A 56,506-nucleotide genomic window follows, 5' to 3' on the forward strand; every position below is an offset into this window, starting at 1 on the left:
GCGGGTGGCCGGAGCGCCTGGTCGCCGTTGCGGGGTCTCGCCGTGGGCGGGTGCGGGTTCGTTGGGGCTTGTCGCGCAGTTCCCCGCGCCCCTGGCGGGGCGGTGCTCGCCGTGAGCGGGTGCGGGTTGCGGGTGGCCGGAGCGCCTGGTCGCCGTTGCGGGGTCTCGCCGTGGGCGGGTGCGGGTTCGTTGGGGCTTGTCGCGCAGTTCCCCGCGCCCCTGGCCGGGCGGCACTCGCCGTGGGCGGGTGCGGGTTCGTTGGGGCTGAGCGCGCCGCTCCCCGCGCCCCTTTGGGGCGCGGGCCCGGCTCCCTGGGCTACGACGAGCTCATCTGGTCCAGGCGGCGGAGGATGACGCCCTCTCTCAGGGCCCAGGGGCAGACCTCCAGGTTGTCCACGCCGAAGAGGTCCATGGTGGCCTCGGCGACGAGGGCGCCTGCGAGGAGTTGGCCGGCGCGGCCCTCGGAGACTCCGGGGAGTTCCGCGCGCTGGTCGGCGGTCATCCCGGTGAGCTTCGGGACCCAGGTCTCCAGGGAGCCCCGCTTCAGCTCGCGCTGGACGTAGAGGCCGTCGGCGGAGCGGGCGGCGCCGGACAGCCGGGCCAGTTGCTTGAAGGTCTTCGACGTGGCGACCACGTGGTCGGGCGCGCCGAAGCGGCTGAACTCCCCCACCGTACGGGCGATTTCCGTCCGCACATGGCGGCGGAGGGCCCGTATGTCCGCCGGGTCGGGCGGGTCCCCCGGCAGCCAGCCGGCCGTCAGCCGGCCCGCGCCCAGGGGGAGCGACACCGCCGTGTCCGGTTCCTCATCCATGCCGTACGCGATCTCCAGGGACCCGCCGCCGATGTCCAGGACCAGCAGCTTGCCCGCCGACCAGCCGAACCAGCGGCGGGCCGCCAGGAAGGTCAGGCGCGCCTCCTCCTCGCCGGTCAGGACCGTCAGCTCGACACCGGTCTCCTCCCGCACCCGCGCGAGGACGTCGTCCACGTTGCTGGCCTCGCGCACGGCGGACGTGGCGAACGGCAGCACCGACTCGACCCCTTTGTCCTCGGCGGCCTGGAGCGCGTCCTGGACGACGCCGATCAGGCTCTCGACCCCCTCGGGACCGATCGCCCCGCTGTCGTCGAGAAGCTGGGCGAGCCGCAGCTCCGCCTTGTGCGAGTGCGCGGGCAGCGGGCGCGCGCCTGGGTGTGCATCGACGACCAGCAGATGCACCGTGTTCGATCCCACGTCGAGGACACCGAGTCTCATGGACGAGAACGCTACTGCCAGCGGGGGCCCGCGCAGTCCCCACTGTCGTTCACAGGGTCTTACTCTGGACCCGTGCCAAAGACGAACAAGGCGAAGAACGACAAGGCAGCCAAATCCGCCAGGGGTTCTTCGCAGGTGAAGCCGGTCAGGTCCACGAAGCCGGGGAAGGGTGCCCCGGAACCCGACGAGAAGGGGCTCGACTTCGCGCGCGCGTGGGTGGAGTTTCCGGATCCGGCGGACGGCGATCAGGTCTTCCGCTGCGATCTCACCTGGCTGACCTCCCGCTGGAACTGCATCTTCGGAAGCGGCTGCCAGGGCATCCAGGCAGGCCGCGCGGACGACGGCTGCTGCACACTCGGCGCGCACTTCTCCGACGAGGACGACGAGAAGCGGGTCGCCGGGCACGTGGCAAGGCTCACACCGGAGATCTGGCAGCACCACGACGTGGGCACGAAGACCGGCTGGGTCTCGGAGGACGAGGACGGGGAGCGGCAGACCCGCCCGTACCAGGGCTCGTGCATCTTCCAGAACCGGCCGGGCTTCCCGGGCGGCGCGGGCTGCTCGCTGCACATCCTGGCGCTCAAGGAGGGCCGTGAGCCCCTGGAGACCAAGCCGGACGTCTGCTGGCAGCTGCCGGTCCGGCGGACGTACGAGTGGATCGACCGGCCCGACGACACCCGGGTGCTGCAGATCTCGATCGGCGAGTACGACCGGCGCGGTTGGGGCCCTGGCGGGCACGACCTGCACTGGTGGTGCACGTCGGCGACCTCGGCACACGGCGCGGGCGAGCCGGTGTACGTCTCGTACGGCCCGGAGCTGATCGAACTGATGGGCAAGGCCGGCTACGACCGGCTGGTCGAGCTCTGTGAGGAGCGCCTGGCGTCGCAGCTTCCGCTGGTGGCCCCGCATCCGGCGGATCCGGTGGGCTGAGCCCCGGCTGCTCCGCCGCCCGGCTACTCCTCCGAGGGGGGCGACTCGTCACTGCCGCCGGCCGGCGGGGTGGACTCTCCGGGGTCCGGAGTGCCCGGATCCGACGGGGTCGGCGTCGGCGTCGGATCGGCGGGCCCCGGGTCACTGGCCGTGGGCGTCGGATCGGGGGCGGACGTCGCCGGAGGCCCACTCGGCACCGGGGGGCGCGACCCGGGCGAGCTGGGACGCGGATCCGCCGGGAGCGGAGCTGTGCCGTAGCCCTCGATGGACACCACGGTGGTTCCGACGGACACCCGCGCCGTCCAGTACCCGGCGGGCTCGCGCAGATGGTCGACGTACACCTTGATCGTCAGTGATTCGCCGGGCGCGAGGGTGCCGGAGGACTGGCTGAAGTAGAGCCAGTCCTGGGCCGTGTACGCGGACCAGTGGACCGGCGAGTTCCCGGACGCGGTCAGGGTGATGAGCGTGGTGTCGCCACGGCCGGCGGCCTTCACCGCGAGGGTTCCGGAGCCCTTTCCGGGGGTGCTGACGACCTCCACGGAGACGTCGGAGGCGTGCTTGCCCGTCTTGTCGTAGCGGGTGTCCGGCTTGGCGCGCGCGTTGCCGGCGTTCTCGTACGCGTCCGCGGCCTCGCCCGCGAGCCCGTCGGGGCCGTGGGCCTCACGCGCGGTGGCGGAGTGACCGTCGACGCCCTCGCCGGTCGGGGGCGCGCCCCGGTAGGCGGCCCAGAGGGCGAGGACGGGCGCGGCGACGACGGTGGCGACGACGGTCGTCGTGACGGCACGCGCGCGCAGGCGGTCACGGCGGGCCGCGCGGTCCCTGGGGTCCATGGGGAAGCCGCGCCGGTCGAAGCGCGGGGCACCGCCACGCGCGCGTGCGAGGTGGGCCGTCGCCGAGCGCAGGGCCGCGCGCGGGGCTTCGAGGACGGGGAGTGCGGCGGGGGTGACGCTGGTGCCGGGCCAGTGGCCGGGGGTGGCGCGCTCGGCGGTGCGGCGGCAGTGGGGGCAGTCGTCGACGTGCCGGACGAGTTCGCGGCGCAGGGTGGCGCTGAGGACGAGCTGATGGTCCCCGGTGAGCCGGGCGACGCTCGGGCAGGCGCCGGTCTCGACCACGGCGAGGGCCGCGCGGGTGCGTTCCACCTCGCAGGCGGCGGAGGCGAGCAGCTCGCGTGTGGCGGCGGGGGCGAGGCCGAGGACGGCGGCGACCTCGTGGGCGGCGAGCTGGTGGCGTACGGCGAGTTCGAGCGCCTCGCGCTGCTCGGGCGTCGTACCCGCGGCCTCCGGCCAGGCGAGCAGGGCGAGTTCGCGCTGCCGCTGCTCCTGGAGGTCCTCGGAGAGGGTGGGAGCGGGCTTCTGGGCCGGCTTCTGGGCCGGCTTCTGGGCCGGCTTCTGGGCCGGCTTCTGGGCCGACTTCTGTGCGGACTTCTGGGCGCGCTGCTTCTCGGTGCCGTGGCGGCCGGCGGCATGCGTGCCCTGACGTTTCTGCTTGGCCTCGGCCAGCTTGCGCAGACACGCCCAGCGGGCCAGCGCGTACAGCCAGGCCCGGCGGTCGTCCGGGGCGTCGGGGCCCCGGCGGCGCTCGGCGAGGGCGAGGGCGTCGGCCAGGGCGGCGGTCGCCGCGTCGTGGTCGCACAGGACGGACAGGCAGTAGGTGAACAGGCCGTCCAGATACGGCTCGTGGCGCGTGGGCGGGTACTGCTCCCGCGTGGGCGCGGCCGCCCGGTCGCGTGTCTCGCGGTGCGTGCGGTGTGCGCCGGCGGTGCGGGTGGAGATCTCCGGGCTGCTGCTCATCACCCATGGGACCGTATGCGGCGGACGACGGCTACTTCTTCCCCCTTGCGCACATTTAATCCATACGGGTGAAACGATCCCTCATAAGGGGACAGGAACGCCTGATTCCGCGCCTCGCGCCTGGTCGGCGGGGGCGGCAGAGGGAGGGGCGGGAAGGGCGGGATGGAGGCGACGGGAGGCGCGCGTCGTTAATGTTGCGCACTCTGTTGACCGTCATCAGAAAAAGGCCCTACATTCCGTGGGGCCCACGCCCCCGGGAGTGGGACCCACGTCCCTAGGATCTGCACGACACGACACGACACGACACGGCACCGCTCCCTCCCTCCCCCCACCGTCTCCCCGGACAGGAGCCCCGTCATGGCCTTACGTCCCAGCGGCGTGTCCCGCGCGGGCCTGCGCGCTCTCGTCGCCCTGGCCGCCACCGCCGCCCTCTCCCTGTCGGCCACCGCCTCGGCGCCCGCCGCTCCCCCGGCCGCCACCGCGGCCCCCGCGGCCACCCCGGCCGCCGCGCGGCTCACCGGCACCCTCCCCGACGGCGCCACCTGGATCGCCGACGTCCCCGAGGACTGGAACGGCACCCTGGTCCTGTTCAGCCACGGCTTCGGCATCACCGAGGCCAAGAACGCCCCCACCGAGGCCGTACGTCTCCGCCTCCTCGAAGAGGGCTACGCGCTCGCCGGGTCCTCGTACGACACGAGCCGCTCCCTGTGGGCGCTGGAGAGCGCGCGACGCGACCAGCTCGCCACCCTCGACGCCGTCGCCGCGAAGATCGGCAAGCCCGAGCGCACGCTGTCGATGGGCGAGTCCATGGGCGGGCTCGTCAACGCGCAGCTCGCCCGCGACGCGGCCGGCCGCATCGACGGCGCCCTCGGCCTGTGCGGACTCGTCGCCGGGGCCAACGACCTCGAGAACTACCAGCTCGACGCCGAGTACACGATCGCCCGTCTGCTGCTGCCCGGGACGCCGGTGAAGCTCGTCGGCTTCGGCTCCCAGGCCGAGGTGACCGCCACCACCCAGCAGCTCTCCACCGCGGTCACGGCCGCCCAGCGCACCCCCGAGGGCCGGGCCCGGATCGCGCTCGCCGCCGCCTTCCTCAACCTGCCGGCGTGGGCACCCGGCAAGGAGCGGCCCGCGCCCGGAGACTGGGCCGGCCAACAGGCGCAGCAGTACGAGTGGTTCGCGCAGGGCATCCTCGCGTTCGTCGGGAGCGGCCGGTACGAGATCGAGAAGGCGGTCGGCGGCAACAACTCCGGGAACAAGGGCGTCGACTACGCGCGCGTGCTGGCCGGCTCGACGCACGCCCCGCTGGTCCGGGCCGTGTACCGGGAGGCAGGACTGGACCTGCGCGCCGACCTGAGGACCCTGACCGAGGGCGCCACGATCACCGCCGACCCGGCCGCCGTCCGCACCGCCGAGCGCACCTCGTCCGCCGGGCAGGGCCTGGCCGTACCGCTGCTGGACATCCACACCACGGCCGACAACCTCGTCCCGGTCGAGCAGGAGAACCGGTTCGCCGACCGGGTGCGCGCGTCCGGCGACGGGGCACTGCTGCGACAGGCGTACGTCGAGCGCCAGGGCCACTGCACGTTCACGACCGCCGAGACGGTGGCCGCGCTGCGGGCGGTCGAGCGGCGGGTGGCGGCGGGGCGCTGGGGTACGTCGGCGACACCTGGGGCGCTGCAGAAGGCCGCACTCGGCCTCGGGCTGGACGGGGCCGCGTACGTGCCGTACCGGCCGGCGGAGCTGACGGTGGGGCGCGCCCTTCAGGGGCGCGGGGCTGTGACGTCTGCGGCTCCGCCGCGTGGGCGCGACAAGCCACAACGAACCGGCAGCTGACGTACGACATCATCGGGCAGCGGTGCACGACGGCGGGGTCTGGGGGCGCCCCCCCCAGGAACCGCGGCCACACTGTCAGAGACCTCCGTTACGGTTTCCCGCATGGCTGCCCGCACCAAGACCACCAAGGACCGACCGTCCTACCGCTGCACCGAGTGCGGCTGGCAGACGGCCAAGTGGCTCGGCCGCTGCCCCGAGTGCCAGGCATGGGGCACGGTCGAGGAGTACGGCGCGCCCGCGGTCCGTACGACGACACCGGGCCGTGTCACGACGTCCGCGGTGCCCATCGGCCAGGTCGACGGACGCCAGGCCACCGCCCGCTCCACCGGCGTGCCCGAGCTGGACCGCGTCCTCGGCGGCGGGCTCGTCCCCGGCGCCGTCGTGCTCCTCGCGGGCGAGCCCGGGGTCGGCAAGTCCACGCTGCTGCTGGACGTGGCGGCCAAGGCGGCGAGCGACGAGCACCGCACGCTGTACGTCACGGGCGAGGAGTCGGCGAGCCAGGTCCGGATGCGCGCCGACCGCATCAAGGCCATCCACGACGACCTGTACCTCGCGGCGGAGACCGACCTGGCCGCCGTGCTCGGTCACCTGGACGCGGTGAAGCCGTCCCTGCTGATCCTCGACTCGGTGCAGACCGTGGCGTCCCCGGAGATCGACGGCGCCCCCGGCGGCATGGCCCAGGTCCGCGAGGTCGCCGGAGCCCTGATCCGCGCCTCCAAGGAGCGCGGCATGGCCACCCTGCTCGTGGGCCACGTCACCAAGGACGGCGCGATCGCGGGCCCGCGTCTGCTGGAGCACCTCGTGGACGTGGTGCTGAGCTTCGAGGGCGACCGGCACGCGCGCCTGCGACTGGTACGAGGCGTCAAGAACCGCTACGGGGCGACGGACGAGGTCGGCTGCTTCGAGCTGCACGACGAGGGCATCACGGGCCTGGCCGACCCGAGCGGCCTGTTCCTGACCCGGCGCGACGAGCCGGTGCCCGGCACGTGCCTCACCGTGACGCTGGAGGGCCGCCGGCCCCTGGTGGCCGAGGTCCAGGCGCTGACGGTCGACTCCCAGATCCCCTCCCCGCGCCGTACGACCTCGGGCCTGGAGACCTCCCGCGTCTCGATGATGCTCGCCGTTCTGGAGCAGCGCGGCCGGATCAGCGCCCTGGGCAAGCGGGACATCTACTCCGCGACGGTCGGCGGCGTGAAGCTCTCGGAGCCGGCCGCGGACCTCGCGATCGCGCTCGCGCTGGCGTCGGCCGCGAGTGACACCCCGCTGCCCAAGAACCTCGTCGCGATCGGCGAGGTGGGCCTCGCGGGCGAGGTGAGACGCGTCACGGGCGTCCAGCGCCGCCTGGCCGAAGCCCACCGCCTCGGCTTCACGCACGCCCTCGTACCGGGTGACCCCGGCAAGGTCCCGCCCGGCATGAAGGTCCTGGAAGTGGCCGACATGGGGGACGCGCTGAGGGTGCTCCCGCGCTCCCGTCGCCGAGAGGCCCCACGGGACGCGGAGGAGCGCCGGTAGACTTTGCCCAGGTCTCGCCCGTCCGTACGAACCGCGTGTGCGAAACGGGAGCGCCCCAGAACCTGCGACCGGAGGAGTGCAGTGGCAGCCAACGACCGGGTGGCAGCTCCCGGAAAGTCCGGTGGGAGTGCCGGTTCCGATGGTCTGATGCGCGCCTCACTGAGCGCTGTGGCACCGGGTACGGCGATGCGTGACGGGCTGGAGCGGGTGCTCCGCGGCAACACCGGCGGGCTCATCGTGCTCGGCTTCGACAAGACCGTCGAGCCACTGTGTACCGGCGGCTTCGTCCTGGACGTCGAGTTCACGGCGACGCGTCTGAGGGAGCTGTGCAAGCTCGACGGCGGCATCGTGGTCTCCTCGGACCTGTCGAAGATCCTGCGGGCCGGCGTGCAGCTGGTGCCCGACCCGGCCATCCCGACTGAGGAGACGGGCACCCGCCACCGCACGGCGGACCGCGTCTCCCGGCAGGTGGGCTTCCCCGTCGTCTCGGTCTCCCAGTCCATGCGGCTCATCGCGCTGTACGTCGACGGTCAGCGCCGCGTCCTGGAGGACTCGGCGGCGATCCTCTCCCGCGCGAACCAGGCCCTCGCGACCCTGGAGCGGTACAAACTCCGCCTGGACGAGGTCGCGGGCACGCTCTCCGCCCTGGAGATCGAGGACCTCGTGACGGTCCGGGACGTCTCGGCGGTGGCCCAGCGGCTGGAGATGGTGCGCCGGATCGCCACGGAGATCGCCGAGTACGTGGTGGAGCTGGGCACGGACGGACGTCTCCTCGCCCTCCAGCTGGACGAGTTGATCGCGGGCGTGGAGCCGGAGCGCGAGCTGGTGGTCCGGGACTACGTGCCGGAGCCGACGGCCAAACGTTCCCGTACGGTCGACGAGGCGCTCAAGGAGCTCGACGCGCTCACCCACGCCGAGCTCCTCGAACTGCCCACGGTGGCCAAGGCGCTGGGCTACACCGGCTCACCCGAGGGCATGGACTCCGCCGTGTCGCCTCGCGGCTTCCGGCTGCTGGCCAAGGTGCCGCGGCTGCCGGGCGCGATCATCGACCGGCTGGTCGAGCACTTCGGCGGTCTGCAGAAGCTGCTCGCCGCGAGCGTGGACGACCTCCAGACGGTCGACGGGGTCGGCGAGGCGAGGGCCCGCAGCGTACGGGAGGGTCTGTCGCGGCTGGCGGAGTCGTCGATCCTCGAGCGGTATGTCTGACCGCCGGCTGAGCAGGGTTCGTGGGTTCCCTCGGTGTTTGTTGGTGCCCTGAGCTCGGGGGTGCCCCCTGGGGGCTGCCGCCCCCAGCCCCCCCGCTGTCGGCCTGACGGCCTCGTCCTCAAACGCCGGACGGGCTGGATTTCCTCACCATACGGTCGCCCGCCCTCAGTCCTTCGCCAGCACGAACGACGTCTGCGCCTTCGCCAGCCCCGGAGCCTTCGCCTCGACCAGGTAGGTGCCCGCGGGTGCCGAACCCCCTGAGGGCGTCGCACAGTTGGGAGCGCTCGGACGGCGGTCCCACGCGACGGTGTAGGCGGCGCTGCCGTCGGCGGGAACGCGGAAGAGAAGGCTGCCCGCGTCCCGGGGACAGTCGGCGGAGGACCAGAACTCGTCGTCGCCGTCGGCCTGAGTGACCGTCACCACCGCCTCCTTGGGCCCGAGATCGACCTTGCAGTCGCTGCCGGAGGAGTTCTTGGCGATCAGCTGGAACGTGGGCTTCTCGCCGGGCTCGTAGGAGTTCTGGACACTGCGGACCGTCAACTTCACCGCGCTCGCCGGGCAGTTGGGAAGGCTCGACCCGGCCGGGACCTGCTCGCCGGAGATGCCGCCGCCCTTGCCGTCCGCGCCGCTGCCGGCGCCGCCGGAGCCACCGCTCGCCCCACTGCTTGACCCCGACCCGCCGCCGGTGCCGCCCGGACCCGAGCCGTCGTTCGAGCCGTCACCGGAACCGGAACCCGACCCGGAGGTGTCGCCGCCGGGCGACTCCTCGCGCCCGCCGGGGGCTTGGCTGATCGCGGGCCCGGAACTGCCGGGACCCGGCGTGATCGAGGGCGCCGGATTCTTGCCGTCGGACCCGTCCGCGTTGTCCTTGCCGTTCCCGCCACCGCTGGTGACGACCCAGGTCACCAGAAGTGCCAACAGGGCGAGGACGGTCAGCAGAACGGCCCTCCGTCGCCAGTAGATGGTGGAGGGAAGCGGCCCGACCGGATTGCGCAAAGATCCCACGCCGCAAACCTTACGAGAGATCCGCCACTTCTCCTGCCCCACCCCGCCGCCCCGGCACTACTTTCTCCGGATCATCATCCCGGCTCGCGTACGAGGGAGTCGTGCGCGACCCACCCACCGCGACCCGATACCCACACTCGGCCACCCCCGCATGGCAGGATCGAAGTGCCATGACTGCACCCACGCACACCCCGAGCGTCCCCACCCCCACCACGCCGGCGCCCGCCGGAGGCGCCCTTCACGAGCCGGTCATCGACTGGTTCGACGCACACGCCCGCGACCTGCCGTGGCGACGGCCCGAGGCCGGGCCCTGGGGGGTGATGGTCAGTGAGTTCATGCTGCAGCAGACCCCCGTGGGCCGCGTCCTGCCCGTCTACGAGCAGTGGTTGACCCGCTGGCCCCGCCCCGCCGACCTCGCCAAGGAGGCACCGGGAGAGGCCGTACGCGCCTGGGGCCGCCTCGGCTACCCGCGCCGCGCCCTGCGCCTGCACGGCGCCGCGGTCGCCATAACGGAACGGCACGGCGGCGACGTCCCCACGGAGCACGCGCAGTTGCTCGCGCTGCCCGGCATCGGGGAGTACACGGCCGCCGCGGTGGCGTCCTTCGCGTACGGGCAGCGGCACGCCGTCCTCGACACCAACGTCCGCCGCGTCCTCGCCCGCGCGGTCACCGGCGTGCAGTACCCGCCCAACGCGACGACCGCCGCCGAGCGCAGACTGGCCCGCGAACTGCTGCCCGAGGACGAGCGCACCGCCTCCCGATGGGCCGCCGCCTCCATGGAGTTGGGCGCGCTGGTGTGCACGGCGAAGAACGAGACGTGCCACCACTGCCCGATCGCCGCGCAGTGCGCCTGGCGGCTCGCCGGGAAGCCCGCGCACGACGGCCCGGCCCGCCGCGGCCAGACGTACGCCGGCACCGACCGCCAGGTCCGCGGCAAGCTCCTCGCCGTCCTGCGGGAAGCCGTCGCGCCCGTACCGCAGGCCGTTCTGGACCGGGTCTGGGACGAGCCCGTGCAGCGCGCCCGCGCCCTCGACGGCCTGGTCTCGGACGGCTTGGTCGAGCCCCTGCCGGGTGGCCTCTACCGCCTGCCGCTGACCTGAGCGACCTGGGCGACCTGGGCGACCTGGGCGCGAAGGGCGTGAGCGTCCCGCGCGACACGGCTACGGCGACCGCCCCGTAACGGCGGCGGTCGCCCCCGCGCACCATCACAGCGTCACCCCGCGCACGGTCGCGCCTTCACCCCGCGCACCGTCACGCCACACGGCTTTCGCCCTCAGCCGTGTCACAGTCCCCTGCTCGCCGACACACAATCACCGCCCGGCAATTCACCCCATAACCGCACCTAAGGGCACCTCTCTTTATCCCGGCCCTACTTCCGTTACACAACCGACGGACAGCCGAGCGTTCTCCGCAGGCTCTCTCGGACAGCCCCGTGACAACCGCTCCGTAGCTTCATTGCCGTACCGCACGAACAGCCGTGCGGCGACCAGCGAGAGCTACCGGCAAGACCTACCGGCGACGGGCAGGGGCAGCGGCCGGGACACGGGGAACGGAGGCGGTTGGAATGGCGCACGGCGAGGTGCTCGAATTCGAGGAGTACGTCCGCACTCGGCAGGACGCGCTGCTGCGCAGCGCCCGCCGCCTGGTTCCGGACCCGGTCGACGCGCAGGACCTGCTGCAGACCGCGCTCGCACGGACGTACGGCCGCTGGGACGGAATCGCGGACAAGCGGCTCGCGGACGCCTACCTCCGCCGCGTGATGATCAACACCCGCACCGAGTGGTGGCGGGCCCGCAAGCTGGAGGAAGTGCCGACCGAGCAGCTCCCGGACGCCTGTGTCGAGGACTCCACCGAGCAGCACGCGGACCGCGCCCTGCTGATGGATGTGATGAAGGTTCTCGCTCCCAAGCAGCGCAGCGTCGTAGTGCTGCGACACTGGGAGCAGATGTCCACGGAGGAGACGGCCGCGGCCCTGGGCATGTCGGCCGGAACGGTGAAGAGCACGCTGCACCGGGCGCTGGCCCGGCTCCGCGAGGAGCTGGAGAGCCGCGACCTGGACGCCCGCGCGCTCGAGCGTGAGGAGCGGGAGCGTTGCGCGGCCTGAGCAACCGGCCCGGGCCGGACGGCCCCGGGCCCGAGCCGCTGGGACTCGGAATCGACGAGTCCCGGCGGCCCGGGCCCGGCCCGTCCGGCCCCAGCCAGGCACTGAAGGCGGTGATCACGGCAGGAGCCGTGGTCGCCGCCCTCGGGCTTTTCGTCGCCGCCTGCGGTACCGGCGGCACGGGCGCCCGTGACGAGGGTCCGGCCGGCAACGACTCCCTCGCGCCGGGTGCCGCCTCCGTCGCCGCCGGACCCACCGAGGACCGCGCGACCATGGCCAAGGTGGTCAAACTGGTCAAGGCGGACCCCAAGGTCAGCAAGGACGTCAAGCGGGATCTCCAGCCGTGCGTGGCCGACGAGTACCCGGTCGACGTGTCGTACGGCAAACTGACCGGCCAGTCGGCCAACGACATCGTGGTCAATGTGATGACCTGCGGGGACGCGGTCGGCGTCGCCTCGTACGTGTTCCGCGAGCGGCGCAGCGGGTACGAGAACGTGTTCAGGGCCGAGGAGCCCCCGGTGTACGCGGAGATCGACCGGGGCGACCTGGTGGTGACCCAGCAGCTGTACGCCAAGGGCGACCCGGTGGAGTTCCCGTCCAGCGAGGAAGTGATCACCTACCGCTGGACCAGGAACCGCTTCGCCGAGGAATCCCGGACGCACAATGACTACAGCAACGCGGTGGGCGACACGGACACCCCGGAGCCGGTCCCCTCGAAGTGACCACGCCCGCACCACCAGATCCTGACGCCGAGAGAGAGCGACTGAGAGCACCGGATGGCAGAGCAGACCCACGTCCTGTTCGTCGAGGACGACGACGTCATCCGCGAGGCCACTCAGCTCGCGCTGGAGCGGGACGGCTTCGCGGTCACCGCCATGCCCGACGGGCTGTCGGGCCTGGAGGCGTTCCGTGCCTCCCACCCCGACATCGCGCTGCTGGACGTGATGCTGCCGGGTCTGGACGGGGTCAGTCTCTGCCGGCGCATACGGGACGAGTCGACCGTTCCCGTGATCATGCTGTCGGCCCGCGCCGACTCCATCGACGTCGTCCTCGGCCTGGAGGCGGGCGCGGACGACTACGTGACCAAGCCGTTCGACGGTGCCGTGCTGGTCGCGCGCATCCGGGCGGTACTGCGCCGGTTCGGGCACGCGAGCGGCGGCGCGGCGAAGGGGGAGGGTCACGGGACGGCCGCGGTCGGCGGCGTGCTCTCCTTCGGCGAACTGGAGGTCGACACCGAGGGCATGGAGGTACGGCGGTCCGGGCAGCCGGTGGCGTTGACGCCGACCGAGATGCGGCTGCTGCTGGAGTTCTCCTCGGCACCCGGCACGGTGCTCTCCCGTGACAAGCTGCTCGAACGCGTGTGGGACTACGGCTGGGGCGGTGACACCCGGGTCGTGGACGTCCATGTGCAGCGGCTGCGGACGAAGATCGGTCAGGACCGCATCGAGACCGTCCGCGGCTTCGGGTACAAACTCAAGGCCTGAGCAGAGGTAGCAGAGGCATGCGGGGGACTTTCGAGCGACCGGCTGACGGACGTCCGGCGGCACGACCGGCGGGAGACCAGGTGGGACAGCCGACGGCAGGCCCGGAGGAACGGCTGGCAGGAGGCCCGGTGGAACGGCTTGCAGGAGGCCGGGCGGGACGGCCGGCGGAAGGCCCGATGGGACGGCTGACGCGCGCGGACTCCGGTCTGCGCACCGGTCTGCGCACCGGTCTGCGCTGGAAGCTGAGCGCGGCGATCGCCATGGTCGGCGCGCTGGTGGCGCTCGCGCTGAGCCTGGTCGTGCACAACGCGGCCCGTGTGTCGATGCTGGACAACGCCCGCGACCTGGCGGACGAGCGGATCCAGGTCGCCCAGCGCATGTACGAGTCGGGACGCCAGCAGAACCCGGGTGCGTTCGGGGTGCGGGTCGACGACCCCGGGATCCCGCGTGACCTGCTGACGAAGGTCTCGGAGGGCCGGCGCGCCACGTACGTCGCCGACGGCCCGCACGGCGTACCGGACATATGGGCCGCGGTGCCGCTGAAGGACGGCACGGTGCTCTCCCTCCACACCCGTTTCACCGACCGCAGCGCGGACATCATGCAGGACCTGGACCAGGCCCTGGTCATCGGCTCGATCGCGGTCGTGTTCGGCGGCTGCGCGCTCGGGGTCCTCATCGGCGGCCAGATGTCACGCCGGCTGCGCAAGGCGGCGTCGGCGGCGAACCAGGTCGCCAAGGGCGAGACCGACGTACGGGTCCGGGACGCGATCGGCGGTGTCGTACGCGACGAGACCGACGACCTCGCACGGGCCGTGGACGCCATGGCGGACGCGCTCCAGCAGCGCATCGAGGCCGAGCGGAGGGTGACGGCGGACATCGCGCACGAGCTGCGCACCCCGGTCACGGGCCTCCTGACGGCGGCGGAACTCCTGCCTCCGGGGCGTCCCTCGGAACTGGTCCGTGACCGGGCCCAGGCGATGCGCACGCTCGTGGAGGACGTCCTGGAGGTGGCCCGGCTCGACGGCGCCTCCGAGCGCGCCGAGTTGCAGGACATCATGCTGGGCGAGTTCGTGGCGCGGCGCGTCGCCGCGAAGGACGCGGACGTCGCGGTACGGGTCGTCCACGAGTCGGCGGTCACGACCGACCCGCGCCGCCTCGAACGTGTCCTGTTCAACCTGCTGGCCAACGCGGCGAAGCACGGCAAGCCGCCGATCGAGGTCACGGTCGAGGGCCGGGTGATCCGCGTCCGCGACCACGGCCCCGGTTTCCCGGAGGAGTTGCTGGCCGACGGCCCGCGCCGCTTCCGTACCGGCGCGTCCGACCGCGCGGGCCAGGGCCACGGCCTGGGCCTGACCATCGCGGCCGGCCAGGCCCGGGTGCTCGGGGCCCGGCTGACCTTCCGCAACGTACGCCCGGCCGGCGTGCCCGAGGACGTGCCCGCCGAGGGGGCGGTGGCGGTGCTGTGGCTGCCCGAGCACGCACCGACGAACACGGGCAGCTATCCGATGCTGCCGTAGCCGCTGACGCTGCCGTAGCAGGTGTGGCGATGCCGTAGCAGGTGTGTCGATGCCGGGAGTGGGCGACCGAGTCAGTCGGCCGTCCACTCCTGGTCGAGGTCGAGGCCGCCCTCACGGCGCTGGGTGAAGGAGAACCAGTTCCCGGAATCGTCCCGGAACAGGGCCTCGGTCCCGTACGGCCGATCCTGGGGCTCCTGGAGGAACTCCACGCCCCGGTCCTTGAGCCTCTTGTAGTCGCCGTGGATGTCGTCCGTGGTGAGGACGCCCGCCCCCAGGGCACCCTTGGCGACGAGCTTCCTGATCATCTCCCCGGACTCCGGGTCCATGGCGGGCGGCCCGGGCACCATCAGGGTCAGTTCGACGCCGGGCTGGTCCGGCACGCCGACGGTGAGCCAGCGCATGCCGCCGTCGCCCATGGTCATGTCGGTGCGCACCTCCAGGCCCAGCTTCTGGGTGTAGAACTCCTTGGCCCGGTCCTGGTCGAGGACCCACACGGTCGAGATGGCGTATCCCTTGATCATGACGTGCTCCTGCTCGTACGGGATGCGGTGGCGGGGCTGCGCTTCGCGCCCCGCGCTGCCACGCTAGGCCCGTCGCGCGTCAGCCCGCTTCTCCGGAATTGCTGCGTCGGCTGCCGCGGTGCCCGGCGCCGCTGTCCCTCTCCTGGCCGCCGCTCTCGCCGGGCTTCGACCGCCATCCTCCGGCCCACAGCATCGCGTAGCACCCCGGTATCAGGGCGGCACCGCGGCCGACGTGCTTCGCTCTGTACTCACTCGGGGAGAGTCCCGTCCATACCTTGAACCTCGCGGAGAAGGTCCCGAGGCTGCTGAACCCGACCAGATGGCATATCTCCGTCACGGAGAGGTTGGCGGTACGCAGGAGGTCCTCGGCGCGGTCGATGCGGCGGTGGGTGAGGTACTGGCCCGGCGTCTCCCCGTACGCCTCCTTGAAGGCCCGGATGAAGTGGTACCGCGAGTACCCCGCGCTGGCCGCGACCGCGCCCAGGTCGAGACCGGGGTCCGCCCACTCCCGGTCCATCACGTCCTTCGCGAGCCGAAGCTGTCGCAGCCTGTCCACGATCCCGATCGTGGCACGGCCCACTGACAACGGCGTTCAAGGACCGTTTTCCTCGCCCCCGCCGCCCCTACCCGTCCCCTCCCGTCCCCGGGGCTCCGCCCCGGACCCCGCTCCTCAAACGCCGGAGGGGCTGGATGTCCAGCCCCTCCGGCGCGCGTTTGAGTACGAGGCCGTCAGGCCGTCAGGCCGACAGGCGGGGGCCTGGGGCGGCGGGGGCGAGATCCACTACGCCCGCCCACACACCCACACCCGCAAACCGCCCGGCCTCAGACAGCCTCAGACAGCCTCAACAACGGCCTTCGGCCCCGCGGCCTCTCCAGCCGCACCCTCGGACGCAGCCTCCTCGGACACCGCATCCTCATCCGCCTTCGGAGACCCTCCCCTGAGCGGAACCTCCTTCACGAACACCGCGGCCACGAACGCCAGCACGGCCACCGCGGACCCCAGCACGAACGCGGAGTGCGTCCCCGCGGCCACCGCGTACTGGTACGCCTCCCGCACAGGCGCCGGCAGCTTCGCCAGACTCGCCGCATCCAGCTGCGCCGACTTCTCGGTCAGCTTGGCCCCGAGGCCCGGGGCCCGCTCGACCATGACATCGTTCACCCGGTTGTTGAACAGGGCGCCCATGATCGCGACGCCGAAGGACGACCCGAGCGTCCGGAAAAGGGTCGTCGACGACGAGGCGACGCCCATGTCCTTCATCTCGACGCTGTTCTGCGCGACCAGCATGGTGATCTGCATCAGACACCCCATGCCCGCCCCGAGCACGGCCATGAAGAGCCCGGACGTCAGCCGGGACGTCCCCGTGTCCATCTGCGAGAGCAGGAACAGCCCCACCGTCATGAGCACACTGCCGACCACCGGGAACACCTTGTACTTACCGGTCCCCGTGGTCACCCGCCCCGCCACCATCGACACGGCGAGCATCGCGCCCAGCATCGGCAGCAGCAACAGACCGGAGTTCGTGGCGGACGCCCCCTGCACCGACTGCTGGAACAGCGGCAGGAACAGCACGGCCCCGAACATCACGAACCCGGTGATGAAGCCGATCACCGACATCAACGTGAAGTTCCGGCTCTTGAAGATGTGCAGCGGCATCACCGGCTCCGCCGCCTTGGTCTCCCAGAACACGAAGCCCACGAGCGCGGCCACGCCGATCGCGGTCAGCTCCATGATCATGGCGGAGCCCCACGCGTACTCGGTGCCGCCCCACGTCGTGACGAGCACGATGGACGTGATGCCGACGGTCAGCAGCGCGGCTCCGACGAAGTCGATGCGCCGCCACGACCGGTTCTCGGTCTTCTTCGGCAGGTGCAGCACGGCGGTGACCGCGATCAGCGCGACCACGCCCAGCGGCAGGTTGATGTAGAACGACCAGCGCCAGCCCCAGTTGTCGGTGATCGTGCCGCCCACCAGCGGGCCCAGGATCATGGCGAACGCCATGACGCCGGCCATCATCCCCTGGTACTTGCCGCGCTCCCGCGGAGGTATCAGATCGCCGATGATCGCCATGACCCCGACCATGAGCCCGCCGGCACCGAGCCCCTGAATGGCCCGGAACCCGATCAGCTGCCCCATGTCCTGGGCCATGCCGCTGAGCGCCGATCCGACCAGGAAGATCACGATCGAGGTGAGGAAGGCGCCCTTGCGCCCGTACATGTCGCCGACCTTGCCCCAGATCGGGGTGGAGGCGGCGGTGGCGAGGGTGTACGCGGTGACGACCCATGACAGGTGCTCGAGTCCGCCCAGTTCACCGACGATCGTCGGCATGGCCGTCCCGATGATCATGTTGTCGAGCATCGCGAGGAGCATCGCGATCATCAGTGCGAGCAGGACGACCCGTACGCTCCTCGGTTGTTCACCGCCCCCGGCCTTCTCCGTGTCCGTAACCGCTTCCGCCATCGTCCCCACTCCCCTAGGTGCCGCCGGTCCCGACCGCTCAGCCGTTCACCGGCTTCCGCTGACGCCCCCTGGCACTTACTTGCCGACCGGCTAGTTGTCTACACTGAAGGAACGTAGACGCGTAACTAGCCGGGCGTCAAGTAAGTTTCCGTAGGCTTGACCGGCGAGGGCAGTCCGGGAGCGCGAGGGGCAGGACGACGATGGGCGGGGCCATGAGTGGCACGGAGGACACGGGCGGCGCGAGCGGCACGGGCGGCACAGGCGGCACAGGCGGCACGAAGCAGCAGCGCCGCGGGGACACCCGCCAGCGCATCCAGGACGTGGCCCTGGAACTCTTCGCCGAGCAGGGGTACGAGAAGACGTCACTGCGCGAGATCGCTGAGCGGCTCGCCGTGACCAAGGCCGCCCTCTACTACCACTTCAAGACCAAGGAAGACATCCTCATCAGCCTGTTCCAGGACATGACCCGTCCGATCGACGAGCTGATCGCGTGGGCGAAGGGGCAGCCGCACGGCCTGGCCACCAAGCAGGAGGTCCTGCGCCGCTACAGCGAGGCTCTGTCGGCCGCCGCGCCGCTCATGCGTTTCATGCACGAGAACCAGGCGACCGTACGGGAGTTGAGCGTCGGCGAGTCGTTCAAGGACCGCATGCTGATGATGATGGACATCCTCAAGGAGCCGGATGTCCCGCTCATCGACCAGATCCGCTGCGTGAGCGCGCTCTTCACGATGCACGCGGGGATCATCGCCCTGAGGGATGTCGAGGGCGACCCCGAGGACAAGCGCAAGGCGGCCCTGGAGGTCGCGATCGACCTGGTGACGCAGGCGCACGGGGGCGCCCGCGGCGTGTGAGCGCGGCCGGTCCGGCGCGCCCCGCCGGACCGCCACGCCCGGCCGGGCCGGCGCGTCGGCCGCGAGGACGCCGGGTCAGAGACCGACGCCCTCGGACTTCAGGAAGGCGACCGGGTCGACGGCGGACCCGTAGTTGGGGGTCGTACGGATCTCGAAGTGCAGGTGCGGGCCAGTGGTGTTGCCCGTGTTGCCGGAGAGCGCGATGGGCTGTCCGGTCTTGACGACCTGCCCCACCTTCACGTTGATGCGCGACAGGTGGGCGTACTGGGAGAACGTCCCGTTGCCGTGATTGATGACGATGGCGTTGCCGTACGCCGGACCGTCACCGCCGCCGTTGCCGCCCGCCTTGACGACCTTGCCGCCGTGCGCGGCGACGACCGTCGTACCGATGTTCACGGCGAAGTCCTGGCCGCTGTGCTTGTGCTGCCACCTGCCGCCGGCCTGCGCGAAGTGGGCGGAGAGCTTGTAGTCCTTGACGGGGGTGACCCACGAGGCCGCCTTCTTGGCGGCGGCCGATATACCGCCGTGGGCGGCGGCCGGAGCACCGCTGTCGGCGGCGGCCGCCATCCCGGCTCCCCCGACGACCGAGGCTCCGAGCCCTGCGACCACCACAGCGGTACGCAGACGGAGCAGGGACGTACGGGGACGGGTGGAGCGGACACGCTTCGACATGGAGTTACCTCACAGGAACGGGGACACGGAGCCCTCCGGGACGCGGACATCACCGGGTGGGCCGTCCCTTGGTAACCCGGACTTCCCCCAGCCCCAAAACTTGCTATCTACGACATGAGGTAGTTCTCTGCCTCAAAATTGCCTAGAAGTGGACAAATTCCCCTGAAGTGCCTCCACCGCCATACCGCCCGGATCAAGCCCGCCCGAACACCCCAAATGCCCTCGGATCGACGCAGCCTTTTCCACTATTTCTCCTAGTAAGAGATATACGTCTCGTGCCGCATGTCACCAACTCGCAAGATCGAAGGACCGCGGAATGTGACGGGCACTACGCCGACTGATCCGGTTCACGGCTCTCGGGGGGCGTCGAATGGATCCCGCGGTCATCGGCACGCTCCTGGCATCGAGCGTGGTCGCTCCGCTGGTGAAGAAGCTGTTCGTGCGGGAGGGCCCGGGCGCGGCCCTGGTCGACAAGCCGGTACGGCTGTCCGCCCTCATACGAACCCTCGCCCCAAACTCACACGTTCGTATGACGTGACACGATTCGTCCCCGTGCAAAGATCGCCTTGCGCGAGCCTGCACAAGAACACCGAGGCCGAAGCCGCGACCGTCCCCGCCCAGCTCGGCGCCCTCCCCTCCTGGTACGGAGACCTGCTCGGGGAGGTCAAGGAAGCCGTCGCGGGCGCACGCCTGCGTGCCCAGCGAGCCGTGAACACCGAACTCGTCCAGATGTACTGGCAGATCGGCAGGCTGATCCTCGCCCGTCAGGAACAGGAGGGCTGGGGCACCAGGGTCGTGGCCCGGCTCGCCGCGGACCTGAAGGCGGCCTTCCCGAACCAGCGCGGCTTCTCCCGCCGCAACCTCATCTACATGCAGAAGATGGCCCGCACCTGGCCGGAGCCAATTGTGCAACAGCCTGTTGCACAATTGCCGTGGGGCCACGCAACCGTGCTCATGGACAAGCTCGATACCCGCTCCGAGCTGGACTTCTACACCACCGAGGCCGTCCGCAACGGCTGGTCCCGCGCCCTGCTGGACCGCTTCATCCACCAGAACCTGCATCTCACCCAGGGCTCGGCGGCGAGCAACTTCGAGGTGACCGTCCCCGACGGATCAGCGGTGCTCAAGGGGCTGGCCCGTGATCCTTGTCGAGCAGACCAGACGGCAGAGCGAACTCATTGTGAAAGTCGACGAGTTGATCGCCCGCACGCCTCGGCCCAGCGGAACCGACACCTCCTTCGAGGCGCGTTACCTCGCGTACGTGGCCAAGGTCCACAGCCACCTCACCATCTACGGCATCGACCTGGTCAACGCCCGGCCGCGCGAACGGGCCGAACTGCTGCGGGACCTGACCGCGTCGGCGGAGCGACTGGACGGTGCGGCAAGCGTGCGCTTACGGCTGCTCGCGCTCGCCTCGCTGGAACACGCGACGGAACTCGACCCGCGCGTCCGCGCCGACATCGAGCCGAACGCCGCGTCGCTCATTCCGCCCCGGACGACGGAGGAGGCACGCGCCCTCGCCGATGCCGGCCCGCTCGTGCTGGATCTGCTGCCCGGCCCGGAGGGCTCAGCGTGCTGTGACAAACCGGTCCTCGAAGCCGCCGCGTACGCCCAGCAGCACGGCGTCGCCCTGTTCTTCGCCGGCTGTCCTGAGCGAGCGGTTCGCCGGCGCACGCGAAGGGGGCCGGTGCCCTCAGGCACCGGCCCCCTTCTTCGTTCTGCGCGTACCGCCCGGAGGGCTTACGCCTCCTTGCTCAGGTTCGGGCCGCCGCCCGCCGCCTGCTCGATCGGCGGGACGTCCGGCAGGGCCGACTTCTCCTCACCGCGGAAGGTGAAGGTCTTGGCGTCGCCCTCGCCCTCCGTGTCCACGACCACGATGTGGCCCGGACGGAGCTCGCCGAAGAGGATCTTCTCCGACAGGCTGTCCTCGATCTCGCGCTGGATGGTGCGGCGCAGCGGCCGGGCGCCCAGCACGGGGTCGTAACCCTTCTTGGACAGCAGCTCCTTGGCGGCCTGGGAGAGCTCGATGCCCATGTCCCGGTCCTTCAGGCGCTCGTCCACCTTGCCGACCATCAGGTCGACGATCTTGAGGATGTCCTCCTGCGTCAGCTGCGGGAAGACGACCACGTCGTCGACACGGTTGAGGAACTCGGGGCGGAAGTGCTGCTTGAGCTCGTCCGACACCTTGTTCTTCATGCGCTCGTAGTTGGACTTCTTGTCACCCGAGGCCGCGAAGCCCAGGTTGAAGCCCTTGGAGATGTCCCGGGTGCCGAGGTTGGTCGTCATGATGATGACCGTGTTCTTGAAGTCCACGACCCGGCCCTGGGAGTCGGTCAGGCGACCGTCCTCCAGGATCTGCAGCAGCGAGTTGAAGATGTCCGGGTGGGCCTTCTCGACCTCGTCGAACAGGACGACCGAGAACGGCTTGCGGCGCACCTTCTCCGTCAGCTGGCCGCCCTCTTCGTAGCCCACGTAGCCGGGGGGCGAACCGAACAGACGCGACACCGTGTGCTTCTCGCTGAACTCCGACATGTCGAGGGAGATCAGCGCGTCCTCGTCACCGAAGAGGAACTCCGCGAGGGCCTTGGAGAGTTCGGTCTTACCGACACCGGACGGGCCGGCGAAGATGAACGAACCACCGGGACGCTTGGGGTCCTTCAGACCGGCGCGTGTACGACGGATCGCCTTCGACAGCGCCTTGACGGCGTCGACCTGGCCGATGACCCGCTTGTGGAGCTCGTCCTCCATGCGGAGCAGGCGGCTGGACTCCTCCTCGGTCAGCTTGAAGACCGGGATGCCCGTGGCCGTGGCGAGGACCTCGGCGATCAGCTCGCCGTCGACCTCGGCGACGACGTCCATGTCGCCGGCCTTCCACTCCTTCTCCCGCTTGGCCTTGGCGGCGAGGAGCTGCTTCTCCTTGTCGCGCAGGGAGGCGGCCTTCTCGAAGTCCTGCGAGTCGATCGCGGACTCCTTGTCGCGGCGGACGCCGGCGATCTTCTCGTCGAACTCGCGGAGGTCCGGCGGAGCCGTCATCCGGCGGATGCGCATCCGGGAGCCCGCCTCGTCGATCAGGTCGATCGCCTTGTCGGGCAGGAAGCGGTCCGAGATGTAACGGTCGGCCAGGGTGGCCGCCTGGACCAGCGCCTCATCCGTGATGGAGACGCGGTGGTGCGCCTCGTACCGGTCGCGCAGACCCTTGAGGATCTCGATGGTGTGCGGGAGCGAGGGCTCGGCGACCTGGATGGGCTGGAAGCGGCGCTCCAGGGCCGCGTCCTTCTCCAGGTGCTTGCGGTACTCGTCCAGCGTGGTGGCACCGATGGTCTGCAGCTCACCGCGGGCCAGCATCGGCTTCAGGATCGAAGCCGCGTCGATGGCGCCCTCGGCGGCACCCGCACCGACCAGCGTGTGCAGCTCGTCGATGAACAGGATGATGTCGCCGCGGGTGCGGATCTCCTTGAGGACCTTCTTCAGGCGCTCCTCGAAGTCACCGCGGTAGCGGGAGCCGGCGACCAGCGCGCCGAGGTCCAGGGTGTAGAGGTGCTTGTCCTTGAGGGTCTCGGGCACCTCGCCCTTGACGATGGCCTGGGCGAGGCCCTCGACGACGGCGGTCTTGCCGACGCCGGGCTCACCGATCAGGACCGGGTTGTTCTTGGTACGGCGGGACAGCACCTGCATGACCCGCTCGATCTCCTTCTCGCGCCCGATGACCGGGTCGAGCTTGGACTCACGAGCGGCCTGGGTGAGGTTCCGGCCGAACTGGTCGAGGACCAGGGACGTCGAGGGGGTGCCCTCGGCAGGCCCGCCGGCGGTGGCGGTCTCCTTGCCCTGGTAGCCGGAGAGCAGCTGGATGACCTGCTGCCGCACCCGGTTGAGGTCTGCGCCCAGCTTGACCAGGACCTGGGCGGCGACGCCCTCGCCCTCACGGATCAGGCCGAGCAGGATGTGCTCCGTGCCGATGTAGTTGTGGCCCAGCTGAAGGGCCTCGCGGAGCGACAGCTCCAGGACCTTCTTGGCACGTGGGGTGAAGGGGATGTGGCCGGAGGGGGCCTGCTGGCCCTGGCCGATGATCTCCTCCACCTGCTGGCGGACAGCCTCAAGCGAGATCCCGAGGCTCTCCAGGGCCTTAGCGGCGACACCCTCACCCTCGTGGATCAGGCCCAGGAGGATGTGCTCGGTGCCGATGTAGTTGTGGTTGAGCATCCGGGCTTCTTCCTGAGCCAGGACGACAACCCGCCGCGCGCGGTCGGTGAACCTCTCGAACATCGTTAATCGCTCCTCAGAGCGGTCAGGCAGTGAGGGGACGCTCCCCTCGCTGTCCTTCCGCAGCTTAGTCCCGCAAGCGGGGACCGCTCATTCCAACTGCCGACACCGTCCTTGGCCTCCTGACCCCGAACGCCGACATCTGCTCCAACCCGATGGTGCGAGACGATGTTCCCGCAGGCCAGGTGGTTAGCCTCACCATCAGTACGCCGATGGCGAACGCGAGACCGCCTTTTCTGCGTGTCGCCCCCTCCCACTAGGGATGTCTTACCCGCACGCACTGACACTCCATGCCCTGCGCACCGGTTCCCTCCGCTACGGGCGAACATCCTTGCGTCGCCGCACTCCCCCGGACGCCCCCGTTTCCACCACCCTGTGTGCATAATCCACCACCCAAAGTAACTCGGGCGCCCTTTGCGCGGTTGTTCCTGACATGGCATCCATCGTCCCCCTCCCTCGCTGTCCGCTCGACTCGAGCGACCGGGTGCGGGAGTGGTACGAGAGCGGGCTCGGCTGGGCCACGCTGCCCGGAGCGCCGGTACGTATCAGTACGGGGCTGCGCTTCGATGTGCTCGACGTTCCCGCGGAGGCGGGGTTCGCGGCGCTGCGGCATCTGGCCCCGGATACTCCGGTGACGCTGCGCGGAGAGCGCGTGGGGCTGCTGGTGGCCGCGGGCAGCGCGGACGAACTGCCGGGGCTGCTCGACTGGCTCGACTGGGGCCGCCTGGAGCTGAGCCTCATCGCTGTCGGAAGGGGCGGCCACATCGAGGCTCCTCGGCCCTGGCCGCACGGCGCCTGGCCTGACGGGCCCCGGTCCGGCCGTGCGGGACGTCACATCGAGGTCCCCTCGTCCCGGCCCGTCCGGGGTGGGCGCGCCTCGGCCGTGGAGCGCCCGACCGTTCCGGGCGCGCGTCAGTCCTCGCTCTCCGGCCCCGCGGACACGGGGGCACCGCTCCGGCCGTCGTCAACGGACGGTGCCGGTCCACAGGGGGCCGCCGTATGGCTGCGGCCCCCCGAGCCGGGGTGCGAGGTGGAGCCGTCGCTGCCGACGCTGTCCGCGCTGGGGGGTGGAGGGTCCGCCCCTGACCTCGTACGACTGGTGGACACGGTGGCGACACAGTGCCACCGGATCCGGCTGCGACGCCTGAGTGCTCAGGCGTTCGCCTTCTCGTAGGCCTCGCGAATGGACGCGGGGACGCGGCCACGGTCGTTGACCTCGTAGCCGTTCTCCTTCGCCCAGGCGCGGATCTGCGCGGTGTCCTGGCTGCCGCCGGCGGCGGCGCGTGCCTTTCCGCGTCCGCCCGAAGCACGACCTCCGGTACGACGCCCGCCCTTCACGTACGGCTCAAGAAGGCCGCGGAGCTTGTCCGCGTTGGATGTCGTGAGATCGATTTCGTACGTCTTGCCGTCCAGCGCGAACGTCACGGTCTCGTCCGCCTCGCCACCGTCGAGGTCGTCGACAAGAAGGACCTGAACCTTCTGTGCCACCGGATTTCCTTTCATCGATAACTTGAGGGCCGAGGATCCGCGGCCGCAGCCGCTGTTTCGAGTCCCCTGTTATATGCAGTACTGCAGTACGTCGGAAAGCAAACCGCTTTTCCTTGAAAAACACAAACCCCTGGGAGAGGCCCACGGACCCCGGGAAGACCGGAAACGTACGCGTTTCGGACATAGGGAACCTGGGCAAGGCGCATCCGCCGGAATACTCCTTGGCGATCCCCGCCGATCCCCGCCGATCCTGCCCATCGTTGTGCGGATCCCCGGCGATCACAGATGCAGAAGCATCCGGCTGTTGCCCAAGGTGTTCGGTTTCACTCGTTCGAGACCGAGGAACTCCGCCACGCCCTCGTCATAGGAACGCAGCAGCTCCGCGTAGACATCGCGGTCGACCGGCGTCTCACCGATCTCCACGAAGCCGTGCTTCGCGAAGAACTCGACTTCGAAGGTCAGACAGAAAACCCGGCGAACACCCAGCCAGCGGGCGGTGTGCAGCAACTTCCGCAGCAACTGGTGACCGACGCCCAGCCCCTTGGCCTCGGGGTTCACCGCGAGAGTGCGGACTTCCGCGAGGTCTTCCCACATGACGTGCAGCGCGCCGCACCCGACCACCTGTGCGTTGTCATCGCGTTCCGCGACCCAGAACTCCTGGATGTCCTCGTAAAGCGTCACCGTCGCTTTGTCGAGCAGGATGCCCCGGCGGACGTACGCGTCAAGCAGGCTGCGCACGTGCGGGACATCGCTGGTCCTGGCCCGCCGGACGGTGATGGCTTTCGCGGTGACTTCGGGACTCTCTGCTGGACTCTCTGCTGGCATGACCGGACGCTATCGTCCGGTGTCACCCTGTGCCGAGGCGGGGTTCTCATCAGGACCATCGGCGGGTGCGGCTGTTTCGTCCGACGATTCGTCACCCGATTCGGCAGCGGTATCGGCCGGAGCAGCGGTGGTTTCGCCCGGGTCGGGGCCCTGCGCGATACGGACGGCGTCGCGGAGCGCCTGTCGCTGTTCCTCGCTCATCATGCCGAAGAAGGCGACGAGAGCGGCCGCGGGGTTGTCGCTCTGCGACCAGGCGTCGTTCATCAGAGCGGCCGCGTACGCGGCGCGGGTGGAGACCGCCTCATATCGATAGGCGCGGCCTTCGGCTTCGCGGCGCACCCAGCCCTTCTGATGGAGATTGTCCAGAACGGTCATCACGGTGGTGTATGCGATGGACCGTTCCTGCTGAAGGTCTTCCAGGACTTCTCGAACGGTCACCGGGCGGTTCCACTTCCACACCCGCGTCATGACCGCGTCTTCGAGTTCTCCCAATGGCCGAGGCACAACTCAACAGCATACTGAGACAAGTTGCACAAGGGGTACAAAAAGGGCGTACGACTCACAACATGGATGAGTCGTACGCCGATGGAGGCGTCGGCGCGGGGTGAGTCCGCTCGGCCCCGGGTTCCGGTGGGGCTCAGCCCTGGACGTCGTCCTTGGCGACCTGCCGGGTGCCCTCCGCGCGGGCGAGGGCGGCGTCGACCGCCGCGTCCTCCTTGGCCTTGTTGGCGCCGCCCTGGGACTTCACCATCGTCACGATCACGCCGATGAAGAACACGGCCATCACTACCGGGGGCACGAGCGCGGAGACGTAGTCCATGTGTCCAGAGTAGCCAGGGGCTGTCCGGTAGCTCCCGGTCGGGGGTGGGATCCGCCGGACCCGGTGGCGGGGCGTCCCGGACGGCGTGCGGGCAGGCTCAGCCCGCGGCGAGCCGCTGCTGCTCGCCGCCCCCGGGGTTCGCCGGTGGACCGGGCTTGCGCTTGGGCGGGAAGACCTCGCCAGGGGTCGGGATGGGGCGGCGACTGGGGCTCGGCGCCTTGGGCTGGGGCTGGGGCGAGGGAGCCGGCTTCTCGGCGGGCTGTGCCGGGCGGGCGGGCCGCGCGGGGCGGGCGGGCTGCCGGGCGGGCTTGTCCCCGGGGCGCTTGGCGGGCTCCTGTGCGGCGGTGCGCGTGTGCGTGCCGCGGGAGAGGCCTCCGGGGAGGGCGGTGAGTCGGGTGCGGGAGGCCGGGACGGTGGCGGCCGGGGTGGAGCCCGCGTGGCGGGGCTCGGCGCCCTGCTGCGCGGGGACGCCGCAGTGGTCCAGGCACCGGTCCAGGAGAGCGGCCGCGGTGGGGTTGCCGCGCAGGGCGCGCAGGGCGGCGAGGTCGTCCGTGGTGGGCCGGTGGCCCGCGCCCAGGGCGTCGTCCAGGAGCGCGAGGTAGCCCGTCGCGGTGCCGGGGAGCGCGGCACGGTAGCGGGCGAGGTCGGCCAGCAGGAAGGCCCTCAGCCGGGTGCCCTCGCGGGCGGTCTCGTCGACGGACCGGGCGAGCCGAAGGCAGTCCTGGACGTCCTGCGCGGTGGCGGAGGCTGGGTTGAGGGCGAGGGCGAGAGCTCGGCGGAGCACACGCAGCTCCTCCGTGCCGAACGCCATGGCGCCGCGGGATCCGTGGGGCGTGGGCATGTATCGACGATACGCGCTAATCAGACAAAAGCGGCAGCGCAAGGGTGCGTGGCGTGGGGACCACTCGGGTGGGTGCGGTACGCCTGCGGCGCGCTAGGGGGGTGGGGGGTGTTTGGAGTGGGTGGGTTGGTTGGGTGCGGGTGGGGGTGGGTGGGGGCTTGTCGCGCAGTTCCCCGCGCCCCTGAAAAACCGGGCAGTCCCCCGCGGTCCTGAAAACCAGCCCCGCCCGGCGAGACAAACGCCCCGCACCCCCGCCGCGCGCCACCCGCCGCCTCACATCCGCGACACGTTCCTCTCGTACACCAACCGCAACCCGATCAGCGTCAGCCACGGCTCGTGTTCGTCGATCACGGACGCCTCGCCGAGGACCATGGGCGCCAGCCCACCCGTGGCGATGACCGTGACGTCGTCGGGATCGTCCGCGAGCTCGCGGGCCATGCGGCCGACCACGCCGTCCACCTGCCCCGCGAAGCCGTAGACGATGCCGGCCTGCATGGCCTCGACCGTGTTCTTGCCGATCACCGCGCGCGGACGGGCCAGTTCGATCTTGCGGAGCTGCGCCCCGCGCACCCCCAGCGCCTCGACCGAGATCTCGATGCCCGGCGCGATCACCCCGCCCGCGTACTCACCGCGCGCCGACACCGCGTCGAACGTCGTCGCCGTACCGAAGTCGACCACGATCGCCGGCCCGCCGTAGAGCTCGACGGCGGCCACCGCGTTGATGATGCGGTCCGCGCCGACCTCCTTGGGGTTGTCCATGAGGATCGGTACGCCCGTCTTGATGCCGGGTTCGACCAGCACCGCGGGTACGTCGCCGTAGTACCGGCGCGTGACCTCCCGCAGCTCGTGCAGCACGGACGGCACCGTGGAGCAGATCGCGATCCCGTCGATGCCGTCGCCCAGCTCGTCCCCGAGGAGGGGGTGCATCCCCATGAGGCCCTGGAGGAGGACCGCCAGCTCGTCGGCGGTGCGGCGCGCGTCCGTGGAGATGCGCCAGTGTTCGACGATGTCCTCGCCGTCGAACAGACCGAGAACGGTGTGTGTGTTGCCTACGTCGATCGTCAGCAGCATGGCCCGTACCCGCTCCTACTCCGCCGCTCGCAGGTCCAGGCCGATGTCCAGGATGGGCGAGGAGTGCGTGAGGGCCCCGACCGCCAGGTAGTCGACGCCCGTGTCCGCGTACGCCTTCGCGTTCTCCAGCGTGAGGCGGCCCGACGCCTCCAGCATCGCGCGGCCGCCGACGATGGCCACCGCCTCCTCGCACTCGAGGGGCGTGAAGTTGTCCAGCAGGATCAGGTCAGCGCCCGCGTCGACGACCTCGCGCAGCTGGTGCAACGTGTCGACCTCGACCTCGATCGGCACGTCCGGGAACTCCTCCCGGACCGCCTTGAAGGCCTGCGCGACGCCGCCCGCGGCGACCACGTGGTTGTCCTTGACGAGGGCAGCGTCCGACAGCGACATGCGGTGGTTGACGCCGCCGCCGCAGCGCACCGCGAACTTCTCCAGCGCCCGCAGCCCCGGGGTGGTCTTCCTGGTGTCCCTGACCTTCGCCTTCGTGCCCTCCAAAGCGTCCGTCCACGCGCGCGTGGCCGTCGCGATGCCCGACAGGCGGCACAGCAGGTTGAGCGCGCTGCGCTCGGCCGTGAGGAGGTCGCGGGTGCGGGTCGTGACCGACAGGAGCTTCTGTCCCGCCTCCACCCGGTCGCCGTCGTCCACGTGGCGCTCGACCTCGAACTCGTCCGTGCACACCACCGAGACGACCGCCTCGGCGACCCTCAGGCCCGCCACGACGCCGGCCTCGCGCGCGGTGAAGTCGGCGGTGGCGCGGGCCTCCTCGGGGATGGTGGCGACGGTGGTGACGTCGACGCCGTTGTCGAGGTCCTCCTGGATCGCCACGTTGGCGATGTCCTCGACCTCAAGGGGGTCGAGCCCGGCGTCGGCGAGGAGCTCGGCGAGCGCGGGGTCGAGACCGCACTCCATGTAGGTCTCCAGCCCGTCCGCGTCGGGGTCCATGCCGCAGGCGCAGCCGTCGCCGCAGCCGCCGCTCTGGGCGAGGGGAAGGTCGTCGGGGGTACTCACTTGAACGTCACTGCTCCTGGGGAAGGCGCTCGGGCCGGTGCGTGGGGGTGGCCCCGGCTCGATCGGGGTCGAGCGGGGCGGGGGCGGTCGGGGGGAAGTCTGGGGTGTCCGTGGTGCGCAGGGCCAGTGCGCGGTCGGGATTCAGCCGTACGACGACGTGGCGGCGCCAGTGGGTGTCGTCCCGGTCGGCGTGGTCCTCGCGCCAGTGGCAGCCACGGGTCTCCTCGCGCAGCCGTGCGGCGGCGACCAGGACGCGGGCCACGCACAGCAGGTTGGTGGTCTCCCAGGTGTCGACGCCGGGCTCGGCCGTCTTGCCGTTCTCGTCGAGGGCGTCGCGGGCGTCGGTGTGCAGCTGGTCGAGGGCCGCGGCCGCGGCCGCCAGGGACGCCGCCGAGCGCAGGACGCCCGCGCCCTCCGTCATGATCCGCTGGATCGCGAACCGTGCCTCCGGCTCCAGCAGCGGGTGCTCGGGCTTCTCGCGGTACGGGACGGGCTGCGGCACGCGCGCGTGGAGGCCGTCGGCCGCCCGGCTCGCGGCGATGTCGGCGGCGATGCGCTCGGCGTAGACGAGGCCCTCCAGGAGGGAGTTCGAGGCGAGCCGGTTGGCGCCGTGGACGCCCGTGCAGGCGACCTCACCGCAGGCGTACAGGCCCGGTACGGTCGTCCGCCCCTGTGAGTCCGTGCGGACGCCCCCGGAGGCGTAGTGGGCGGCCGGGGCGACCGGGACGGGTTCGGTGACCGGGTCGATGCCGTGGGCGCGGCAGGCGGCGAGGATCGTCGGGAAGCGGTGCTCCCACATCTCGGCGCCGAAGTGCCGGGCGTCCAGGTACATGTGCTCGGCGCCCTGCTCCAGCATGCGGCGCGTGATGCCCTTGGCGACGATGTCCCGGGGGGCGAGTTCGGCCAGTTCGTGCTGCCCGACCATGAAGCGTGTGCCGTCCGCGTCGACCAGGTGGGCGCCCTCGCCCCGTACCGCCTCGGAGACGAGCGGCTGCTGGCCCTCCGCCTCGGAGCCGAGGAAGAGCACCGTGGGGTGGAACTGCACGAACTCCAGGTCGCTGACCTCGGCGCCCGCGCGCAGGGCGAGCGCCACGCCATCGCCCGTGGACACGGACGGGTTGGTGGTCGCCGAGTAGACCTGGCCCATGCCGCCGGTCGCGAGGACCACGGCGGGCGCGTGCACGGCGCCGACGCCGTCGTGCTGGCCCTCGCCCATGACGTGCAGGGTGACACCCGCGGTACGGCCGTCGGCGTCGGTCAACAGGTCCAGGACGAGCGCGTTCTCGATGGTGCGCAGTCCGCGCGCCCGTGTGCCTGGTGTGCTTGACGGCATTGCTTCGCTGACGGCCTCGACGAGCGCCCGGGAGATCTCCGCGCCTGTCGCGTCGCCGCCCGCGTGCGCGATGCGGCGGCGGTGGTGGCCGCCCTCGCGGGTCAGCTCCAGTTCTCCTTCGGAGGACTCGTCGAAGTGCGCCCCCGTCTCTATGAGGCGGCGGACGGCGTCGGGGCCCTCGGTGACGAGGAGGCGGACGGCGTCCTCGTCGCACAGGCCCGCGCCCGCGACCAGTGTGTCGTCCAGGTGCTGCTCGGGGGTGTCGCCCTCGCCGAGGGCCGCCGCTATGCCGCCCTGCGCCCAGCGGGTGGAGCCGTCGTCGAGGCGGGCCTTGGTGACGACGACGGTGTGCAGGCCGGCGGCCTCGCAGCGCAGGGCCGCGGTCAGGCCGGCGACCCCGGAGCCGACGACCACGACGTCCGCGGTGATGGCCCAGCCGGGAGCGGGGGCGTGCAGTCGTATGCCCGTGCTGGTCGTCCCTGTGGTGTTCGTGCCTGTGTCGGTCACGAGGCGGCTCCGAAGGTGAGGGGGAGATTGTCGATCAGCCGGGTCGTCCCGACCCGGGCGGCGACGGCGAGGACGGCTTCACCGGTGAAGCCGTCGGAGATCTCGGTGAAGTCGGAGGGGTCGACCAGGGCCAGGTAGTCGAGTTCCAGCGGCGGCTTCAGGCGTGCGGCGTCGTCGAGGACGAGGCGGGCGGCCGACCGGACGTCGGCGGGGCCGGACGTGGTGGCCGGGGCGGCCTTCGCGACGGCGTGCGCGTCGGCGGCGGCGCGGGACTCGCCGAGAGCGCTGAGGGCCTCCGCACGCGCGCGCGTGGCGGGCACCTCCCGGGCCCGCGCGCGCAGCGCCTCCTGGGCGGCGTGCCGGTCGCGCCCCGCGAACAGGGCCTGCGAGAGCGTGAGGGCCGTACGGCGCTCGGTGACGGACAGGTAGCGGTTGCGGCTGGACAGGGCCAGGCCGTCCTCCTCGCGGACGGTCGGCACGCCGACGATCTCCACGCCGAAGTTCAGGTCGCGCGCCATGCGGCGGATCAGGGCGAGCTGCTGGGCGTCCTTCTGCCCGTAGAGGGCCACGTCGGGCCGGGTGAGGTGCAGCAGCTTGGCGACGACGGTGAGCATGCCGTCGAAGTGCCCGGGCCGCGAGGCGCCCTCCAGGCGCTCCCCCATGGGGCCCGCGGAGATCCGCACCTGGGGCTCGCCGCCCGGGTACACCTCGTCCACGGAGGGGGCGAACACGGCGTCGGCGCCCGCCTGTTCGGCGATCTTGAGGTCGGCGTCGAGGGTGCGCGGGTAGCGGTCGAGGTCCTCGCCCTTGCCGAACTGCAGGGGGTTCACGAAGACGGTGACGACCACCTCGCCGTCCCGGCCGGCGATCTCGCGCGCGGTGCGGACCAGCGTGGCGTGGCCCTCGTGCAGCGCTCCCATGGTCATCACGACGGCACGGCGGCCCACGCGCGCGCGGGCGTGCAGTTCACCGGCGGTGCGCAGCAGGGTGGCGGTCATCGGGCGTCTCCGTTCCCGGTCGCGCTCGTCATCGGGCGTCCCCTTCGGTCCCGTCGGCGGTCCCGTTGGCGAGTACCCCGAGAAGGTCCTCCGCGAGTTCCGGCTTGAGCAGGCCGTGGGCGAGCGCGCGGTCGGCGGTCGCGCGCGCCATCGCCAGGTAGCCGGCGACGGCCTGGGGGGCGTGCTCGCGCAGCTCGGCGACGTGCGCGGCGACCGTGCCCGCGTCACCGCGCGCGACGGGGCCGGTGAGGGCCGCGTCGCCGGAGCGCAGGGCGTTGTCGAGGGCGGCGCCCAGCAGCGGTCCGAGCATGCGGTCGGGGGCCTCGACGCCCGCCGTGCGCAGCAGCTCCATCGACTGGGCGACCAGGGTCACCAGGTGGTTGGCACCCAGGGCGAGGGCCGCGTGGTACAGCGGCCGGGCGGACTCGGCGATCCACTCGGGCTCTCCGCCCATCTCGATCACCAGCGCCTCGGCGGCCAGCCGCAGCTCCTCGGGAGCGGTGACCCCGAAGGAGCATCCGGCGAGCCTCTGCACGTCAACAGGGGTGCCGGTGAACGTCATCGCCGGGTGCAGCGCCAGCGGGAGCGCCCCGGCCCGCAGCGCGGGGTCCAGCACGCTCGCGCCGTACCGCCCCGAGGTGTGCACGAGCAGCTGTCCCGGCCGGACGGCCCCGGTCTCGGCGAGCCCCTCCACGAGTCCCGGCAGGGCGTCGTCCGGCACGGTCAGCAGCACCAGCTCGGCGCGGTCCAGGACGTCGGCCGGGGGCACCAGCGGCACGTCGGGCAGCAGGGCCCCGGCCCGCCGTTTCGAGGCGTCGGAGACCCCGGAGACGGCCACCGGGCGATGTCCCGCGAGCTGCAGCGACGCCGCCAGCGCGGGCCCGACCCGGCCCGCTCCGACGACGCCCACGGTGAGCCGCGCGGGGCGGTCCTTGGGGTCTGGTTGCTGGAATGTCGTCACTCGCTGGTGGCCTTCCCGTTCCAGTCCGCTCTGGGTACCGGACGATTTCTCGTCATGTTAACGCGATTGGTTCGAGGGGCGTTCGGTTGTCCACAGGCTGTGGGTTTCCACACGCGGTGCGGGGGCGCAATGGGGGTGCCCCACGTGGAGGCGCGCGACATCATCCGAGGGTGAGCGAAGAGACGAACGAGACGGAGACCGAGCAGTCACCGGCGCTGAGGCGGTACGCGCGGCGGAAGGCCGCTCTTCGGGCGGCTGAGCGGGTGCTGGAGCGTCCGGCGTTCCTGGGGACGATCCGCGAGCGGCTGGCGCTGCTGCAGGAGGAGGCGCCGGGGCTGTACGACCTGGACGAGCCGTCGGACATCTACGGCAACGGGATCGTCGAGGCCCTGGAGGAGCGGGTCGCCGGGCTGCTCGGCAAGGAGGCCGCCGTCGTCTTCCCGACGGGCACGATGGCCCAGCAGGTCGCGCTGCGCGTGTGGGCGGCCCGCACCGGCGACCCTGCCGTGGCGCTGCACGCGCTGGCCCATCCCGAGGTGCACGAACGCAAGGCGTTCAGCGAGGTCAGCGGACTGCGCCCGGTGCGGGTGACGCGCGAGCCGCGGCTGCCGACCGCCGACGAAGTACGCGACTTCGAGGAACCCTTCGGCTCCCTGATGCTCGAACTGCCCCTTAGAGACGCCGGTTTCGTGCTGCCCACCTGGGAGGAACTCTCCGAGGTCGTGGCCGCCGCCCACGAGCGCGACGCGGTGGTGCACTTCGACGGGGCCCGGCTGTGGGAGACCACCGTCCACTTCGGCCGGCCCCTGGAGGAGATCGCGGGCCTCGCGGACAGCGTCTACGTGTCGCTCTACAAGTCGCTCGGCGGCTTCGGCGGCGCGGCGCTCGCGGGCCCCCAGTGGCTCGCCGACGAGGCGAAGGCGTGGCGGCACCGGTACGGCGGCCAGGTCTTCCAGCAGTTCCCGACCGTGCTGTCGGCGCTGGCCGGGCTGGAACGGGAGCTGCCCCGGCTGCCGGAGTACGTGACCCACGCGCGCGTGGTCGCCGCGGCGCTCCGCGAGGGGTTCGCCGCGGCCGGGGTGCCCTGGGCGCGCGTCCACCCGGAGCAGCCGCACACCCACGAGTTCCAGGTCTGGCTGCCGTACGACGCCGACGTCCTCTCCGAGGCCGCGATCCGGCAGGGCGAGCAGACGAGGACCCTCCTGTTCGCGGGCGTCTGGGATCCGGGCGGACCGGGGCTGTCGTACACCGAGGTCGCCGTGCGGGCGGACGGGCTGGAGTGGACCGCGGAGGACGTGAAGGAGGCGGTGGCGGAGTTCGTGGCCCGGCTGCGGGAGGTCACCGGGGAGGCGGGCGGCGCGTAGGGCGTGTCGCCCACAGGAGCCGCACCAGCGCGGACCGTACGCGCCGCCGAGCCGGGCGGCCCGCCACGACCGCGCGGAAGCGCCGCTGGTCGTGCAGTTCCCGCACGACCTCCCAGTCGTGGACACCCGGCGCCGGCGGGACGGGCTCGCCGCGGCGCTGGGCGCGGTAGATGTCGAGGATGTGCTGCTCGGTAATGCTCATGGCGTACCGCCTCTCGGGGCAGGGACGAGCCCCGAATCGCTCGTCTCGGGCACGGGCAGGGAGAGGGCTGGGGCTCGGGCTGGGGCTGGGGTTGGGGCTGGGTTGGCTGGGGGCAGGGACACGGGCAGGACCGGCCGGTCGGTGCCCGTGCGGCCACGGACCGGCCGGTACGGCGGCGGACCGGCCGGTACGGCGGCGGACCGGCCGGTACGGCGGCGGACCGGCGCCGCGCGGCACGGGTCGGTGCTCGGGCGGCAGCGGTTGCCGGTCGGGGTGCGGGCGGCCGGGCCGTCTGCCACGGTCGGGCTTTGGCCCGGCCCCCCGCGGTCGGGCTTCAGCCCGGCCCTTCACGGTCGAGCTTCCGACCCTGTCCGCCGCGGTCGAGCTTCAGCCCGGCCCCCTCACTGCCGACCTTCCGACCCTGTCCGCCGCGGTCGAGCTTCAGGCCCGGTCCGCCCAGGCTGCGCCGGTCCGCCGGTGCGCGTCGCGCCGATTGACGACCGTCGTCAATCGGCGGGGCGTTGTCAGTGGCGGGAGGCACCATGAGCGCATGGGTGTGAGCATCGACATCACAGGGCTGCCGGCCGAGCGGATCGTCTTCGAGGCGTCGCCGCTGGCCGAGCTGGCCACGGCGCTGCACGCGCTCGCCGAGCCGGGTCACCATCCCGGTATGCAGGGCTGGGTGACGGCCACCACGGCCGCGCTCAAACCGGATCTGGCCGACCGGCTGATCCAGGCGGACTTCCTGTGGCGGAACACGTTCTCGGACATCTTCATGCCGGTCGCCGCCCTGCCGGAGTGCGACGGCCACCCGGGGGCGACGCTCACCGAGGACCTGGACCTGCTGGACCGGCTGAGTGACGAGCAGTTCGTCGCGGCGGCCCTGGAGTTCAGCTGCAGCTCCCGGTACGCGGCCGGGCTGCCCTCACCCCTCGTCGACCGTGCCCGGCACGACGTCGTGCTGGACCTGGCGGCGAGCCGCGGCCCTCAGCAACTCGGCTTCACGCAGCGTCTGCTGGCCGACCCTCCGACCGTACGGGCGTGGGTGCGGCGCCTGTTGGAGGACTGCGACGAGGCGTTCTTCGCGGACACCTGGCGCCGGGTGCACGTCCACCTGGCCGCCGACGCCCGCCACAAGACCGAGATCCTGCGCCACAAGGGCCTTGAGGAGGCGCTCACGGCGGTCTCGGCCGCCCTCTCGCTGACCGAAGCCGCAGGAGGCGGGACCCGTATCGAGGCCGACAAGCTCTCCCACGGCACCACGACCGCCGTGGCCCCCGGGGTAAGTCCGGGCGTCACCTTCGTGCCGTCGCACCACACCTGGCCGCACCTGATGGTGCTGTACGCCCCGGCCTGGCGCCCCACCGTGCTCTACCCGGTCGCGGGCCCCGAGGCGGCGAGACCCGCCCCCGTGGAGGTGCTCAAGCTGCGCCTCGAAGCCCTCGCCCACCCGGTACGCCTGCGCCTGTGCCGGAACATCGCCAGGGCGCCGTACACCACCAGTGAGCTGGCGCACGCCAACGATCTGAGCGCGCCCGAGGTGTCCCGGCATCTCGCCGTCCTGAAGAAGGCGGGCCTGATCACCACGCGCCGCCGCGGCCGCTATGTGCTGCACCAGCTGGACGTCACGGTGGTGGCGCGGCTGGGAAGCGACTTCCTGGAGGGGATCCTCCGGTAGGCGGGGGCCTCCGGTAGGCGGGGGGCCTCCGGTAGTCGCCGGACGCCCGTATTCCCCGTGGCGGCTGAGCCGTGATGGCTCAGCCGTGCCCTCCGGCCCGCACCAGGCCCGTCTCGTACGCCAGGACCACCACCTGCACCCGGTCGCGCAGTTCCAGCTTGGTGAGGATGCGGCCGACGTGGGTCTTCACCGTGGCCTCGGACAGGACCAGGCGGGCCGCGATCTCGCCGTTCGACAGGCCCTGCGCCACGAGCACCATCACCTCCCGCTCGCGGTCGGTGAGCCGCTCCAGTTCCTTGCGCTGGGGCTGCTGGCCGGTGCCCGGCAGCATCGGTGCGAAGCGGTCGAGGAGGCGCCGGGTCGTGGAGGGGGCGACCACGGCGTCACCGCTGTGCACGGAGCGGATCGCGGTCAGCAGCTCGCCGGGGGGCACGTCCTTGAGCATGAAGCCGGAGGCGCCGGCCTTCAGCCCGGAGAAGGCGTACTCGTCGAGGTCGAAGGTGGTGAGGATCAGCACCTTCGGCGGGTTGGGGTCCGAGCAGATGCGGCGGGTCGCCTCCACGCCGTCCAGCTTCGGCATGCGGACGTCCATGAGGACCACGTCCACCTCGGTGGACCGCAGCACCTGGAGGGCCTCGACGCCGTCGCCCGCCTCGGCCACGACCTCCATGTCCGGCTGGGCGGCGAGCACCATCCGGAACCCGGTGCGCAGCAGCACCTGGTCGTCGACGAGCATCACGCGGATCGCCATCGGGGTCCTCTTCCGTTTCCGTCATGGGGGTCGTCAAGAAGTCTCGCAAACAGACGCGTACGCGTCTGTCCCACAAGGTCTCTTACAGGTGTCAAGGTCTCTTACAGGTGTCAATGAAGGACGTGAACAGTCGTCAGTGAGCTGGTTTGAGCGGCAGCAGCGCGCTGATCCGGAAGCCGCCGCCGGGGCGCGGTCCCGCGTCCAGGGTTCCGCCGACCATGCCCACGCGCTCGCGCATGCCGATCAGACCGTGCCCCTGGCCGTCGAGGCCGCCCTCCTCGTACAGCTCGTGCGGGGCGCCCTTGCCGTCGTCCTCGACGAGCAGACCGAGGCCGTCGTCGAAGTAGACCAGGCGCACGCTCGCGCCGGTGTTCGGGCCGCCGTGCTTGCGCGTGTTGGTGAGGGCCTCCTGGACGATGCGGTACGCGGTGAGCTCGACACCGCTGGGCAGGGGCCGCGGGGTGCCCTCCACCTTGAAGTCGACGGGGAGGCCGGAGGTGCGGCACTGCTCGATGAGCTCGTCCAGCTGTTCGACGTCGGGCTGCGGGACGTACTCGCCGCTCTCCTGGTGCTCGCCGGTGCGCAGCACGCCCAGCAGACGGCGCATCTCGGCGAGGGCCTGACGCCCGGTGGAGGAGATGGTCTCCAGGGCCTTCTTCGCCTGGTCGGGCGCGGCGTCGAGGACGTACGCGGCGCCGTCCGCCTGCACCACCATCACGGACACGTTGTGCGCGACCACGTCGTGCAGCTCGCGGGCGATGCGGGCGCGCTCGGCTGCGACGGCGACCTTGGACTGGGCCTCGCGCTCCTTCTCCAGGCGGGCGGCACGCTCCTCCAGCTGTGCGAAGTAGGCGCGGCGGGTGCGCAGGGAGTCACCGAGCACCCAGGCCAGGGCGAACGGCACGGTCATGACCACCGATATCGCGACCTCGCCCAGCGGGCCGGTGTTGGCCGCGGGCCAGCGCATCTGCGCCAGCGTGGCCGCGCTCAGACCGCCGACCAGGGCGAACCGGGAGGCCCAGCGGGCACCGTTCGCCGCGACCGTGTAGATGATCACCAGCATGGCGAAGTCGGCCGGGATCGTCTGCACATCGGTGATCAACTGTGCGAGACCGGTCACGGCGGCCAGCACCAGCATCTGCTCGGGGAGCCGGCGCCGCAGCGCGATCACCAGGCAGAGCAGGAACGTGATCGGGAGCCAGGCGTCCGGGAGGTCGGCACGCTTCGCCTCCTGGCTGACGGTTCCGGCCACGGCGGAGATCCCGAGCAGGAAGACGGCCCAGAAGCTGTCGACCCATGTCGGGTGCCTGCGGAGGAAGTCATAGAGGCGTTGCACGTAACCCAGCGTAAAGACGTGTGCTGTGTGCAGGAGTCAACCGGAGGGTCGATCCGCGACCGGCGCGCGTACTCCCCAAGGTGGAGGCTCCGTGGTCCACGCCCCCTAACCTGGCCCGGTGACTGGCAGGGTGACTGGTGCGGCGGGCGACGTGTGGCACGGGTGGCGCGCGGCGACGGAGGAGGCGTTGTACGGGCCGTCGGGCTTCTATCGGCGTCCTGAGGGCCCCGCCGGGCATTTCCGCACGTCGGTGCACGCGTCCTCGCTGTTCGCCGAGGCGGTGGCCCGGCTGCTGTGCCGGGTGGACGATGCGGTCGGGCGCCCTTCCGAGCTGGCCTTCGTGGACATGGCGGCGGGCCGGGGCGAGCTGGTGACGGGCGTCCTGAAGGCCCTCCCGCCCGAGGTGGCCTCCCGCACGCACGGGTACGCGGTCGAGCGCGCCGAGCGGCCAAGTGGTCTTGATCACCGGATCGAGTGGCTCCCCGAACCCCCGGGCGGCGTCACCGGGCTGCTGTTCGCCAACGAGTGGCTCGACAACGTGCCCCTGGACGTCGCCCAGGTGGACACCGACGGTGTACGACGCCTCGTGCTCGTACGGCGGGACGGAACCGAACGTCTCGGGGACCCGGTGAGGGGCGCGGACGCCGAGTGGCTCGACCGGTGGTGGCCACTGCCCGCCGAGGAGACGGCCGAAGAGACTGCCGAGGGGGCGGCCGCGAGCGCGGTCGAAGGAGCGGCCGCGAGCGCGGTCGAGGGGCTGCGGGCCGAGATCGGGCGCCCTCGGGACGCCGCCTGGGCGTCGGCCGTGGCGAGTGTCGGCCGGGGGCTCGCCGTCGCCGTCGACTACGCGCACACCGCCGGGGCACGGCCCCCGTACGGGACGCTCACCGGGTTCCGGGAGGGGCGGGAGACCGCCCCCGTGCCGGACGGCTCGTGCGACATCACCGCCCACGTGGCACTGGACGCGTGCGCCCTGCCGGGGGCCCGGCTGCTGACCCAGCGGAACGCCCTGCGCGCCCTCGGGGTCGCCGGAGGCCGTCCGCCGCTGTCCCTCGCGTCGACCGACCCGGCGGCGTACGTACGAGCTCTCGCGGGCGCGGGCGAGGCCGCCGAGCTCACGGCACCCGGCGGGCTCGGCGACTTCGGCTGGCTGCTGCAGCCGGTCGGCATCCCGGACGCGCTCGCTCTTTGACCTGCTTGTCGGACCTGCTTGTCGGGCCTTACTTGTCGATGTCCCCGACCACGAAGAACAGCGACCCCAGGATCGCCACCATGTCCGCCACCAGCGTCCCCGGCAGCAGCTCCACGAGCGCCTGGATGTTGTTGTACGAGGCCGAGCGCAGCTTCAGCCGGTACGGGGTCTTCTCGCCCTTGCTGACGAGGTAGTAGCCGTTGATGCCGAGGGGGTTCTCGGTCCAGGCGTAGGTGTGGCCCTCGGGCGCCTTCAGCACCTTCGGGAGGCGCTGGTTGATCGGGCCGGGCGGCAGCTCGGCGAGCCGGTCCAGGCAGGCGTCCGCGAGGTCCAGCGAGTTGTGCGCCTGCCCGAGGAGGCACTCGAAGCGGGCCAGGCAGTCGCCCTCCTCGCGCGTGACGACCCGGAGGGTGTCCTGGAGCTCCCCGTACGCCAGGTACGGCTCGTCGCGCCGCAGGTCGAAGTCCACCCCGGAGGCTCGGGCGATCGGCCCGCTCACCCCGTACGCGTGCACCGTCTCCGGCGTGAGGACGCCCACGTCGCGCGTACGGCCCCGGAAGATCTCGTTGCCGATCACCAGGTCGTCGAACACGTCCATGCGCGAGCGCACGTCGGCGATCACGGCACGCGCGCGGGAGGTCCAGCCTGCCGGGAGGTCCTCCTTGAGGCCTCCGACGCGGTTGAACATGTAGTGCATGCGGCCGCCGGAGATCTCCTCCATGACGTTCTGGAGCTCCTCGCGCTCCCGGAACGCGTAGAAGACGGGGGTGATGCCACCGAGCTCCAGCGGGTACGAACCCAGGAACATCAGGTGGTTCAGGACCCGGTTCAGTTCCGCGAGCAGCGTGCGCATCCACACCGCGCGCTCCGGCACCTCCATGCCGAGCATGCGCTCCACGGCGAGGACCACGCCCAGCTCGTTCGAGAAGGCGGAGAGCCAGTCGTGGCGGTTGGCGAGCATGATGATCTGGCGGTAGTCGCGTGCCTCGAAGAGCTTCTCGGCGCCGCGGTGCATGTAGCCGATCACCGGCTCGGCGTGCATGATGCGCTCACCGTCGAGCACAAGCCTGAGCCGCAGCACTCCGTGGGTGGACGGATGCTGCGGCCCGATGTTGAGCACCATGTCGGTGCTCTCGGCGGCGCCGCCGATACCGACCGTGGTCTCCGTCGTAGGAGTCATGGGGACAGTCTCTCGTACGTACGCTTGCGGAATGGAGACGGGGACGTTGGACGACGCGGGGGCGGGACAGGGCGGGGAGCACGAGCCGCCGGGCGGCGACCGGCCGGTGGCGCCGGACGGTGAGCCAGTGTGGACCGGGCTGCCGCCTGGGCTGCTGCGCATGCGGCGGCTGTTGCTGGTGGTGTGGCTGGGCCCGCTGACCATCGGCGTGGCCCTGCTGCTGGGTCTGCTCGCGGGGCCGGTCTGGGCGGCCCTCGCGCTGCTGCCGCTGGCCCTGCTGCTGTGGGGCTGGCCGATGCTGGGCCGCAACTGGCGTTCCTGGCGGTACGCCGAGCGCGCCGACGACCTGCTGATCAGCCGGGGTGTGCTGTGGCGTGAGGAGACCGTCGTGCCGTACGGGCGCATGCAGCTGGTGGAGGTGACGTCCGGGCCGGTCGAGCGGCACTTCGGGCTCGCGAGCGTGCAGCTCCACACGGCCGCGGCCGCCACGGACGCGCGTATCCCGGGTCTCGACCCGGCGGAGGCCGAGCGGCTGCGCGACCGGCTGACCGAGCTCGGCGAGGCACGATCGGCGGGGCTGTGAGCGCGCCCGGCATCGAGGAGCATGGCCAGGAGGTGGGCGAGGAGAACCCGGTGATCGAGCACCGGCTGCACCCGGTGACCCCGCTGCGGCGGGCCTGGGCGCCGGTCGCCGTGATCTTCGGGTGGGCCATGCACGACCCGGACGGCGCGCAGCGGCAGTTGTCCCGGCTGACCACGACCACGCTGCTGATCGCGCTCGCGGTGGTCGTCCCGGCCGCCGCCCTGTACGGCTTTCTGAGCTGGTGGTTCACACACTTCTCCGTCACCGGTACGGAACTGCGCATCCGTACCGGCCTGGTGTTCCGCCGCACCGCGCACATCCGCCTGGAACGCATCCAGGCCGTCGACGTCACCCAGCCGCTGCTGGCCCGGGTCGCGGGCGTCGCCAAGCTCAAACTCGACGTCATCGGGGCGGACAAGAAGGACGAACTGGCCTACCTGGGCGAGGCCCACGCCCGCGCCCTGCGGGCCGAACTCCTCGCCCGCGCGGCGGGTTTCGAGCCCGGGACCGCGCACGAGGTCGGCGAGGCCCCGGTACGGCAGCTGCTGCACGTCCCGGGCGGCGTGCTCGCGGTGTCGGTCGTCCTCAGCGGCGCCACCTGGACGACGCTGGTCGGCGCGGCCGTCGTTCCGCCGGTGCTGTGGATCGCCACCCACAGCGTGTGGACGGTCCTCGCGACCGCGCTGCCGCTGCTCGGCGCGGCGGGCGCGAGCAGCGTGGGGCGGTTCGTCGGGGAGTACGACTGGACGGTGGGCGAGTCGCCGGACGGGCTGCGGATCGACCACGGCCTCCTCGACCGGGCGCACGAGACGGTGCCGCCCGGTCGTGTGCAGACCGTACGGATCGTGGAGCCGCTGCTGTGGCGGCGCCGGGGCTGGGTGCGGGTGGAGCTGGACGTGGCGGGCTCGTCGAACTCGGTGCTGGTGCCGGTCGCTCCGCGGGCCGTGGCCGAGGGTGTGATCGAGCGGGTGCTGCCGGGGGTGACCGTGCCGCGGTCGCTGGACCGTCCGCCCCCGCGGGCCGGGTGGTGCATGCCGTTCTGGTGGCGCGGATACGGGCTCGCCGTCACCGACAGCGTGTTCGTGGCCCGGCACGGCCTGCTGCGGCGGAGCGTGTCGCTCGTCCCGCACGCGAAGGTGCAGAGCGTCCGGCTGGCGCAGGGGCCGTGGGAACGCCACAAGGGCCTGGCGGACGTGCATGTGGACACGGGCGCCAACAAGACGGTGACCGCCCGGCTCCGGGACGCGGACGAGGCGGCCCGGCTGCTGGCGGCCCAGGCGGACCGGTCCCGCACGGGGCGCAGGGAGGCGCTGCCGGACCGGTGGATGGCGTGACGCCTTCTTGACCCGGGTGGATCCGGGGAGGCCGCGCGCGGGGCTGGACTTGGCTTGATTTCGACGGTCCGGAGTGCGTATCCGGTGCCAGGGCGCCAGGAAGGGTGGGCGCCCGCGGTCTTGTTGTGGCTGGACGCGCAGTTCCCCGCGCCCTTTCAGGGCGCGGGGATGTGTGTGGGGCTGTCGGCGCTTCAGGAAGCCGCGCTGCGCAGTCCCTCCACGTCGATCTGCTCCGTCTCGTCGTGGGCCGTCAGGTCGATGACCTGGCCGATGCCGCGCGACTCCGCGTCGGCGGGCTTGAACTGCGCCTCGGACTCGGCCTTGTGCAGCGCGAGCGCCTCCTGGCCCACCACGTCCGCGAGGTCCTCGTTCTGTACGGCCGCGATGGCCGCCGCGCCCTTCTGCGTACCGAAGAAGTCGAACCCGCCCTCGATCGCCAGGCGCCGGCGAGGGGTCGCCGGTGCGACGGCCACGGCGGTCGGGACCGTGAAGTGACCGGAGAGCTGAGCGGCCAGCGCGGGCCGCTGAGCGGGGGCGTTCGCGGGGAGGCCGGACGCCGGGTCCGTGATGGCGGACTCGGGGGCCGCGGACTCGGTGACGTCGGCCTCGGCCTCGGCCTCGTTCTGGGTCTCGGCGGTCTCGGGCTCAGGCGCCTCGGTCTCCGTGACCACGGGCTCGTGGTCCTGGCCCTCGGCCGTCTCGGGCTGCGACTGTGCCTCCGGGTGGTCGTCCTCCTCGGCGGCGTCGGCGGCCGGAGCCGCCTCGGCCTCCGCGGCGCCGGACCGGGGCGAACCGCCCTCCGGAGAGCCGCCCTTCGCGGAGTCGTCCTTGCGTGACTCGTCCTTGCGCGACTCGCCCTTGGGCGCGCTGTCGGCCGCGGGCCGGGTCTTCTCGTCGTTCGCCGCCTTCGGGGACCCGGCCTGGACGAGCCGGTCCAGCGCCGAGTTGGCGCGCAGGAAGAGCGAGGTACCGGCCGCGGAGAAGGCTCCCGGAGCCGACGGCCGGGTCTCCGCGGCCTTGTCGTCGACAGCGCCGTCGGCACCGTCGGCGTCCTCGGCCGCCGCGCCGGACGCGACCAGGTCCTCGGCCGCCTTCTCGGCCGTGTCCTCGTCGGCACGCCGACCGCGCACGTCCTCGGAGGCGCTCCCACTGCCCGCCGTCAGCGCCTTCGCCGAAGCGGGCGCCGGTGACGCCGAGGCCTCTATGGCGAGCCTGCGACGGCCCTCCAGGGCGCTGGCCCGCTCCGTCTCCGCGGTGGCGTACCGCCGCAGCAGCGCGGCGTGCTCGTTGCGCAGGCCTGCCAGCTCGGTCCGCTTGGCGCGCAGCTTGTGCTCCAGCTTCTGGCGCAGCTCGCGCGACTCCTCGAGGTCGGTCTCCAGCTCGGCGACCTGCTCCTCGTGCCGCCACTCGTCGCTCGCCCGCGCGCGCGTGAGGTCGGCGACGCGTTTGCCCGCCTCCACGTCCCAGCGGCGCATGACCGCGGCGCCCACGGCGGCGGTCGCCGCGGCGACCGCCGCCGACACCCGGAGCACGGACGGCTCCGTGAACACCCAGGGCCCGAGGGCGCAGACGAGCGAGACGCCTGCGATCGCCGACGGAGGCAGAAGCCTGTGCAGGGGTGGTGAATGGCGGTGACGTCCACGTGGCATGGCCAGAAACTTACCGCGCGTAGGGGAACCTTGGTGACCCCTGAGGTAAAAACACAGCCACTCCGAAGCCTTACAATTCAGTAACCGCATTCGGCGCGGTGCGAGAACCGGGCATGACGCGATCACCCGCTGAGCGGCCGGGCTCGGTGAGCGGGCGCGTGAGCCGGGAATCCCCTGCTTCTGCGTCTTCCGTCGCGTTCGGGAATTCCCTACACGTCGCCGTGTATTCGCCCTTCCCCGCTCACCTGTCGGTGAGCCGCCCGCTGAGCCACTGCAACGTCGCCGGGATCTCCCGCCGCCATGTGTTGAAGTTGTGCCCGCCGCCGTCGAGGATGATCGACGATATCCGCGTCGGCTGCTTCGACTTCACGAGGTCGACGAAGTCGAGGGTGGCCTTGTAGTTGGCCTCGCCGTGCCGGCTGCTGCTGACGAGCAGTGAGGTGTTCGGGGCGGGCCGGTTCTTCAGGTACCACATCAGGTCCGCCTCGTTCCGCAGCTGTTTGTTCCCGTGGAAGAGATCACCCGTCGTGGGATCGAGCGGCGCCTTGTAGTACGGCGACAGACCCGCGCCGGCGGCGTAGACGTCCGGGTGGTGCACGGCCAGCTTCAGTGCGCAGTACCCGCCGGTGGAGTCGCCGACGATGCCCCAGCTCCCGGGTTTCCTGCCGACTCTGTAGTGGTGTCCCACGGCGTCGGGGAGGTCCTTGGCGAAGAACGACTCGGTCTGCGGGCCACCGGGCACGTCCACGCACTCGGTGTCGCGCGGCGGCGCCACGGTCGGCCGCATCATGACGAGGATCATCGGCTGGGCCTCGCCGTTCCTGGCCAGCCGGTGGGCCGTCTGCGGATAGTGCAGGCCCCGGATGAGCGCCTCGGCGGTGCCCGGGTAGCCGGTCAGGACGACGGTCGCGGGGAACGTACGGGTGCGGTACCGCGGCTGGAAGTACTCCGGCGGCAGATACACGTACGCCGGGGACGCGATGTGCGTCGTACGGCCCACGATCTCGATCTTCTGGATCTGGCCGGCGATCCCGGGACGTCTGCCGCCCGGCACGCTCACCTGCTGGGTGTTGAGCACCTGCAGCGGCCCGCCCGACCCGGGGCCGCCGTGGTCGACGACCACGCCCTGACCGCTCTCCTGGCCGAGGAGGTCCGCCCAACTGGCGTAGAAGCCGAAAGCCTGGTTCGCCGCCAGGGCGACGGAGGCGAAGACCGCCACCTGGGTGGCCAGCAGGATGCCGACGCGCCCGCTGACGGGACGCCAGCCGCGGCGGCCCAACCGCGGCCACCACCACACCGTGCCGACGAACAGAAGCACGGCGGACAGCACCGCCAGCACCAGCACCTTGTTGCTCGTGAGACCCATGGGGTTCTACCTGCCTGCGCTTTCCTGTGGGGGACGATCCGCCACCGCGTCCGTACGACGTCCCGTGTGAGAGCCGGCCCCGTCTGTCGGCGCTCCCTTCACGACGGCTTGCCACGGCCTTTTCCCGGCCTTTGAACCGGCTTTCCCGAAGGGTGGGAACCTGTCCCCTCGAGACACCGTCCTAGAGGGCGCAATGTCGCCGGATGCCGGAATGGCACCGGATTCAAGGTCTTCTCGCAGAACTACGGGATGCGATGTCTGTCAGGATAGATGGGGAAATGTCGGGCGAGGTTCCGAGTCGATCAACCTGGTTGCGGCGCGCGCTGAGTGGGCCGCGCCCCGAGGCCGCCCCCGCCCTGGTCGCCAGAGCCTGCGGCCTCGTGGGGCTCCTGGACATCGCGGCGGGAGTGTTCCCCCGCTTCCGCAACAGCCGCATGCACGCGATCGCCGAGGTGCTGCCCGGCGCGTTCGGCCCGTTCGCGGCCGCGCTGTCGCTCAGCGCGGGCGTCCTGCTGCTGCTCCTCGCGCACGGACTGCGGCGCCGCAAGCGCCGGGCGTGGCGGGCCGCCGTGGTGCTGCTCCCGGCGGGCGCGATCGCCCAGTTCACCTACCGCCACTCGCTCGTCGGCGTGCTCATCTCGCTGGCGCTGCTCGCTCCGCTACTGCGCCACCGCGACGAGTTCAAGGCCCTGCCGGACCCGCGCAGCCGTTGGTACGCGCTGGCCAACTTCGTGCTGATGGGCGCCGGTTCCATCTTCCTGGGCCTGGTCATCGTCAGCGTCCACAGCGCACACATCGTGGGCGACCCGAGCCTGTCCGACCGGCTCGAGCACGTGCTGTTCGGCCTGTTCGGTTTCGAGGGCCCGGTCGACTACACCGGCAACACGGACTGGACCGTGGGCTTCTCCCTCGGCGCGCTGGGCCTGTTGACCGCCATCACCACGATCTACCTGGCCTTCCGCCCAGAACACCCGGCGGCACACCTGACGGAGGACGACGAGGCACGGCTGCGCGCCCTGCTGGAGAGGCACGGGGGCCGCGACTCCCTCGGCCACTTCGCCCTCCGCCGCGACAAGGCGGTCGTCTTCTCCCCCAGCGGCAAGGCGGCGGTGACGTACCGGGTCGTGCACGGCGTGATGCTCGCCAGCGGCGACCCGATCGGCGACGTCGAGGCCTGGCCGGGCGCGATCGAACGCTTCATGGACGAGGCGAAGGCCCACTCCTGGACACCCGCCGTCATGGGCTGCTCCGAGACGGGCGCCGAGGTGTGGACCCGCGAGACCGGACTCGACGCCCTCGAACTGGGCGACGAGGCGGTGGTGGACGTCGCGGATTTCTCTCTCGCCGGGCGCGCGATGCGCAACGTACGCCAGATGGTGAAGCGCATCGAGCGAGCCGGCTACGAAACCCGGGTACGGCGAGTCCGTGACCTGGGCGAGGGCGAACTGGACCGGATCCGCCGAGCCTCCGAGGACTGGCGGGGCACCGACACCGAGCGCGGCTTCTCCATGGCCCTGGGCCGCATCGGGGACGCCTCCGACGGCGACTGTCTGATCGCCACGGCGCACAAGGCGGACGACGAACCCGGACCGTACGGCGACCTCAAGGCCGTGCTCCACTTCGTCCCCTGGGGACCTGACGGTGCGTCGCTGGACCTGATGCGCCGCGACCGCTCGGCCGACCCCGGCATGAACGAGCTGCTGATCGTGGCGGCCCTCCAGGCCGCTCCCCGCTTCGGCATCGAGCACGTCTCCCTGAACTTCGCGATGTTCCGCTCGGCGCTGGCGCGCGGCGAGAAGATCGGTGCGGGGCCGGTGCTGCGTGCCTGGCGAGGCCTGCTGGTGTTCCTGTCGCGCTGGTTCCAGATCGAGTCGCTGTACAAGTTCAACGCCAAGTTCCGCCCGCGCTGGGAGCCCCGGTTCGTCGTGTACGCCTCCTCGCGCGACCTGCCCCGCCTGGGTCTGGCCGCCATGCAGGCGGAGGGCTTCGTCAACCTGGCGCTGCCGCGTGTGCTGCGCCGCAGGTCGGCGGGTCCGCGTCCGTGCGCCCACCGCATGGCGGAGCACAAGGAGATGCAGACGGTCTGAGAGGACCCGAGGGGGAGCTGAGGGAGAAAACGTCGGAGGGGCTGGAAATCCAGCCCCTCCGGCGTTTTGAGAACGAGGCAGGACGAGGCCGTTCAGGCCGACTCAGAGTGTCCGGGAGGCAGCGCCTCACACCGCCCTGGCCGCGCCTCCCCCTCCGCCTCCGTTGGTGTCGTCGTCCTCCGGGAGCCTGCACACGCGCTCCAGGAAGATGGCGGCCGCTATCACCGCGATGCCCGCCACGACGGAGAAGCCGGCGTAGATGGCCTGGTCGCGGCGGGACGGGATCTCCAGGGACTCCAGGAGGAACACGCCCGTGCCGCCGTACATCCCGGAGACCAGGGCCGCGACCAGGGCGCTCGCGTGGCCGAAGACGACCGCTCGGGCCGCGACCAGTGGGTCGACGCCCCGCGCGCCCGGACGCCGCTCGCGCTGGGCCTTCAGACGGGCGCGCAGGGACAGCGCCGTGGCGAGGAGGACGACAGCGATCAGGGCGAGCACGATGGGCGCGGCCAGCGGGACGCGGGGAAGGGTGCCCACCGCGTTCCACAGCCGGGCTCCGGCCCAGGACAGCACCCCCGCCACCACGAACACCGCGGCCAGCGTCCTGATGCGCAGCTCTCTCACAATGCCCCTTCGACGAGCCAGTGGTCCCTGTGGGCCGGCGGACGATCCCGGCCCGGTAGACCTTAACGACTACTCGGGCAGCTGGAGTTCCAGGTCCGCGCGAGGGGCGACGCCCTCCCGCGTGACGTCGGCGAGGAGCTGGGCGACCGCGCCGCGGCCCGGCAGCTGGGCCTCGGGCTCCACGTCGTGCCAGGGCGCGAGGACGAACGCCCGCTCGTGCGCGCGGGGGTGGGGAAGGGTCAGCACCGGGTCGTCGGAGACCTCGTCGGCGTAGGAGACGATGTCCACGTCGATCGTGCGCGGGCCCCACCGCTCGCTGCGGACGCGGTGGAAGGCCTCCTCGACGGCGTGCGCCCGCTCCAGGAGCGAGGACGGCGGCAGCGTCGTCTTCAGGACCACGACCGCGTTGAAGTACGTGGGCTGGCTGCCCGGCGCGACGCCCCACGGCTCCGTCTCGTACACCGGGGAGACCGCCTTGATCCGTACGCCCGGGGTGTCCTCCAGGGCGTCGATGGCGCCCTGGATGGTCTCCAGGCGATTGCCCAGGTTCGAGCCGAGGGAGAGCACGGCCCGCTGGGGGTTGTGCAGGGTCGTGTCGGCGGCGTCCACCTTCTCGACGACCGAGGTGGGCACCGGCTGGACGGTCGGGTCGCTCTGACCCTCGGTGAAGAAGGCGGTCATACTCGGCTCCGGGTGATGGTGACGGTCACGTCGTCGAAGGGGACCGTGATCGGCGCCTGCGGTTTGTGGACGCAGACCTCGACCTCCTGGACCCCCTCGTGCTTCAGACACACCTGGGCGATGCGCTCGGCCAGCGTCTCGATGAGGTCGACGGGCTCGCCCTCCACGACGGCCACGACCTCCTCCGCCACGATGCCGTAGTGCACGGTCTTCGCCAGGTCGTCGTCGGCCGCGGCCGGTCGGGTGTCCAGGCCCAGCATCAGGTCCACGACGAAGGTCTGGCCCTCCTCGCGTTCCTTCTGGAACACACCGTGGTGCCCACGGGCCCTCAGGCCGCGCAGCGCGACACGATCCACGCGAATCACTCCTGCAGTCGTCGGTCCCGGCCGGTGTCGTACCGCGTACGGACGGCTCCGGCCACCCCTCGAATCTACCTGCGGGCACTGACAGCGTTCGGCCCCGGGAAGCCGGGATCCGCACCCGACGGGCACAGTTCACCGCGCGTTTCCCCGGGTGGAGACGGCGGCTCACAGGCCGGAAGCCGCGCCTACCCAGGGTTCCGTTGCTCGAATCACTCCACAGCCCTCGAGGAGGCGTCTACCCACTCAAGCGGATGTGTCCTCGTCGTCGTCACTGTCGGATTCGGTCAGCACGGGGGAGGCGTGGTGCGACCACAGCTTCCAGCCGTCCGCGGTGCGCCGGAACACGTTCGTGGCGACGACCAGCTGACCCACGAGCGGGCCCAGCTCGCCGCCGCCCTCGGGGGCCGGGCCGCCGCTGAGGATGTTCTCGGTGCAGGTCACCAGGGCCGTGTCGCCGGTGACGGACACATGGACGTCGGTGAGGAAGAACTGGATGTACTCGGTGTTCGCCATGATGAGCGCGTAGGACCTGAGCACCTCGCCGCGGCCGGTGAGGACCGGCCAGCCGGGGTGGACGCAGGAGATCACGCCGGTGTCCGCCGGGTCGTGGTACGACTCGTCGACGCCCAGGTCCGCGGGGGTCAGCCAGAGGGAGGAGACCTCCTCGAAGTCGCCGCGCTCCAGGGCCTCGTAGAAAGCCGTGTTGGCGAGTTCGACCTGCTCTACGTCGGTGTGGGGGGCGCTCACAGCTCCCGGGCTCCTTCGACGGCCCTGGCCACGCGGACGGCGTCGGCGGTGGCCCGCACCTCGTGGACGCGGACCGCCCAGGCACCCTGGTGGGCGGCCAGCGCGGAGACGGCGGCGGTCGCGGCGTCGCGTTCGCGAGCCGGCGGCGGGGCGCCCTCGGGGCCGGCGAGGACGCGGCCGAGAAACCTCTTGCGGGAGGCGGCGACGAGCAGGGGATGGCCGAGGCCGAGCAGACGGTCGAGGCCGGCGAGGAGGGCGAGGTCGTGGTCGGCGTCCTTGGAGAATCCGAGACCGGGGTCGACGATGATCCGGTCGGGGACGATACCCCCGTCCAGAACGGCCTCCACACGCACGCGCAACTCGTCGAGGACTTCGCGGACCACGTTCTCGTACACGCCCTTGACGTTGCCGCCCTCCAGGAAGCCGCGCCAGTGCATGACCACGAAGGGGGCGCCCGCGTCGGCGACGGCCGGAATCATCGCGGGGTCGGCGAGGCCGCCGCTGACGTCGTTGACGAGTGCGGCGCCCGCCGCGAGGGCCTTCTCGGCGACGGTGGCGCGCATGGTGTCGACGGAGACGACGACGCCTTCGGACGCCAGGCCGCGGACGACGGGGACGACGCGTCTGAGTTCCTCCGCCTCGTCCACGCGCGTGGCGCCCGGGCGGGTGGACTCGCCGCCGACGTCCACGAGGTCCGCGCCCTCGTCGACGAGGTGGAGGCCGTGCTTGACCGCGGCGGTGGTGTCGAACCAGCGGCCGCCGTCGGAGAACGAGTCCGGAGTGACGTTGACGACGCCCATGACCGCGCAACGGTCCCATGCGGGCAGGCCTGCCACGTGGTCGCGGCCGCTCTTCAAGTTCATGCGTCCAGCCTAGGCCTCCGGTGTGGTGCCGGGGTGCTGCGCGGAGTGCCCCGGGGGGTGTCTCCCAGCCGCCCGATCCGGCCCTGCCGGAACCGGGTCAGCGCGCCAGTATCAGGCTCATTGCCTCGGCACGGGTCGTCGCGTCACGAAGCTGGCCGCGCACGGCCGACGTCGTGGTCTTGGCGCCCGGCTTCCGGATGCCGCGCACCGACATGCACATGTGCTCGGCCTCGATGACCACGATGGCGCCGCGCGCCTCCAGGATCCGCATGAGGGAGTCGGCGATCTGTGTGGTGAGTCGTTCCTGTACCTGCAGGCGACGGGCAAACACCTCGACCAGCCGCGCAAGCTTGGAGAGACCCGTGATCTTGCCATTTTCGGATGGAATGTACCCAATGTGGGCTACACCATGGAATGGCAGCAGGTGATGTTCGCACAAAGATACGATTTCGATGTCCTTGACCAGGACCATCTCGTCGTGACCGATATCGAACGTAGTCGTCAGGACGTCCTCGGGCTCCTGCGTATGCCCCGCCAGGAGTTCCCGGTAAGCCCGGGCCACCCGCCCCGGAGTCTCCCGCAGCCCCTCCCGGTCCGGGTCCTCTCCGACCGCGATCAGCAGCTCGCGTACGGCGTTCTCGGCGCGCTTCTCGTCGAACTCGCCGATCGTGCCTTCACCGTCCAGCGTCACGGGGTCGGTCATCTGGTGCCTCGTTTTCCTGTGGCTCCGACGCGTACGGGATCACGCGTCACATGTACGGGCATACGAAACTGCCGCGCCCCCCAGGCTAGAACCTGGGGGGCACGGCAATCATTCCGGGCCTGGTCGGCCGAAAACCGTCGGGTGCTGGATCAGCTTTCCGGGCGGTCCTCCGGGGCGGCCTCCTTGGCGGGGACGGACTCCGCGGTGCCGGTGATCGCCGGCGTCGCGCCGTTCACCCCGTTCGTCAGTGCGAGCTCCTTCGGGGAGAGCACCGGCGGGCGGGTGGACGGGGTCCGGCGGGAGGAGCCGGTCCACGCCGGGCGCGGCGGGCGCTTGACGATGGGGGCGAAGACCTCGGCGATCTCCTCCTTGCCCAGCGTCTCCCGCTCCAGCAGCGCGAGGACCAGGTTGTCGAGAACGTCGCGGTTCTCGACGAGGATCTCCCAGGCCTCGTTGTGCGCGGTCTCGATGAGCTTCTTGACCTCTTCGTCGACGAGCGCGGCGACCTCTTCCGAGTAGTCGCGCTGGTGAGCCATCTCACGTCCGAGGAACGGCTCGGTGTTGTCGCCGCCGAACTTGATCGCGCCGAGACGCTCGGTCATGCCGTACTGCGTGACCATCGCGCGGGCCGTGGTCGTGGCCTTCTCGATGTCGTTCGCGGCACCCGTCGTCGGGTCGTGGAAGACCAGTTCCTCGGCCGCGCGGCCGCCCAGCATGTAGGCCAGCTGGTCCAGCATCTCGTTGCGGGTGGTCGAGTACTTGTCCTCGTCCGGGAGCACCATCGTGTAGCCGAGGGCACGGCCTCTCGACAGGATCGTGATCTTGTGGACCGGATCGGAGTTCGGTGAGGCCGCCGCGACCAGGGCGTGTCCGCCCTCGTGGTACGCGGTGATCTTCTTCTCCTTGTCCGACATGATCCGGGTCCGCTTCTGCGGGCCCGCCACGACGCGGTCGATGGCCTCGTCCAGCATCTGGTTGTCGATCAGCTTCCTGTCGCTGCGGGCCGTCAGGAGCGCGGCCTCGTTCAGGACGTTGGACAGATCGGCACCCGTGAAGCCGGGCGTGCGGCGGGCGACCGCCGACAGGTCGACGTCCGGGGCGACCGGCTTGCCCTTCTGGTGGACCTTGAGGATCTCCAGACGGCCCTGCATGTCCGGGCGGTCGACCGCGATCTGACGGTCGAAGCGGCCGGGGCGCAGGAGAGCCGGGTCGAGGATGTCGGGCCGGTTGGTGGCGGCGATCAGGATGACGCCGCCCTTCACGTCGAAGCCGTCCATCTCGACGAGCAGCTGGTTCAGGGTCTGCTCGCGCTCGTCGTGACCGCCGCCGAGGCCGGCGCCGCGGTGGCGGCCGACCGCGTCGATCTCGTCGACGAAGACGATCGCCGGGGCGTTCGCCTTGGCCTGCTCGAAGAGGTCGCGGACACGGGAGGCACCGACACCGACGAACATCTCGACGAAGTCGGAACCGGAGATCGAGTAGAAGGGGACGCCCGCCTCGCCCGCGACGGCGCGCGCGAGCAGCGTCTTACCCGTACCGGGCGGGCCGTAGAGCAGCACGCCCTTGGGGATCTTCGCCCCGACCGCCTGGAACTTGGCGGGCTCCTGGAGGAACTCCTTGATCTCCTGGAGCTCCTCGACCGCCTCGTCCGAGCCCGCGACGTCCGAGAACGTCGTCTTGGGCGTGTCCTTGGTGATGAGCTTGGCCTTGGACTTCCCGAAGTTCATCACTCGGGAGCCGCCGCCCTGCATCTGGTTCATCAGGAACAGGAAGACGACCACGATGAGGACGAACGGGAGCAGCGACAGCAGGATCCCGACGAACGGGTTCTGCTTGGACGGCGAAACGGTGTAGCCGTCATCGATCTGCTTGTTCTGGTACTTGTCCTGCAGCGTGGTGGCCAGGCTCACGCCCTGGTCGCCGATGTAGCTCGCCTGGATCTTCGAGCTGCCCTCGACCTTCTCACCACTCTTGAGCTCGACCTTGATGATCTGCTCGTCGCCGGTGGTGAGCTTGGCCGACTTGACCTTGTCCTGGTTGATCGCCTGGACGACCTGGCCGGTGTCCACCGTCTTGTAGCCGCCGGACGAGCCGACGACCTGCATCAACACGACCACGGCAAGGACGGCCAGCACGATCCACATGACCGGCCCACGGAAGTATCGCTTCACGTCCATCCATACGGAGCGGTGCCGCCCCGTCCCTCCTGCCATAGTGAGTTTGATAAAGACTGTTCTTCGGACGGTACCCCAGCATTGCCACCCGACGCCGCGTGGGCGGCTGACAATCCCGTCTCTGCATGCTCCAACGGCGCGAGAGCCGCTGGGGTTCCCGAGCGTTCCACACCGGCCTGCCGCCCTCGTGACGAGGGCGTTTCAGCCGCCGTAAACGTGAGGCGCGAGCGTACCGACGAACGGGAGATTGCGGTACTTCTCCGCGTAGTCGAGGCCGTATCCCACGACAAACTCGTTGGGAATGTCGAATCCGACCCACTCCACGTCGATCGCCACCTTGGCCGCCTCCGGCTTGCGCAGCAGGGTGCACACCTTCAGGGAGGCGGGCTCGCGGGATCCGAGGTTGGAGATGAGCCAGGAGAGGGTCAGGCCGGAGTCGATGATGTCCTCGACGATGAGGACGTGCCGGCCCTTGATGTCGGTGTCGAGGTCCTTGAGGATCCGCACCACGCCGGAGGACTGGGTGCCCGCGCCGTACGAGGACACGGCCATCCAGTCCATGGTGAGGGGGGTGGACAGCGCCCGGGCGAGGTCCGCCATGACCATCACGGCGCCCTTGAGGACGCCGACGATCAGCAGGTCCTTGCCCGCGTACTCCGCGTCGATCTTCGCGGCCAGCTCGGCCAGCTTCGCGTCGATCTCTTCCTTGGTGATGAGCACCTGCTGGAGGTCGGCACCCATGTCTTTCGCGTCCACCCGCATCACTTTCGGTCGTCCCACCGGCTGAACGGCCCCTCCCCGAAGGGGGAACCAGACACCTCCTGAGCGGAGTGTGTTTTTCAGCCTTGCCGAATCACCAGTCTGCCACCCTGCCGCCGGGCGACGACTCTGCCCGGGAGATTGATGGCTCCCTGGCCGCGCCAGCCGGTGATCAGCCGGTCGATCTCCTCGATGTGACGGGCGAACAGCGAGCCGGCCGGGGACCCGGCCTCGATGGCGGCGCGGCGCAGGACGCGGCGGCGGACGGCGACGGGCAGGGCGTAGAGCTTTGCGCACTCCAGGAGGCCCGACGCGTCGCGTACGGACGCCTCGGCCTGGCGGGCCCAGGCGTCGAGGGCGTCGGCGTCGTCACGCGACAGCCGCGCGGTGCGGGCGAGTGCTTCCACGACGCCCTTGCCGAGCGCCTTCTCCAGGGCGGGCAGGCCCTCGTGGCGCAGGCGGGAGCGGGTGTAGGCGGGGTCGGCGTTGTGGGGGTCGTCCCAGACGGGCAGGGACTGGACCATGCAGGCCTTGCGGGCGGTCTGCCGGTCGATCTGGAGGAAGGGGCGGCGGTAGCGGCCGCCGGCCCCCGAGACCGCGGCCATTCCGGACAGGGAGCGGGTGCCGGAGCCGCGGGCGAGGCCGAGCAGAACCGTCTCGGCCTGGTCGTCGCGGGTGTGGCCGAGCAGGACGGCGGCGGCGCCGTGGCGTTCGGCGGCGGCGTCCAGGGCCGTGTAGCGGGCGTCACGGGCGGCGGCTTCGGGGCCGCCGTCGCGGCCGACCGTCACGGCGACGGACTCGACCGGGTCCAGGCCGAGTTCACGCAGGCGCAGGGCGACCTCGGCGGCGCGCAGGTCGGATCCGGGCTGCAGGGCGTGGTCGACGGTGACGCCGCCGGCGCGGACGCCGAGTCTGGGGGCCTCGAAGGCGAGGGCGGACGCGAGCGCCATGGAGTCGGCGCCGCCGGAGCAGGCGACGAGCACGAGCGGCGGGGACGCGGGGACGTCCCGGCCCGAACGCGGTCGCGCGACTCTGGCGACGGAAGCAGCGGGGGCTTCGGGAGCACCGGGGGCTTCGCCAGGCACGACGTCAGCAGGCATGACGTCGGGACGCACGGCGTGAGGGTGTGCCGGTGCGTCGGTTCCGACAGCGGGCCCGCCGGCGCGGAGGGCGGGTACGGCGCGGGCGGTGTCGGTGTGGTGTTCGGTGAGGAGATCGTGGAGTACGCGGCGGACCGCCAGGCGTATCGCCGCGACCGCAGGATGGGGACCCATGTCCGGTGCCCTTCATGAAGTTGTCGGGGGGTGAGCCCGAAGTCCGGTCACTCAGAGTGTGTAGATGGTGACAGAAACGGGCCGTTCCCCGAGCATTGCACGCCTGCGCATCGCTCACGCTCCCTCGGACGGGTGATTGCGAGGGCGTTTGCCTGCCGTCGGCAGGATCCGTGTCACGCCTTCCCCACTGGCCTCACGCTTCCGACTTCCGGTGCACCCGCGCGACCCAGTCCGCCGGTTTGGCGATCTCCGCCTTGGTCGGCAGGGTGTTCGGCGAGGTCCACACGCGGTTGAAGCCCTCCATGCCGACCTGTTCGACGACGGACCGGACGAACCGTTCGCCGTCCTTGTAC

At 71.4% G+C, this 56,506-nt stretch carries 52 protein-coding genes and 2 pseudogenes (1 of these 54 running past the window's edge); 20 read left to right on the forward strand and 34 right to left on the reverse strand.

All coding sequences use genetic code 11. The features are described from left to right. Nucleotides 1–316: 316 nt before the first annotated feature. Nucleotides 317–1,249 (reverse strand): Ppx/GppA phosphatase family protein, encoded by a 933-nt coding sequence (locus tag AB0959_RS09465; protein WP_366825741.1) that lies wholly within the window; start codon nt 1,247–1,249, stop codon nt 317–319. A gap of 72 nt (nt 1,250–1,321) precedes the next feature. Here AB0959_RS09465 and AB0959_RS09470 point away from each other — a divergent pair, with 72 nt between their 5' ends. Further along, nucleotides 1,322–2,179 carry a hypothetical protein gene (locus AB0959_RS09470; RefSeq protein ID WP_366825742.1) on the forward strand — a complete coding sequence of 286 codons (858 nt, stop codon included), beginning with the start codon at nt 1,322–1,324 and terminating at the stop codon, nt 2,177–2,179. A 23-nt stretch (nt 2,180–2,202) separates the two neighbouring features. On the opposite strand, the gene AB0959_RS09475 is transcribed toward AB0959_RS09470, so the two are convergent. Continuing rightward, on the reverse strand, nt 2,203–3,972 hold the full coding sequence (locus AB0959_RS09475) for a hypothetical protein (RefSeq protein ID WP_366825743.1): 1,770 nt from the start codon (nt 3,970–3,972) through the stop codon (nt 2,203–2,205). 354 nt (nt 3,973–4,326) lie between these two features. Here AB0959_RS09475 and AB0959_RS09480 point away from each other — a divergent pair, with 354 nt between their 5' ends. The 3 genes from AB0959_RS09480 to disA all read left to right on the forward strand — a co-directional run bounded on the left by AB0959_RS09480 (nt 4,327) and on the right by disA (nt 8,523). Then, a complete protein-coding gene (locus AB0959_RS09480; protein WP_366825744.1) occupies nt 4,327–5,805 on the forward strand; it encodes an alpha/beta hydrolase in 1,479 nt (492 codons plus the stop codon). A gap of 102 nt (nt 5,806–5,907) precedes the next feature. Then, nucleotides 5,908–7,317: a DNA repair protein RadA gene (radA, locus tag AB0959_RS09485; protein ID WP_366825745.1), complete on the forward strand. Its 1,410-nt coding sequence runs from the start codon at nt 5,908–5,910 to the stop codon at nt 7,315–7,317. 81 nt (nt 7,318–7,398) lie between these two features. Beyond that, nucleotides 7,399–8,523, forward strand: a complete 1,125-nt coding sequence (disA, locus tag AB0959_RS09490; protein WP_366825746.1) for a DNA integrity scanning diadenylate cyclase DisA — start codon at nt 7,399–7,401, stop codon at nt 8,521–8,523. A gap of 165 nt (nt 8,524–8,688) precedes the next feature. On the opposite strand, the gene AB0959_RS09495 is transcribed toward disA, so the two are convergent. Beyond that, nucleotides 8,689–9,528: a hypothetical protein gene (locus AB0959_RS09495; protein WP_366825747.1), complete on the reverse strand. Its 840-nt coding sequence runs from the start codon at nt 9,526–9,528 to the stop codon at nt 8,689–8,691. A 170-nt stretch (nt 9,529–9,698) separates the two neighbouring features. Here AB0959_RS09495 and AB0959_RS09500 point away from each other — a divergent pair, with 170 nt between their 5' ends. From AB0959_RS09500 to cseC, 5 genes are all read left to right on the forward strand, one after another. Then, nucleotides 9,699–10,628 carry an A/G-specific adenine glycosylase gene (locus tag AB0959_RS09500; protein WP_366825748.1) on the forward strand — a complete coding sequence of 310 codons (930 nt, stop codon included), beginning with the start codon at nt 9,699–9,701 and terminating at the stop codon, nt 10,626–10,628. A 464-nt stretch (nt 10,629–11,092) separates the two neighbouring features. Continuing rightward, complete coding sequence (locus AB0959_RS09505; protein ID WP_366825749.1) at nt 11,093–11,632, forward strand: SigE family RNA polymerase sigma factor; 540 nt, start codon at nt 11,093–11,095, stop codon at nt 11,630–11,632. 110 nt (nt 11,633–11,742) lie between these two features. After that, entirely contained in the window at nt 11,743–12,351 is a 609-nt protein-coding gene (locus tag AB0959_RS09510) for a hypothetical protein (RefSeq protein ID WP_366825969.1), read from the forward strand. Between the two features lie 54 nt (nt 12,352–12,405). Beyond that, the gene (gene cseB / locus AB0959_RS09515; protein WP_366825750.1) at nt 12,406–13,113 is read left to right on the forward strand and encodes a two-component system response regulator CseB; all 708 of its coding nucleotides are present in this window, start codon (nt 12,406–12,408) and stop codon (nt 13,111–13,113) included. A gap of 176 nt (nt 13,114–13,289) precedes the next feature. Continuing rightward, a complete protein-coding gene (gene cseC / locus AB0959_RS09520; protein WP_366825751.1) occupies nt 13,290–14,630 on the forward strand; it encodes a two-component system sensor histidine kinase CseC in 1,341 nt (446 codons plus the stop codon). 71 nt (nt 14,631–14,701) lie between these two features. Here the strand turns inward: cseC and AB0959_RS09525 are convergent, their stop codons facing one another. The 3 genes from AB0959_RS09525 to AB0959_RS09535 all read right to left on the reverse strand — a co-directional run bounded on the left by AB0959_RS09525 (nt 14,702) and on the right by AB0959_RS09535 (nt 17,609). Then, nucleotides 14,702–15,151, reverse strand: coding sequence for a VOC family protein (locus AB0959_RS09525; RefSeq protein WP_366825752.1), 450 nt, complete (start codon nt 15,149–15,151; stop codon nt 14,702–14,704). A 79-nt stretch (nt 15,152–15,230) separates the two neighbouring features. Then, the gene (locus AB0959_RS09530) at nt 15,231–15,698 is read right to left on the reverse strand and encodes a helix-turn-helix transcriptional regulator (RefSeq protein ID WP_366825970.1); all 468 of its coding nucleotides are present in this window, start codon (nt 15,696–15,698) and stop codon (nt 15,231–15,233) included. A gap of 285 nt (nt 15,699–15,983) precedes the next feature. Continuing rightward, on the reverse strand, nt 15,984–17,609 hold the full coding sequence (locus AB0959_RS09535; protein WP_366825754.1) for an MDR family MFS transporter: 1,626 nt from the start codon (nt 17,607–17,609) through the stop codon (nt 15,984–15,986). 212 nt (nt 17,610–17,821) lie between these two features. Between AB0959_RS09535 and AB0959_RS09540 the strand changes: the two genes are divergently transcribed. After that, nucleotides 17,822–18,460, forward strand: coding sequence for a helix-turn-helix domain-containing protein (locus AB0959_RS09540; RefSeq protein WP_366825755.1), 639 nt, complete (start codon nt 17,822–17,824; stop codon nt 18,458–18,460). A 75-nt stretch (nt 18,461–18,535) separates the two neighbouring features. Here the strand turns inward: AB0959_RS09540 and AB0959_RS09545 are convergent, their stop codons facing one another. Continuing rightward, entirely contained in the window at nt 18,536–19,132 is a 597-nt protein-coding gene (locus AB0959_RS09545; RefSeq protein ID WP_366825756.1) for a M23 family metallopeptidase, read from the reverse strand. Nucleotides 19,133–19,502: 370 nt separating this feature from the next. On the opposite strand from AB0959_RS09545, the gene AB0959_RS09550 reads away from it, so the two are divergent. The 3 genes and pseudogenes from AB0959_RS09550 to AB0959_RS09560 all read left to right on the forward strand — a co-directional run. Continuing rightward, nucleotides 19,503–19,670, forward strand: a complete 168-nt coding sequence (locus tag AB0959_RS09550) for a hypothetical protein (protein ID WP_366825757.1) — start codon at nt 19,503–19,505, stop codon at nt 19,668–19,670. 14 nt (nt 19,671–19,684) lie between these two features. Beyond that, nucleotides 19,685–20,182 (forward strand): annotated as a pseudogene (locus AB0959_RS09555) (DUF1016 N-terminal domain-containing protein); the annotation flags it as partial. 247 nt (nt 20,183–20,429) lie between these two features. Further along, nucleotides 20,430–20,699 (forward strand): annotated as a pseudogene (locus AB0959_RS09560) (hypothetical protein); the annotation flags it as partial. A 173-nt stretch (nt 20,700–20,872) separates the two neighbouring features. Here AB0959_RS09560 and AB0959_RS09565 read toward each other — a convergent pair. Beyond that, the gene (locus AB0959_RS09565) at nt 20,873–23,395 is read right to left on the reverse strand and encodes an ATP-dependent Clp protease ATP-binding subunit (RefSeq protein ID WP_366825758.1); all 2,523 of its coding nucleotides are present in this window, start codon (nt 23,393–23,395) and stop codon (nt 20,873–20,875) included. A 430-nt stretch (nt 23,396–23,825) separates the two neighbouring features. Between AB0959_RS09565 and AB0959_RS09570 the strand changes: the two genes are divergently transcribed. Beyond that, entirely contained in the window at nt 23,826–24,566 is a 741-nt protein-coding gene (locus AB0959_RS09570; protein ID WP_366825759.1) for an SCO3374 family protein, read from the forward strand. Here AB0959_RS09570 and AB0959_RS09575 read toward each other — a convergent pair. The 10 genes from AB0959_RS09575 to AB0959_RS09620 all read right to left on the reverse strand — a co-directional run bounded on the left by AB0959_RS09575 (nt 24,545) and on the right by AB0959_RS09620 (nt 33,244). Then, complete coding sequence (locus tag AB0959_RS09575) at nt 24,545–24,880, reverse strand: Lsr2 family protein (RefSeq protein ID WP_366825760.1); 336 nt, start codon at nt 24,878–24,880, stop codon at nt 24,545–24,547. The two genes, AB0959_RS09570 and AB0959_RS09575, sit on opposite strands and share 22 nt — an antisense overlap. 279 nt (nt 24,881–25,159) lie before the next feature. Continuing rightward, nucleotides 25,160–25,705 (reverse strand): amino-acid N-acetyltransferase, encoded by a 546-nt coding sequence (locus tag AB0959_RS09580; protein WP_366825761.1) that lies wholly within the window; start codon nt 25,703–25,705, stop codon nt 25,160–25,162. Nucleotides 25,706–25,714: 9 nt separating this feature from the next. After that, nucleotides 25,715–26,209: a BlaI/MecI/CopY family transcriptional regulator gene (locus AB0959_RS09585; protein WP_366825762.1), complete on the reverse strand. Its 495-nt coding sequence runs from the start codon at nt 26,207–26,209 to the stop codon at nt 25,715–25,717. Nucleotides 26,210–26,342: 133 nt separating this feature from the next. Next, complete coding sequence (locus AB0959_RS09590) at nt 26,343–26,525, reverse strand: hypothetical protein (RefSeq protein ID WP_366825763.1); 183 nt, start codon at nt 26,523–26,525, stop codon at nt 26,343–26,345. Between the two features lie 97 nt (nt 26,526–26,622). Next, nucleotides 26,623–27,336: a hypothetical protein gene (locus tag AB0959_RS09595; RefSeq protein ID WP_366825971.1), complete on the reverse strand. Its 714-nt coding sequence runs from the start codon at nt 27,334–27,336 to the stop codon at nt 26,623–26,625. A 303-nt stretch (nt 27,337–27,639) separates the two neighbouring features. Continuing rightward, nucleotides 27,640–28,437, reverse strand: coding sequence for a type III pantothenate kinase (locus tag AB0959_RS09600; RefSeq protein ID WP_366825764.1), 798 nt, complete (start codon nt 28,435–28,437; stop codon nt 27,640–27,642). 15 nt (nt 28,438–28,452) lie between these two features. Further along, nucleotides 28,453–29,445: a carboxylating nicotinate-nucleotide diphosphorylase gene (gene nadC / locus AB0959_RS09605; protein WP_366825765.1), complete on the reverse strand. Its 993-nt coding sequence runs from the start codon at nt 29,443–29,445 to the stop codon at nt 28,453–28,455. 7 nt (nt 29,446–29,452) lie between these two features. Continuing rightward, a complete protein-coding gene (locus AB0959_RS09610) occupies nt 29,453–31,285 on the reverse strand; it encodes an L-aspartate oxidase (RefSeq protein ID WP_366825766.1) in 1,833 nt (610 codons plus the stop codon). After that, nucleotides 31,282–32,283, reverse strand: coding sequence for a pantoate--beta-alanine ligase (panC, locus tag AB0959_RS09615; protein WP_366825767.1), 1,002 nt, complete (start codon nt 32,281–32,283; stop codon nt 31,282–31,284). The genes AB0959_RS09610 and panC overlap by 4 nt, the downstream gene beginning before the upstream one ends. A gap of 28 nt (nt 32,284–32,311) precedes the next feature. After that, complete coding sequence (locus AB0959_RS09620; protein WP_366825768.1) at nt 32,312–33,244, reverse strand: DUF2520 domain-containing protein; 933 nt, start codon at nt 33,242–33,244, stop codon at nt 32,312–32,314. Between the two features lie 170 nt (nt 33,245–33,414). On the opposite strand from AB0959_RS09620, the gene AB0959_RS09625 reads away from it, so the two are divergent. Continuing rightward, entirely contained in the window at nt 33,415–34,608 is a 1,194-nt protein-coding gene (locus AB0959_RS09625) for a beta-eliminating lyase-related protein (protein ID WP_366825769.1), read from the forward strand. On the opposite strand, the gene AB0959_RS09630 is transcribed toward AB0959_RS09625, so the two are convergent. Beyond that, the gene (locus AB0959_RS09630; RefSeq protein WP_366825770.1) at nt 34,583–34,810 is read right to left on the reverse strand and encodes a hypothetical protein; all 228 of its coding nucleotides are present in this window, start codon (nt 34,808–34,810) and stop codon (nt 34,583–34,585) included. The two genes, AB0959_RS09625 and AB0959_RS09630, sit on opposite strands and share 26 nt — an antisense overlap. A 556-nt stretch (nt 34,811–35,366) precedes the next feature. Between AB0959_RS09630 and AB0959_RS09635 the strand changes: the two genes are divergently transcribed. Beyond that, entirely contained in the window at nt 35,367–36,488 is a 1,122-nt protein-coding gene (locus AB0959_RS09635) for a DUF5937 family protein (protein WP_366825972.1), read from the forward strand. Between the two features lie 79 nt (nt 36,489–36,567). On the opposite strand, the gene AB0959_RS09640 is transcribed toward AB0959_RS09635, so the two are convergent. Next, nucleotides 36,568–37,239 carry a response regulator transcription factor gene (locus AB0959_RS09640; protein ID WP_366825771.1) on the reverse strand — a complete coding sequence of 224 codons (672 nt, stop codon included), beginning with the start codon at nt 37,237–37,239 and terminating at the stop codon, nt 36,568–36,570. A gap of 133 nt (nt 37,240–37,372) precedes the next feature. Next, complete coding sequence (locus AB0959_RS09645; RefSeq protein WP_366825772.1) at nt 37,373–38,575, reverse strand: sensor histidine kinase; 1,203 nt, start codon at nt 38,573–38,575, stop codon at nt 37,373–37,375. 118 nt (nt 38,576–38,693) lie between these two features. Between AB0959_RS09645 and AB0959_RS09650 the strand changes: the two genes are divergently transcribed. Continuing rightward, entirely contained in the window at nt 38,694–39,767 is a 1,074-nt protein-coding gene (locus AB0959_RS09650) for an SAM-dependent methyltransferase (RefSeq protein ID WP_366825773.1), read from the forward strand. A 28-nt stretch (nt 39,768–39,795) separates the two neighbouring features. Here AB0959_RS09650 and AB0959_RS09655 read toward each other — a convergent pair whose 3' ends face one another. Beyond that, nucleotides 39,796–40,947, reverse strand: coding sequence for an NADH-quinone oxidoreductase subunit D (locus tag AB0959_RS09655; protein WP_366825774.1), 1,152 nt, complete (start codon nt 40,945–40,947; stop codon nt 39,796–39,798). A 31-nt stretch (nt 40,948–40,978) separates the two neighbouring features. Here AB0959_RS09655 and AB0959_RS09660 point away from each other — a divergent pair, with 31 nt between their 5' ends. Together AB0959_RS09660 and AB0959_RS09665 are read left to right on the forward strand one after the other, a co-directional pair. Further along, on the forward strand, nt 40,979–41,530 hold the full coding sequence (locus AB0959_RS09660; protein ID WP_366825775.1) for a PH domain-containing protein: 552 nt from the start codon (nt 40,979–40,981) through the stop codon (nt 41,528–41,530). Beyond that, the gene (locus tag AB0959_RS09665) at nt 41,527–42,864 is read left to right on the forward strand and encodes a PH domain-containing protein (protein WP_366825776.1); all 1,338 of its coding nucleotides are present in this window, start codon (nt 41,527–41,529) and stop codon (nt 42,862–42,864) included. The genes AB0959_RS09660 and AB0959_RS09665 overlap by 4 nt, the downstream gene beginning before the upstream one ends. A gap of 191 nt (nt 42,865–43,055) precedes the next feature. On the opposite strand, the gene AB0959_RS09670 is transcribed toward AB0959_RS09665, so the two are convergent. Together AB0959_RS09670 and AB0959_RS09675 are read right to left on the reverse strand one after the other, a co-directional pair. Beyond that, nucleotides 43,056–44,513, reverse strand: coding sequence for a hypothetical protein (locus AB0959_RS09670; RefSeq protein WP_366825777.1), 1,458 nt, complete (start codon nt 44,511–44,513; stop codon nt 43,056–43,058). A gap of 241 nt (nt 44,514–44,754) precedes the next feature. After that, entirely contained in the window at nt 44,755–45,879 is a 1,125-nt protein-coding gene (locus AB0959_RS09675) for an alpha/beta hydrolase-fold protein (protein WP_366825778.1), read from the reverse strand. Nucleotides 45,880–46,157: 278 nt separating this feature from the next. Here AB0959_RS09675 and AB0959_RS09680 point away from each other — a divergent pair, with 278 nt between their 5' ends. Continuing rightward, nucleotides 46,158–47,966 carry a phosphatidylglycerol lysyltransferase domain-containing protein gene (locus AB0959_RS09680; RefSeq protein WP_366825779.1) on the forward strand — a complete coding sequence of 603 codons (1,809 nt, stop codon included), beginning with the start codon at nt 46,158–46,160 and terminating at the stop codon, nt 47,964–47,966. Nucleotides 47,967–48,092: 126 nt separating this feature from the next. Here AB0959_RS09680 and AB0959_RS09685 read toward each other — a convergent pair whose 3' ends face one another. The 10 genes from AB0959_RS09685 to AB0959_RS09730 all read right to left on the reverse strand — a co-directional run. Then, a complete protein-coding gene (locus tag AB0959_RS09685; protein ID WP_366825780.1) occupies nt 48,093–48,590 on the reverse strand; it encodes a DUF3180 domain-containing protein in 498 nt (165 codons plus the stop codon). A gap of 69 nt (nt 48,591–48,659) precedes the next feature. Continuing rightward, nucleotides 48,660–49,271 (reverse strand): 2-amino-4-hydroxy-6-hydroxymethyldihydropteridine diphosphokinase, encoded by a 612-nt coding sequence (folK, locus tag AB0959_RS09690; protein ID WP_366825781.1) that lies wholly within the window; start codon nt 49,269–49,271, stop codon nt 48,660–48,662. Next, entirely contained in the window at nt 49,268–49,627 is a 360-nt protein-coding gene (folB, locus tag AB0959_RS09695; protein WP_366825782.1) for a dihydroneopterin aldolase, read from the reverse strand. Before folB ends, folK begins: the two co-directional genes overlap by 4 nt. A gap of 249 nt (nt 49,628–49,876) precedes the next feature. After that, the gene (locus AB0959_RS09700; RefSeq protein ID WP_366825783.1) at nt 49,877–50,380 is read right to left on the reverse strand and encodes a nuclear transport factor 2 family protein; all 504 of its coding nucleotides are present in this window, start codon (nt 50,378–50,380) and stop codon (nt 49,877–49,879) included. After that, nucleotides 50,377–51,243, reverse strand: a complete 867-nt coding sequence (gene folP / locus AB0959_RS09705) for a dihydropteroate synthase (protein ID WP_366825784.1) — start codon at nt 51,241–51,243, stop codon at nt 50,377–50,379. Before folP ends, AB0959_RS09700 begins: the two co-directional genes overlap by 4 nt. Before the next feature lie 97 nt (nt 51,244–51,340). Further along, entirely contained in the window at nt 51,341–51,946 is a 606-nt protein-coding gene (gene folE / locus AB0959_RS09710) for a GTP cyclohydrolase I FolE (RefSeq protein ID WP_366825785.1), read from the reverse strand. A 149-nt stretch (nt 51,947–52,095) separates the two neighbouring features. Beyond that, the gene (gene ftsH / locus AB0959_RS09715; protein ID WP_366825973.1) at nt 52,096–54,123 is read right to left on the reverse strand and encodes an ATP-dependent zinc metalloprotease FtsH; all 2,028 of its coding nucleotides are present in this window, start codon (nt 54,121–54,123) and stop codon (nt 52,096–52,098) included. 198 nt (nt 54,124–54,321) lie between these two features. After that, nucleotides 54,322–54,882 (reverse strand): hypoxanthine phosphoribosyltransferase, encoded by a 561-nt coding sequence (hpt, locus tag AB0959_RS09720; protein ID WP_276110394.1) that lies wholly within the window; start codon nt 54,880–54,882, stop codon nt 54,322–54,324. A gap of 77 nt (nt 54,883–54,959) precedes the next feature. Beyond that, a complete protein-coding gene (tilS, locus tag AB0959_RS09725; protein ID WP_366825786.1) occupies nt 54,960–56,153 on the reverse strand; it encodes a tRNA lysidine(34) synthetase TilS in 1,194 nt (397 codons plus the stop codon). 193 nt (nt 56,154–56,346) lie between these two features. Next, a protein-coding gene (locus AB0959_RS09730; RefSeq protein ID WP_366825787.1) for a zinc-dependent metalloprotease crosses the window boundary here: on the reverse strand, nt 56,347–56,506 show its 3' end. 965 nt of this gene lie beyond the right edge of the window; the window shows 160 of its 1,125 coding nt (coding positions 966–1,125); the start codon falls outside the window, past its right edge; its stop codon occupies nt 56,347–56,349.

Source organism: Streptomyces sp. NPDC046862 (genome assembly GCF_040704615.1).
In the GTDB taxonomy this organism is placed as follows: Bacteria; Actinomycetota; Actinomycetes; order Streptomycetales; family Streptomycetaceae; genus Streptomyces.

What these genes read in the sequence shown, in the direction of transcription:
- AB0959_RS09590 (WP_366825763.1), bottom strand. Translation starts at nt 26,525, where the DNA reads ATGGACTACGTCTCCGCGCTCGTGCCCCCGGTAGTGATGGCCGTGTTC.
- cseC (WP_366825751.1), top strand. Translation starts at nt 13,290, where the DNA reads ATGGGACGGCTGACGCGCGCGGACTCCGGTCTGCGCACCGGTCTGCGC.
- AB0959_RS09580 (WP_366825761.1), bottom strand. Translation starts at nt 25,705, where the DNA reads ATGCCAGCAGAGAGTCCAGCAGAGAGTCCCGAAGTCACCGCGAAAGCC.
- AB0959_RS09550 (WP_366825757.1), top strand. Translation starts at nt 19,503, where the DNA reads ATGGATCCCGCGGTCATCGGCACGCTCCTGGCATCGAGCGTGGTCGCT.
- radA (WP_366825745.1), top strand. Translation starts at nt 5,908, where the DNA reads ATGGCTGCCCGCACCAAGACCACCAAGGACCGACCGTCCTACCGCTGC.
- AB0959_RS09480 (WP_366825744.1), top strand. Translation starts at nt 4,327, where the DNA reads ATGGCCTTACGTCCCAGCGGCGTGTCCCGCGCGGGCCTGCGCGCTCTC.
- tilS (WP_366825786.1), bottom strand. Translation starts at nt 56,153, where the DNA reads ATGGGTCCCCATCCTGCGGTCGCGGCGATACGCCTGGCGGTCCGCCGC.
- AB0959_RS09595 (WP_366825971.1), bottom strand. Translation starts at nt 27,336, where the DNA reads ATGGCGTTCGGCACGGAGGAGCTGCGTGTGCTCCGCCGAGCTCTCGCC.
- AB0959_RS09680 (WP_366825779.1), top strand. Translation starts at nt 46,158, where the DNA reads ATGTCGGGCGAGGTTCCGAGTCGATCAACCTGGTTGCGGCGCGCGCTG.
- ftsH (WP_366825973.1), bottom strand. Translation starts at nt 54,123, where the DNA reads ATGGACGTGAAGCGATACTTCCGTGGGCCGGTCATGTGGATCGTGCTG.
- folK (WP_366825781.1), bottom strand. Translation starts at nt 49,271, where the DNA reads ATGACCGCCTTCTTCACCGAGGGTCAGAGCGACCCGACCGTCCAGCCG.
- AB0959_RS09500 (WP_366825748.1), top strand. Translation starts at nt 9,699, where the DNA reads ATGACTGCACCCACGCACACCCCGAGCGTCCCCACCCCCACCACGCCG.
- cseB (WP_366825750.1), top strand. Translation starts at nt 12,406, where the DNA reads ATGGCAGAGCAGACCCACGTCCTGTTCGTCGAGGACGACGACGTCATC.
- AB0959_RS09630 (WP_366825770.1), bottom strand. Translation starts at nt 34,810, where the DNA reads ATGAGCATTACCGAGCAGCACATCCTCGACATCTACCGCGCCCAGCGC.
- folP (WP_366825784.1), bottom strand. Translation starts at nt 51,243, where the DNA reads ATGAACTTGAAGAGCGGCCGCGACCACGTGGCAGGCCTGCCCGCATGG.
- AB0959_RS09565 (WP_366825758.1), bottom strand. Translation starts at nt 23,395, where the DNA reads ATGTTCGAGAGGTTCACCGACCGCGCGCGGCGGGTTGTCGTCCTGGCT.
- AB0959_RS09675 (WP_366825778.1), bottom strand. Translation starts at nt 45,879, where the DNA reads ATGGGTCTCACGAGCAACAAGGTGCTGGTGCTGGCGGTGCTGTCCGCC.
- AB0959_RS09545 (WP_366825756.1), bottom strand. Translation starts at nt 19,132, where the DNA reads ATGTCGAAGCGTGTCCGCTCCACCCGTCCCCGTACGTCCCTGCTCCGT.
- AB0959_RS09570 (WP_366825759.1), top strand. Translation starts at nt 23,826, where the DNA reads ATGGCATCCATCGTCCCCCTCCCTCGCTGTCCGCTCGACTCGAGCGAC.
- AB0959_RS09505 (WP_366825749.1), top strand. Translation starts at nt 11,093, where the DNA reads ATGGCGCACGGCGAGGTGCTCGAATTCGAGGAGTACGTCCGCACTCGG.
- AB0959_RS09540 (WP_366825755.1), top strand. Translation starts at nt 17,822, where the DNA reads ATGAGTGGCACGGAGGACACGGGCGGCGCGAGCGGCACGGGCGGCACA.
- panC (WP_366825767.1), bottom strand. Translation starts at nt 32,283, where the DNA reads ATGACCGCCACCCTGCTGCGCACCGCCGGTGAACTGCACGCCCGCGCG.
- AB0959_RS09640 (WP_366825771.1), bottom strand. Translation starts at nt 37,239, where the DNA reads ATGGCGATCCGCGTGATGCTCGTCGACGACCAGGTGCTGCTGCGCACC.
- AB0959_RS09600 (WP_366825764.1), bottom strand. Translation starts at nt 28,437, where the DNA reads ATGCTGCTGACGATCGACGTAGGCAACACACACACCGTTCTCGGTCTG.
- hpt (WP_276110394.1), bottom strand. Translation starts at nt 54,882, where the DNA reads ATGCGGGTGGACGCGAAAGACATGGGTGCCGACCTCCAGCAGGTGCTC.
- folE (WP_366825785.1), bottom strand. Translation starts at nt 51,946, where the DNA reads ATGACCGACCCCGTGACGCTGGACGGTGAAGGCACGATCGGCGAGTTC.
- AB0959_RS09535 (WP_366825754.1), bottom strand. Translation starts at nt 17,609, where the DNA reads ATGGCGGAAGCGGTTACGGACACGGAGAAGGCCGGGGGCGGTGAACAA.
- AB0959_RS09670 (WP_366825777.1), bottom strand. Translation starts at nt 44,513, where the DNA reads ATGCCACGTGGACGTCACCGCCATTCACCACCCCTGCACAGGCTTCTG.
- AB0959_RS09525 (WP_366825752.1), bottom strand. Translation starts at nt 15,151, where the DNA reads ATGATCAAGGGATACGCCATCTCGACCGTGTGGGTCCTCGACCAGGAC.
- AB0959_RS09465 (WP_366825741.1), bottom strand. Translation starts at nt 1,249, where the DNA reads ATGAGACTCGGTGTCCTCGACGTGGGATCGAACACGGTGCATCTGCTG.
- AB0959_RS09655 (WP_366825774.1), bottom strand. Translation starts at nt 40,947, where the DNA reads ATGACTCCTACGACGGAGACCACGGTCGGTATCGGCGGCGCCGCCGAG.
- AB0959_RS09660 (WP_366825775.1), top strand. Translation starts at nt 40,979, where the DNA reads ATGGAGACGGGGACGTTGGACGACGCGGGGGCGGGACAGGGCGGGGAG.